This window comes from Streptomyces sp. NPDC005784, assembly GCF_042871525.1.
In the GTDB taxonomy this organism is placed as follows: Bacteria; Actinomycetota; Actinomycetes; order Streptomycetales; family Streptomycetaceae; genus Streptomyces.
In genome coordinates this window covers 57672-114160 of record NZ_JBIAIQ010000020.1, presented here as the reverse complement: position 1 = coordinate 114160, position 56489 = coordinate 57672, and the positions used below count along the sequence as shown (strand labels likewise).

Sequence of the window (56489 nt, the reverse complement as noted above, 5' to 3'; positions counted from 1 at the left end):
CTGGCCACTCGTTTAGAGTCGGGAACACTTTGTTGGCAGGCGCGCCGATCGTCACCGGAGCTATCATTCCGCCGACTGTCGCGCCGGTTGATGAGCCGAAGCTTTATGTAAATTCCGGACTCCGCGCTGAACTCGCCGCGAAACAGGGTAAGACGAAGCTCAGCGTGGATAAGCTCATCCAGCTGCTGCGCGAACTAGATGACAACTACGCGGACGGGCACGCCTACTCATGCCATGCGCTGCTGCGGGCCATCATCGATCACGTCCCACCGATTCTCGGACACAAGTCCTTTGAGGCGGCGGCAAACAACTACACCTGGACTCGGACCGATAAGAAGTACATGGCCCGCTTGCTGGAGTTCAAGACGCAGGCGGATGACGTGCTGCACCGGCACATTCGGGAAAGTGTCGACGTCATCACCATGCACGACCTGCCTCAGGCGGCCGCATTGAATGCCCTGCTGCGGGTGTGTATCGACAATCTTTAGTGACAATCGCGTATATGGCACAAGGAAGGGTTCGACATGCCGGTGAAGGCAATGCTGGAAGGTCATACCTTCGATCTGGGTGCCTTGGTGGAACTCTTCCGCGAAAGGCGACCCGAAAGTAGTTCAAGGGGAGGGTGGCTACTGCCTGAGGTCATCTGAGGTGGACGACCTCATGGGTGATTGTGGGCGGCTGTTGTCGACAGCCACGCGCCTTCTTCAGCGAGTGACGGGTGTGGCGCGCATCTTAGACAGCAGCTTTCGCCCAGTCAGCTTGCCCGGTAACTTCATGGATGACGACGGCACAGGTACCGGACGGCGTCACCAGGGCCCCGCGTCACAGCCGAGCACAGGCGATCCCACCCAGGAGCCTCGCTGTTCGGCGGCCTTGCAATAGCCTTCCATGGCACCAAAGACTTCCACCTTCAACATCTACGATGCTGCTATCGAGACAGAACGCAAGAGGGGCAAATGGGGGCGTTTGAGGAAAGTTCCGAAGACGACGTGAGAAATCTTCGTGACGAAAATTCGGTTTCGGCCTACAAGAAGTACGTGGATGAACTTCGCAGAAAGGTGCCATATCACAAAATAGGAAATAGCGAGGACATCAAAGAACTTCAGCACTATTTGAGCGTAATCGATTCCGAGCTTGACTTTATTCGATCAGAGTCCCCGAATCTACAGTTCTACAAGCGAACGCGTGACATCCTGCACCGCAGGAAGGAACTCATCTCTTCGCGCCTCTATGTAATCAGCAGCAAGAAGCAGATCAACTCACTGCGCGAGGCGATAGACCTCATCCCAGAGTCTGGGAATAGGGAGAAAATACAAGCCGAGCTGGATGCTCTCGAGAAAACCGCCGAGACGCACGCAAGTGATAGTCGAAAAAGCATCGCCGAGCAAAGTGAGTGGGACAAGAGTGACGCACTTCTCAAGCAGCATATATCTGAGCGCAAATGGAACGTCCGCGCTCAACTGCTTGCTCGCGAATCAGTCGCCACGCTAGTAGGATCGCTACTCCTTGTCGGATTGGCAACCGTCATCACAGTTGCCATGTTCCTAAAGATACAAGTCTCGGAAATCTTGGCTAACAGCTTCTTGATTGTGCTCGGATATTTCTTCGGACAAAACAGCGATAAGCGAAAGAATGGGCCTGAGGTCTAAATTACCCAGTCCGGCAAGTTGAGTCGCCAACCTCCGCCGCCCCGGCTCCCATCCCGTCTGCCGTCGACCCACACACCGTGGAGCGGGCGTGGTTCAGGGCGTCAAGGTGGAGCGCGCCACTGTACGAACGACCTTGACGCCCTGGGCCGCGACTGCTCGGCTCTGCCTGGGTCGACGGTGGACGGGATGGGAGCACCCCGCGCACGCCACAGTCGGCCGGCACTCGCGAGCGGCGCCCCTGCCATCTCGGAGCCTGAGCGCCCCCGCCGGAGGCATCGTTTTGACCGGGCCACTCCGTGTCCAGGTCTCTATTCAGGGGCCGTAGCTCGCTGCGGCCCCAGGGGCTGACCCCGGCGCCGAAGGCGCAGAGGGGTCGGGCCCCAGGGGCCAGCCCGCGCTTGCGCGGGCACTTGAACCAGTAGAGAAAGTTGTAACTCAGTAGGTCTGCTGGGGCTTGAAGTCATATGCGCAGACTGGGAGTTCGATGCCCTGCCGGTGGGCGAGCGGCACGAAGAGGACTGGGCGGATCGTCCAGGTGATGCGCGTGCCGGCGTGGGTCACTGAGACCGTGCAGGGCTGCATGCGCGAGAGAGCTTGCCGGGTCTGGATGCGTCCCTCGTACAGCCACGCCCAGGCTTCGTCGGAGGCGTCGGCGTCGAGTGCCGGGGAGATTGTGCGGAGTGCGACTGCCACCCATCGGTCTGCCTGCGGTGCCGTATAGGCGTCGAAGGACGCTCGGAGCTCTGGCGGTTCGTCTTCGGTGAGTTCTTCGGTCCAGCACTCGCACCAGTAGCCACGCCGCGGTTTGTCCATCAGCACGGGTGGCCTCCCCCTCGGGCCCCGGTGAAGAGTTCCGCGGTGACCGTGTGGCCACCGTCGCTGTCGCGGACGACCACGCGGTGCGCGATCACGCTGACCATGCCCAACCCCCGGCCGTGCTCGGCCTCCTGGTCCTGGTGCTCGACGGCCGGCGCCGATCCCGTGCCCCCGCCGTCCGTCACCGATAGGGCGATCACCTGCGAGGACACCGCGAGTGCCAGATGGAAGCTGCCCGACTCCTTGCCGCTGGCGGTGTGGAGGATCGCGTTCGCGCTCAGCTCGCTCACGATCAGCTCGGCGTCCTCGGCTAACGGTGAACCGCGCAGGATGTCGCGGGTCCAGCGGCGGGCCCTGCTCACCTCTTCCGGAAATCCTGGGCAAGTGAGTCCCCAGACCCGCGCAGTGCTCGTATACTCGTGCATACAAGTTCCTTCGTGCTGGTAGGCCGCCATGTGCAGCGGGTTCGGGCTAGACGAGTTTCACGCCGTCGTGCGCGCGGATGGCCGGCGGGGATGCCGCGTCGAGAGCGTCCAGGACGCGGATCGCGTACGCCTCGTCGGCGAGGTCGGTGACTTCTTCGCGGGTGGCCCAACGCAGCGCGCGGGTCTCGTCCCCGGTGGAGGGCGAGCCGTCGGCGGCTTCACAGCGGAAGACCAGAGAGACGATCAGGCCTGTCATGTTCTTGTAGACGCCGGTGAGGGTCGCTGGAAGCACGATCTTGATGCCGGTTTCTTCCAGGACTTCGCGCTGGAGTGCCTCGGGGAGGGTTTCCTCCCGCTCGACAACGCCACCCGGGGGTTCCCACTGGCCGTTGTCACTCCGCTGGATCAAGAGGGCCCGGCCCTGGTCGTCAACGATGACTCCGGCGACGCTCACGGAGTGCGGACGGTCAGTGCTCACGTTCCTCGGCCCTCTCGGATGGCTAGGCTCTCCACCGTAGCAACAACACTCGCCCACTCGTCTAGATACCTAAAGGAGTACTCGTGACCTCACTTCCGTCCCTGCTCGGCGATCTGGACCCCACGAGCGATCGTGCGGTGTTCCGGCAGATCGCTGACCAGCTGCGCGAGGCTATCGACCGTGGGCGATTCAAGGAGGGTGGAAAGCTCCCCTCGGAGGCCGAACTCGTCGAGCACTACGGCGTCTCCCGGATGACCGTCCGCAACTCGTTCTCCATCCTCCAGGGTGAGGGCCTGGTCGCCGCGGAACACGGCAAGGGCGTCTTCGTCCGGCCGCGACCGCCCGTCCGCCGGCTGGCCTCCGACCGGTTCGCCCGGCGCCACCGCGAGCAGGGGAAGTCGGCGTTCATCGTCGAGGCCGACGCCGCGGGCAGTCACCCCCAGGTCGACAGCCTTGAAGTCAAGGAGGAGAAGGCCAGCCAGGACATCTCCACCCGGCTCGGGTCCGTGCGCCGCGTGCTCGCCCGTCGACGCCGGTACCTGCTCGACGGCCGCCCGGTCGAGTTCGCCACCTCGTACCTCCCGCTCGACATCGCGCGCGGCACGCAGATCGCCGAACCCAACCCGGGCCCCGGCGGCATCTATGCCCGCCTCGAGGAACTGGGCCATCACCTCGACCACTTCGAGGAAGAGATCCGCGCCCGGATGCCCTCGCCGACCGAGGTCAAGACACTTCGGCTCGCCTCCGGCGTGCCGGTAATTCACCTCATCCGCACCGCCTTCGACACGGAAGGGCGAGCCGTGGAGGTCTGCGACACCGTCATGGCGGCGGACGCGTACGTGCTTTCGTACCAGCTTCCGGCGACCTGATCGGCGGTGCGCGAGGCCACTTTTCGGACTCGTACACCTCAACAGCCCTACTCGTATAGACGAGTGGGCAAGTTGTGTGGCACTGTGGTTGGCGTTCCCGAAGTGATCGGGTTCGAAGACTGCATCTTGTCTAGACGAGTAGATGGGAAGAAATCTTGCGCACCATCCGTGTGGAGACCTCGGCCGCGACGATCCTGCTGACCGAGGCGCCCGAGCCCAAGGTTCGCGACCGTCAGACCGGCGAGATCGCGAAGGACGCCGTCAGTGGCGAGTCGCTGATGACGCTTGGCGTCGTCTACATCGAGGAGGGGGAGTCGTCCCTGATCAAGGTCACTGTTCCGGAGAGCGGGGTGTCCGAGGGGCTCGCGCTCGGGGCGCCGGTCTCGCTGCCGGGGCTGGTGGCCCGTCCGTGGGAGAGCGTGTTCAACGGCCAGCAGCGGCACGGCATCGCCTACCGCTCCGCCGCCGTCACTCCGGCCGTCTTCCCGGCAGCCATGGGGGCCACGGCCTGATGACTGACCTGACAACGCTTCTGGAGGTGGGTGGTCCTGTCGCCGCACTTGGCTGCGGGGCTGCCTACGCCCGGGCCAAGCACCCGAGCGTCTACTGGTCCACGGTCGGGCTGCCGATATCCACGGCCCGGCTGCTCGGCTCGTACGGCTCGGTCATGGAGGCCTGCGGTCTGACCGTGGCTCCGTCCCGGCTGCGGGTCCTGGCGGTCAAGGCCACCACCCGCCGCGAGGTCCGGCCGGTACCGCCCCGCCGGGGCATCATCCGCCCCACGTCGACCGGGTTACGCATGCGCCTTCGGCTCGCACCGGGGCAGGAGCCGGCCGACGTGGCCGCCTCGGCCGAACGGCTGCGGCACGCCTGGGGAGTTCACGCCGTGTACGTCAGCACGGTCAAGCCGGGTGTGGTCGAACTGCGGCTCGTCGGCTTCGACGTGCTGCGGCGCGTGCGGATGCCTCGCAAAGTCGCGTCCGGGCTTCTCAAAGTGCCGGTGGCCCTGCGCGAGGACGCCACCCCGTTCGTACGCGACTACCGCGCCATCCCTCACCAACTCACCCTCGGAGCGACGCTCTCCGGCAAGTCCATGTACCTGCGCCACCTCGTCGCCGGACTCGCTCCTCAGCCCGTCGCCCTGGTCGGCATCGACTGCAAGCGTGGAGTGGAGCTGTCGCCCTTCGCCGCACGACTGTCCGCTCTCGCCACCGACCCCGAGCAGGCGGCCGAACTGCTGCCCGTGCTCATCCAAGAGATGGAGGACCGGTACGAACGGATCAAGGCCCGTCAGGGTCTCGCCCCGGGGACGCCCGACGAGGAGATCACCTCGGACGTCTGGGGGCTCCCCGAGGACGAACGCCCCGTCCCCATCGTGCTGTTCGTCGACGAGGTCGCCGAACTCTTCCTCGTCGCCACCCGCAAGGACGAGGAGCGGCGGGACGAGATGGTCACCCAGCTCATCCGCCTCGCCCAGCTCGGCCGCGCCGCCGGGATCTACCTGGAGGTCTGCGGGCAGCGCTTCGGCGCCGAACTGGGCAAGGGAGCGACCATGCTCCGGGCCCAGTTAACCGGCCGCGTCTGCCACCGTGTCAACGACGAAGCCTCCGCCAAAATGGCCCTGGGCGACATCGCCCCCGAAGCGGTCTCCGCCGCCTGCGCCATCGCACCCGAACGGCCCGGCCTCGCCGTCGCCGGCGACTCCTCCGGCGGCTGGTCCCGCATCCGCACGCCGTACCTCTCCCTGGGCGACGCCGCCGAGATCTGCCGCGAGTCGGCGCACCTGGTGCCCGACCTGCCCGCACTCAAGCCCTTCCGGCCCGACGTGCCCGTAGCACCCGTAGCGCCCGTCGAGTCTCCGTCCCCGGCCGTCCGGCCTCGACCCGTGACCGACTGAACTCGCCTTCCTTCTCGGCCGGTGTGACCGTCTCGCGCCACGTCCCTACCCCTGCCATGCCTGAATCCGGAAGGAGCCGCAGCATGCGCGCCCAACTGGCCCGTATCGACGCGGTGCTCGTCCAAGCGGTCATCGCCGCCGCGCTGTCCTTCGCCCACCTGCACGACGTGGCCTCGGCGGCCGGTCAGAACGGGTGGAAGGCGTGGGCCTATCCCGTCTCGGTCGACCTGTTGCTCGTCGCCGCGTGGCGTCGACTGCGGACCGGTGATGAGAAAGCCGCAGGATGGTGCTGGTTCGTCATCGCGCTCGTGGCATCCCTCGGCGCGAACGTTGCCACCGCCGGACTCCTCGACCTGGACCAGGTGCCGGCCTGGCTCCGCATCCTCGTCGCGGGCTGGCCCGCGGTCGCCTTCCTCGGCGGAACACTCCTCGCCCACTCTGCTCCAGCGCCTCACGAAAGGACCAAGGACGCCCAGGACCAGGAGGGCGCTCCCGAAGCCGTACGGGAATTCTCCGCACAACCGGCACCCGAAGTGACCCCAGTTCCGCCCGCCGTATCCGTCCCGGTCGCCCTGGTCGAACACGCCCGAAAGGTCGCCGCCGAACACCAGACACGGACCGGAGCCGTCATCGACACCCCGACCCTCCGCGCCCGCCTCGGCGTCCCCGCACCCATGGCCGACGCCATCGCCGCCCAGCTCTGAAGGCGGGCCCCGTCGGGAGGCTTTACCGCTTCCGCAACACTCGCCGGGTTCCGACCACGGCCGAAATGATCAGTACCTCAAGGCAGCACGTGGTGATCACGGTGGCCCAGGACTCGCCCAACCACCACTTTCCCCCAACACACGCGAGCCCAAGTACCAACGCGGCCGAACCGAAGGCGGCCAGCCGCCGCACCCCTTGTGACATGCCGGTCATCTACGCACGTCCGCACGCCCCAGACAAGCGAACAAAGGAAAGGAAACCAGCTGTGCCAGCCAACCGGCGCTTCCGCAGCGTCACCCGCATCGGCCCCGTCCAGGTCGGCACCTCGTACGACGGCCGGGGCCGAGAGAAGCACACCGCCGCCTGTACCGCTCCGCGCTGCGGCTTCTCCGCCGACTACGACAGCCGCGCCGCCGCCGAACTCGCCGCCCGTACCCACCGCTGCCCCGTCCGCTGAAAGGACTCTCCGTGACCGTCAGCCTGCCGCTCGTCTTCGTCCTCGGGCTCATCGCCTGGGGAGCGATCAAGTTCCTCGGCGTCCGCACCTGGGTCGTCGTCGTGATCGCGCTCTTCGGATTCCTGCTCTCCCAGACCTTCATGGCCCCGGCCATCGACTCCGGCACACGCTCCGGCGTGGACGTCATAAACGGCTCACACGACTAGACGAGTAGGCAAGGAGAGGTTCGCCGTGTTCCTGCCCAAGTACCCCGACAACCCGACCCCGCCGCCCGCGTACGCCCACGCCCCGGCCGATCCGGCACCCGCACAACGCGCGGTCCCGCAGATCTCCATCAGCACCGGAGCGGTCGCGGCCGTCCTCGCCGGCGGAGTCGTCCTCACCGCGCTCCTGGCCGCCGTCGCCGTCACGGCCATCTCCGTGGCCATCGCCGCCGTGGTCCTGCGCTCGATGCTCCGCGATCAGCGCCGCCGCTGAAAGCCGCTGAACGACAGACCCCCGGGACGGCCTCGATACCGCCAAGCATCCGCCGCCCCGGGGGCCCTACCCCTCCTAGCCGAAGCCAGAAGGAGAAAGCCATCATCGCCCGCCCCACTCCGCCCCCGCTGCCCGAACTCGCCGAACTGGCCGCACTCGGCACCATGCCCGAACTGCTGCGCCAACTCTCCGGCCTCGGCGGCTGCACCCACCCGATCCGCCTCGACGGCCACCGCACTGAATACGACGTGGACACCGGTACCGGCGAGATCGGCAACGTCCTCCACCGCCTCGACTCCACCGACCTCCCGGCCGGTCACCTCCTGGTGCGCTGCAACAACCGCCGCGCGACCCGCTGCGAAGCCTGCGCCGAGGTCTACCGCCGCGACACCTTCCACCTGATCACCAGCGGCCTGCGCGGCGGCAAGGGAGTCCCGGAACGCGTCGCCGCGCACCCCCGGGTCTTCGCTACCTTCACCGCCCCGAGCTTCGGCCCTGTCCACAACCGCCCCACCGGCCAGGCCGGTTCGGTCCGCCGTTGCCGCTGCGGTGTCCACCACGACCAGGACGACGCCGCACTCGGCACTCCGCTCGACCCGGAAACGTACGACTACGAATCGGCCGTCCTCTGGAACGCGCACGCCGGTCCGCTCTGGCGACGCTTCTCCACCTACCTGCGCCGCGAGGTCGCCAAGCGCGCCGGACTCTCACAGCGCGCGTTCCGGCAGTACGCCCGGGTCTCCTTTGCCAAGGTCGCCGAGTACCAGAAGCGCGGTGCCGTCCACTTCCACGCCGTCATCCGCATCGACGGCCCCGGAGGCGGCGACACTCCGCCTCCGGCCTGGGCAACCGCCGAACTGCTCACCGACGCCATCGGCGCCGCTGCTGCTCACGTTCGCGTGGACGGCCCGGTCATCGGCGGACGTGCGCACACGTTCACCTTCGGCCGTCAGCTCGACGTCCGCACGATCCGCTCCGCCGACTTCGACGGTGGCCAGGAACTGACCGAGCGGGCCGTCGCCTCGTACATCGCCAAGTACGCGACCAAAGGCGCCGAGACCGCGACGGGAGCTCTCGACCGCCCGCTGAAGTTCCTCGCCGAACTCGCCCAGTTCGACATCAGCGACCACGCCCGCCGGCTGATCCGAACGGCCTGGACGCTCGGCATGCGCAAGGAGTTAGAAGATCTCCGGCTTCGGGCCTGGGCTCACATGCTCGGCTTCCGCGGCCACTTCTCGACCAAGTCCCGCCGCTACTCCACCACCCTCGGCGCCCTCCGCACCGCCCGCGCCGAATGGCGCCGAGCACAAGCCGCAGCAGCCACCGAGATCGGGACGGACACGACCCTCGTCGTCTCGCACTGGGTCTTCGCCGGAACGGGCCTGTCCTCGGCCGAAGCCTGGCTTGCCGCATCCCTCGAACCCGCCCCCGGAACAGAAGGAGAGCCCACTCATGGCTAGTCGACGCCTCGCCCTGGCGGAACCCGTCGTCACTCCGCATGACCTGCCGGTGCGGTACCTGACGCCTGACGACCTGGTGGAGATGTTCGACCTTCCGAGCGTCGAGACGGTCTACCAGTGGCGCCGGAAGCGCACCGGGCCCCGCGGCTTCCGGGTCGGCCGACACCTGCGTTTCGATCCGGCTGACGTCCGCGCCTGGGTCCAGGCCCTCCAGGAAGGGGCCGCAGCCTGATGGCCGGACACGTCCAGGATCGCTGGTACAAAGTCGAGATCGGCGCGGATGGCAAGACTCGCAAGACGAAAAGCGACCGGTACGGCCTCGGTCTCCGGTACCGGGCCCGCTACATCGGCCCGGACGGCACTGAGAAGTCGAAGAGCTTCCCGGACAAGCAGAAGCGCTTGGCCGACGCCTGGCTGACCAACATCGAAGCCGACATGGCGCGCGGCCAGTACATCGATCCTCGTGCCGCACGGACGACCTTTCGTGAGTACACGGACCGCTGGATTGCGGCGCTGACGACCGACCTCACGAGCCGGGCCGCGGTCGAGGGGCGTCTCCGCCTTCACGCCCTGCCCTACCTCGGCACGCGGCCGATCGGTTCGTTCCAGCCGGAGCACATCCGGGACTGGAGCCGTCGACTGGAAGAGTCCGTGACGTCGGCCTCGTACCGGCGCCTGATCTTCGACGCGGTCTCCTCCGTCCTCACCGCGGCCGTGGATGACCGCCTGCTGGCCTCGAATCCCTGTCGGGCCCGATCGGTCAAGGCGCCTCGTCCGGCGCCGTCACGCGTGCACCCCTGGTCCGCCTCGCAGGTCTTCGCCGTACGTGCGGGACTGCCCGAGCGCTACCAGGCCATGACGGACGTCGGTGCGGGGTGCGGACTGCGTCAAGGCGAGATCTTCGGACTCGCGGTCGACAACCTTGGGGATCTCGGCTGGCTGTACGTGCGGCAGCAGGTGAAGAAGGTCCGCGGCTCGCTCGTCTTCGCTCCCCCGAAGCGGGGCAAGCTCCGGGACGTTCCGCTCGATCCCGAGGTGTCCGCGGCGTTGACCGAGCACATGAAGCGCTTCCCGCCGGTCGAGGTGACCTTGCCGTGGATGACGCCCACCGGGCCCAAGGTGATGCATCAGCTCCTCTTCACGAGCAGCGTCGACACGGCCCTCTGGAGCAACGGTTTCAATGACGAGCGGTGGAAGCCCGCGCTTGCCACGGCTGGCATCATCCCGACTCCTGAGAGAGGCGAGCGGTACGCCGCGGCCCGCGAGCACGGAATGCACGCCCTGAGGCACTTCTACGCCTCGGTCCTCCTGGACGCCGGGGAGAACATCAAGGCACTGAGCCTCTACCTCGGCCACAGTGACCCGGGCTTCACGCTCCGCGTGTACACGCACCTCATGCCAAGCAGCGAGGCCAGGACCCGGAAAGCCATCAGCGCGATGTACCGGGCCGCCGGTCACGCCCATGACGGCCCAGAGACGGCCCAAGCCGCCTGACACGGCCCCTCATCTGCGGGAAAACCGCTGGTGAGGGGCTGTTTCATGCCCTCGTTCGGCAAGTAACACCCCATCTTGCCTGACGGCTACCCCTCGGGGGAAACGCGTTCGGTCGGGGGGCTGTGACCTGGCCGTTCACGGACCGCACCGGTATCCGACGCGTCACCGACTGTCGCCACTGGCTCGCCAGTCGCGCGACCTCCGCTCTCGCCTCGTGCCCGGCCTGCCCGAGGAGCACAATTCTTCTAGGGGCTTCACCAGGGGGCGGCGGCTTCGGAGGTGATCGCGATGACACAGATGGCAGCGATGCAGGCACGGACCACGGTCGGATGGCACGTCGAGATGGAATTCCAGGAGGACGACCACCGCACCCGCGCGGCCGCCCTCCTGCGACTCCCCGACGGGAGCGAAGTACGCGCCCACGGGTACGCCAGCCGCCACCCCTCCGACTCGAACCAGCCAAGGGTCGGCGAGGAGGTCGCGGGCGCGAGGGCCCTGAACGAACTCGCCATGCAACTGCTCACCAAGGCCCACGACGAGATCGACGCGGCCTCGGGCAGGACGTCACACACACTGAGGTGACCGGCGGCGACGACAGCTGCCGGGCCGTGCGCACGGAACACTCGGCCGCCCGACGAGCGCTGCCCCCGACTCCGGCTGGCCTTCTCCGTGACGACCGGGCGGCTCGGAAGCGTTTGCCCGTTTGCCGTCTCGACGGGGCATACCCATCGGCCGATGTGACTCCAGAGCCGACACTCCTGTCCGAACGAGCGCGGGAACCGATTCCGGACGACTGGGGTACGCCACCCCTCCGCAAGGCACCACACCCACCTCGAACAGCAAAAAGCCCTCCCCAAAGGGAGGGCGGAGACTGGCGCCCCCGGCAGGACTCGAACCTGCGGCCAAGCGCTTAGAAGGCGCCTGCTCTATCCACTGAGCTACGGGGGCCGGGTGTGTCGGCCTGTGTCCTGGTGCCCGGGTGGGCTGATCCGTGACCTTGCCGGGGACAAGAATAGGGCTCCCGCATCCCTGTCCCTCACGCTTCGCCTCCGTGGCTCGATGTGGAGGTTCAGTGAAGCGGTCCTGATAATCGCAGGCGGGTACGAATCGTGCACCGCTTTTGGCGTCTCGCGCATCGGGTGTTGTGCACTCGTTATGCCTGCGCCCCAGTCATCCCTTCCGCCCCGTGTGTCCTGTCGGCGCGCAGACATACCCATATGCTTCAGAAAGACTCCAAAATTGGGCATTCTTCGCATGTGGTGACCTTGGACGTACGGCCTCAGCTGCTCGACGCACTTTCCGCCCTGCGCGACCGTGTCGCCGCCGCACGCTTTCCGCTGCCCCTGGCAGGGGCTCCACGCGCGCGTGCCAACCGCGACGAACTGCTCGCACAGCTCGACGACTATTTGGTGCCCCGGTTGAGAGAACCCGAAGCACCCCTTCTCGCCGTCATCGGAGGGTCCACCGGTGCCGGCAAGTCGACCCTCGTCAACTCCCTTGTGGGGCGCCGGGTCAGCGAAGCGGGCGTACTGCGCCCGACGACCCGTACACCGGTGCTGGTGTGCCATCCGGAGGACCATCACTGGTTCAGCGGCATGCGCGTGTTGCCCCAGCTCACTCGCGTGTGGGTGCCCCATCATGAGCCCGGCGACGATCTTCCCGCCCTCACCGACCGCGGGGAGCGGGTGTTGCGTATCGAGACCGCCGACACGCTCCCCCGCGGCCTCGCCCTCCTCGACGCGCCCGACGTCGACTCCCTGGTGGCCGACAATCGCGTGCTGGCCGCCGAACTGATCTGCGCGGCCGACATCTGGGTGATGGTCACCACGGCCGCGCGGTACGCCGACGCCGTGCCCTGGCATCTGCTGCGTACCGCCAAGGAACAGAAGGCGACCCTGGTGACGGTCCTGGACCGGGTGCCGCACCAGGTGGTGTCCGAGGTCTCGCGGCAGTACGGCGCGCTGCTCGCCAAGGCGGGACTCGGCGAGGCACCCCGCTTCACCGTGCCCGAGCTGCCCGAGTCCGCCTGGGGCGGCGGTCTGTTGCCCGCCACGGCCGTCGCACCGCTGCGTACGTGGCTCACGCACCAGGCCCAGGACCCGGGAGCCCGCCACGGGGCGATGGCCCGTACGGCTCACGGTGTCCTCGACTCACTGAAGTCGCGGATGCCGGAACTGGCCAGTGCCGCCGCCGCTCAGTACGCCGCCGCGACGCGGCTCACCGCGGCCGTGGACGGGGCGTACGACAGCGAGCACGCACGCGCGAAGGGGCGTCTGCAGGCCGGCGCCGTACTCTCCGGGGACGCACTCAAGCGCTGGCGCGCCTATCCCCTCGACTGCAGTGCCGAGGAACTCCTGGACGCGCTCGTGGAAAGTCTGTCCGCCCTGCTGCTGTGCTCCGTCACGGCCGCCGACGAACGCGTGGACGACGCCTGGCGCCGCGAACCGGCCTCGGGCGCACCGGGGCTGACGGATCGTGATCCGACGCTGGAGAGCGCCGAGCACCGGATCGGTCTGGCCGTACGACGCTGGCGGCGCGTCCTGGAGGAGTACGCCGAGGACGAAGTGCGCGACCTCGACAAGAGTGTCGCGCCGGACCCGGCGGTGGTGGCCGCACTGGTCGCCACCGCGCTCTTGGGCGGCCGCAGGGCCCGCAGCGCGGGCGAGGGACTCGCCGAGCGGATCGGGGCGCACGGCGCGCTGCGGCTCCGCGACAAGGGCGGCCGGCTGCTCACGGACCTCATCGACAAGGCCCTGCAGACCGAACGCGAGCGCCGTCTCGCACCGCTTGAAGCGCTTGATGTCCATCCAGAACCCCAGGCCGAACTCATCGCCGCGCTGTCCGTACTGCAGAAGGAGAGGTGACCGCGGTGACTGCCGTCACTGACCACACGGATCAGGCCGACCGCCCCGGAGACGAGCAACCCGAAAACGGGCCGCCCGAAGACAACCGTCCCGCAGATGGCCGTCCCGCAGATGGCCGTCCTAAAGACGGTCGTTCCACAGATCGCCGACCCGGAGATGGTCGTCCCGGAGAAGACCACTCCGAAGACGGCGCCCCGGAAAGCGCGCCCTCCATGGCGGGCGCCTCGGGCACCTCGGGCGCCGAGAGCGACAATCGCGCCGGGGACACCGAGACCACTTCGGCGAACCGTTCGGAGAACGGTTCGCCCGGCACTCCGAGCTCCGGGGTCGGGGCCGGGGTCGGGTCCCCGGAGAACGCCGAAGAAGCCACCGGGAAAGCCAAGGGGGGCAGCAGCGGCAAGACCACGCGGAGCGGTGGCGGGGCCGGACAGCGCACCCCGCAGGGCGCGTCCGAATCGGAGCCCCGCGCGCGCGGGGAGGGCGACGACCAGACGCGCGCGGAGGAGGGCCCCGTCTGGGACGACGGGCTCATCGCGCGACGGGTGCTGGAGGCGGCCCCCGGCCGGTACCAGACACCGTTGGTGGAGGCCAAAGCCGCCGTCCCGGCGGTGCCGGCCCCCCTCGCGTACGACGGGCCGCTGCGCTCGCGCCTGGACGCGCTCCGCGAACTGGTGGGCCTGTCCCGCGCCCGTCTCGACAGCAGGACGCTCGCCGAGGCGGGCCGGGTCCTGGACGAGGCGGCGGCCCGCCGCAAACTCTCCGGCGAGCACACCGTCGTCGCCATTGCCGGGGCCACGGGCAGCGGCAAGTCGCAGCTCTTCAACGCGCTCGCGGGCGTGGCAATTTCGGAGACCGGGGTGCGCAGGCCGACCACCTCGGCACCCATCGCCTGCACCTGGAGCGACGGCGCGGCCACCCTGATCGACCGGCTCGGCATCCCCGGGCGGCTGCGCAGACGCCCGCTGCAGAGCGCGGAGGCGGAGGCACAGCTGCGCGGCCTGGTCCTGGTCGACCTGCCCGACCACGACTCCGCGGCCGTCCAGCACCGCGAGCAGGTGGACCGCGTCCTGGCGCTCGTCGACGCGGTCATCTGGGTGGTGGATCCGGAGAAGTACGCGGACGCCGTCCTCCATGAGCGCTATCTGCGGCCCCTGGCCGGGCACGCGGAAGTCACCTTCGTGGTCCTCAACCAGGTGGACCGGCTCCCCGGCGAAGCCGCCGATCAGGTGCTCGACGATCTGCGGCGGCTGCTCGACGAGGACGGCATCGCGCTCGGCGAGTACGGCGAACCGGGCGCGACCGTCCTCTCGCTGTCCGCGCTCACCGGGGCCGGAGTCCCCGAACTGCGGGAGTGTTTGAGCCAGTTCGTGGCGGAGCGCGGCGCCGCCGCACGGCGGATCTCGGCCGATCTGGACGCGGCCGCCGCACGGCTGCGGCCCGTCTACGCGGTTGGGCGGCGGGTCGGGCTCAGCGAGGAGGCGCGCGACGAGTTCGCGGACCGGCTCGCGGACGCGGTGGGCGCCGTGGCGACCGGCGAGGCCGCCGAGCGGGCCTGGCGCCGCAACGCCAACCGCGCCTGCGGCACGCCCTGGCTGCGGCTGTGGCGCTGGTATCTGGACCGGCGCGAACCCCCGACCGGACGTTTGCCCGTGCGCGCTCCCGCGGACGAGGAGGCCACCGCACGCCAGCGCGTCGAGCAGGCGGTGCGGACGGTCGCCGACCGGGCCGCGTACGGACTTCCCGCGCCCTGGGCGCAGGCGGTGCGCGAGGCGGCCGTACGCGGCGCGCAGGGGCTGCCCGAGGCGCTGGACGACATGGCGGCGCGCGCGACGACACCGGCGGGACGGCCGCCGCGGCCCGGCTGGTGGCCCGTCGCGGTGCTGGCGCAGGCCGCGATGACGATCCTCCAGGTCATCGGCGGGCTCTGGCTGATGGGACAGATCATCGGAGTGATGTCACCGAACCTCGGGGTTCCGGTTCTGCTGATGGTGTCCGGCATCGTCGGCGGCCCGGTCGTCGAGTGGGCCAGCAGAATGGCGGCCCGCGGCCCGGCCCGGCGCTACGGCCTCGAAGCGGAACGACGATTGCGCGAGGCGGCCGCCGGGTGCGGAAGAGCCCGGGTGCTGGATCCCGTGGCCGCGGAGCTGCTGCGGTACCGCGAGGTGCGGGAACAGTACGGGCGGGTCATGGGGACGACGACGGCGGGTGCCCCGGTCGGATGACACGAGCCCTGATCGGATGACACGGGCGGCCCGGTCGGATGACACGGGCGGCCCGGTCGGATGACACGGGCGGCCCGGTCGGATGACACGGGCGGCCCGGTCGGATGACACGGTTTTCCACAACCGGCTGGTAACACACAGCGCTCAGCGGGCCGGGCCCGGCGGAGGCAGTCTGATCCCGCGGCGATCGCAACGCATGCGCTCGCCGCGGCAGACGTATTCGCACGGGAGGGATTCACGATGAACGAGACGATGGTGTGCGCGGTGGGGAACGTGGCGACACGGCCCGTGTACCGGGAATTGGCGAACGGCGCGTCGGCGCGGTTCCGGCTGGCGGTGACCTCGCGGTACTGGGACCGCGAGAAGAGCGGGTGGACGGACGGGCACACCAACTTCTTCACGGTGTGGGCCAATCGGGCGCTCGCGACGAACGTGGGGGCCTCGGTGTCCGTGGGCGATCCCGTCATCGTGCAGGGCAGGCTGAAGGTGCGCACCGAGACACGCGACGGGGAGAGCTGGACGTCGGCGGACATCGACGCGGTGGCGATCGGCCACGACCTCTCCCGCGGTACGTCGGCCTTCCGACGTCCGTCCAAGGAGGGCGAGCCGGCTCCCGCACACCGCCCCGAGCCCAGTTGGGAATCGGCGCCGGACGCCCGGTCCGAGGACGCGTACCAACAGCGGCCCGAACCGGCCGGGGTGACGTGATGTCAGAGATAGCCACGATCTGACCGAACTGCGGCTTATCGACAAATACACTGCGAACAAGTCTCGTGGATTTGTCGATAGGCGCAGCTCACGGACGTGATCGCGATAACGATTCCGAGTCGGATCGGTTATCGGATGACATGACCGGGGGGAGCGATGCAGCGCTTCTTTAGGATGCCGAACACAGCTCTCGGGGCTTCTGATTCTGCTGGCGGGACCGTCCCCCATGTCAAAGGGTCCTGCGCGAAGGGGAATTCTGTGTCTTCTGCGTTCTCTGTGTTGTCCGAGCGCGGGCGAGGGGCAGCCCGCCTCGCCGCCGCTGCGTTGGTGTGGGGGCTCGCGGCCGCGGGGACGATCACCGCAGCCGGTACGGCCTCCGCCGACGGGACCCCGCAGAGCCAGGGTGGAGCGACCGCCACCATAGGCGACCTGAAGACATACGGGTCCGCGGTCATTCATGAGAACGGCGAGGACTCCTGGGTCTCGGCCGGCCTGTTCGAGATGTCCGTCGACAACGGCGGCATGCTGCAGACCTACTGCATCGACCTCCACAACCCGACCCAGCAGGACGCCAAGTACCAGGAGACCTCCTGGAGCGGCACATCGCTGAACGGCAACAAGGACGCGGGCAGGATCCGCTGGATCCTGCAGAACTCCTACCCGCAGGTGAACGACCTGGCGGCGCTGGCCCAGAAGGCCGGTGTCACCGGTCTCACCGAGCAGGACGCGGCGGCCGGCACCCAGGTGGCCATCTGGCGGTACTCGGACGGCGCCGACGTGGACGCCGTGGACCCGCGGGCGGAGAAGCTCGCGGACTATCTGCAGAAGAGCGCGCGGAACCTGCCGGAGCCCGAGGCCTCGCTGACTCTCGCCCCGACCGCGGTCTCCGGTCACGCGGGCGAGCGGCTCGGCCCGGTCACGGTGCGCACCAACGCGGGCAGCGTGACGGTGACACCGCCCACGGACACCGCCGCCAGTGGGGTGAAGGTCGTCGACAAGGACGGCAAGGCGGTCACCTCCGCGACCGACGGCAGCCGGCTCTTCTTCGACGTGCCGAAGGACAGTGCGGACGGTTCCGCCTCGCTCACCGTGCAGGCCTCCACGACCGTGCCGGTCGGCCGCGCCTTCACCTCGGAGACGCGCAGCCAGACGCAGATCCTCGCGGGCTCCAGCGAGTCCACCGTCTCCGCCACGGCGACCGCGAACTGGGCGGCGAAGGGTGCGATACCGGCCCTGTCCGCCCAGAAGGACTGCGCCAAGGGCGGCGTGGACATCACGGCGGCCAACAAGGGCGACGAGGCGTTCACGTTCGAGCTGATGGGCGTCGAGCACACCATCGAGGCGGGCGTGTCCCAGACGGTCACCATCCCGCTGCAGGAGGACCAGGCGTACGACTTCACGATCGGTGGCCCGAGCGGAGTCGAGAAGCGGTTCAAGGGGGTACTGGACTGCAAGACCCAGGGCGTCGCGAGCGACGTCTCGACGCAGACACTCAGCGAGCCGAGCCCGGCGTCGGTGGGCGGCACCTCCAGTGGGGGCACCGACCTCGCCGAGACCGGCGGCACCAGTGCGACTCCGATCATCGCGGGTGCGGCCATCGCCCTCGTCCTGATCGGCGGGGCCGTGGTGGTCTTCGTCCGAAGGAAGCAGACACCGCCGCAGGTCTGACCGGCCCGGCACCTCGGCGCCACTCGCCTCGTCGGCCACACGGCTGCCCTGCGACCCCGGCATTCTCGGGACACCGGGACACCGGGACACCGGGACACCGGGACACCGGGACACCGGGGAGCGTACGGCCACGGCATCGTGCGTGGTGGTCCGCGAGGTGCAGGAGTGCGGCCGCAGAGACCTTCCGCCCCGCCGACGGGAGTTGACAGCGGCGGGGCGGCGGCACGGCCGCTAGGAGCGGGCGGCGCTCCGGCCGCGTACGACGGCGAATCCGGCCGCGATCAGGCCGAGGACACCGACGATCAGGCCTGCTGCGCCCAGGGCGCGCGCCGTGGAGTCACTGCTCTTGTCGCTCGCGGTCGATTCCTTGGCCTCCGAGGACGAGGAGGACGCCGAGGACGAGTCGGAGCCGGAGGCCCCGGTCCCGGTCCCGGTCCCGGTCGAAGAAGTTTCCTCTCCCGCTCCCTTGGCGGTGAGGGTCAGCGCCGGAGCCGGGCTCTCCGGCTCCTCCGCGCCCTTCTGAGGCTCCTCGATCCAGCGGACCACGTTGCCGTCCGAGTAGGTCTGGAGCGTCTTGAAGCTCAGTTGGTCGGTGTCGTCCGGCAGTTGACCGAACGCGACCTCGAAGTCCTGGAACTGGCCGTGGCGAATCCTGCCGCCGGTCCAGGTGATCTCGGAGACGGCGTCGGTGATCGTGCCGTCGTCCGTCTTGACGGGCTTCTTCAGCTTGGTGGTCGTCACCTTGGCGGTCCAGCCCGCCTGCGGGGTGACCAGGACACCCAGGACCGGGTGATCGGTGGGCAGGAAGACCTGCACCTTGGTGGTGCTGGCGGTGTCCTCCTCGTTGGGGACCCGGAAGCTCAGGAGACCGTCCGTGGCTCCCTTGGCGTAGCTCTCGGGGTGGACCGTCACATGCGCGAAGGCCGCGCCCGCGGCGGTCAGGAGGCCCGCGGTGGCGAGGGCGGCGACCGTGCCGGTGCGGCGCAGGGTGGTGCTCATCGGGGACATCTGGGGAACTCCGTACTGATGGGAACGTGGTCAGGGCCTGTACGCGAGCCCTGCCGGCGGTCCCCGGCGCGAAACGGCGTGACGCAGCAGTGCCTGCCGCGGCGGCCACGGCTCGGCCGGTGTCCGGCCCGCGGGATCGCCGTGCGGCCGTACGGGAGGCGGTCCCGTCCGCGTCCTCCACCACGCGGCGAGCCCCGGCACGAACGCCACGGCCCGGCGCAGCAGGGACCACAGGGCGGCCTCGCCGCGCCGCAGCCACCAGGTCGTCAGCAGGGCGGCGGCGACATGCGCGGCCGTGGCATGGGGCGTCAGGGCGTGTGTGTGCGGGGACATCATGGATGCCCCGTGCATGTCCATCGCCATGCGCGGCCGGGCGGCTTCGAAGCCGAGGTGGAGTCCGGCCTGCGCGACCAGCATCGCGCCGCCTATCCCGAACAGGGACCGTTCGCGGCCACCCAGCGCACAGCCGACGGCGAAGACGGCGAGGAGTCCGGCGCCGTCCGCCCAGCGCGGCGGCGCCTGCCCGGTGGCGAGCAGGTGCCCCCCGGCGGCCAGCAGAACGCACAGCACGGCGAACACCGCCGCGCGCAAACTCCGTACCGCCAGGGACGCACTCATGAAGCCCAGATACTGCCATGGGGAGCGAGTGACCGTCGCGGCTTCCCCGGGGAGCCGTCCCTCACGGGCCGTCCGGCTCCCTCGGCCACCGCTCGGGTAGGGTCCGGCTGAGCCTGGGAGGAACCCGACATGCGACTTCGCTGTGCCGTGCTGGACGACTATCAGAGCGTCGCGACCGAGATCGCCGACTGGTCGCCCGTCGCCGACACTGTGGAAGTCACCGGTTTCGACCGGCACTTCGCCGACGAGGACGCGCTGGCCGCCGCGCTGGCGGAGTTCGACATCGTCGTCACGCTGCGCGAACGCGTGCCCTTCCCGGCGTCCCTGCTGGCCCGGCTGCCCAGACTGAAGCTGCTGATCGCCTCCGGGATGCGCAACACGGTGATCGACTACGCCGCCGCCGAGGCGCACGGGGTGACCGTGTGCGGCACGCCGAGTTCCTCGACACCCCCGGTCGAACTGACCTGGGCGCTGCTGCTCGGCCTCGCGCGGGGAATCGTCACGGAGCACAACGCGTTGCGGGCGGGCGGCCACTGGCAGAGCACCGTGGGCGCCGATCTGCACGGCCGCCGGCTCGGCCTGCTCGGGCTGGGGAAGATCGGCGGCCGGGTGGCCCAGGTGGGTCTCGCCTTCGGTATGCGAGTCAGCGCCTGGAGCCAGAACCTCACCGCGAAGCGGGCCGAGGAGGTCGGGGTGGAGCTCGCCCCTTCCAAGGAAGAAGTGCTGGCGGGCAGCGACTTCGTCTCCGTCCACCTCGCGCTCGGCGACCGCACCCGAGGTCTTGTCGGCGCCGCCGAACTGGCCCTCCTCAAGCCGACCGCCTTCCTCGTCAATACCTCGCGCTCGGCGATCATCGACCAGGACGCCCTGCTGGCCGCGCTGCACGCCGGGCGGATCGCCGGAGCGGGCCTCGACGTGTTCGACGTCGAGCCGCTGCCCGCCGGCCATCCGATGCGCTCGGCCCCCCGCCTGCTGACCACCCCGCACCTCGGCTACGTCTCGCGTTCCAACTACGAGACGTACTACGGCGCGGCGGTCGAGAACATCCAGGCGTTCCTGGCGGGCACACCACTTCGCCGTCTCGGCTGACCGAGCCCGCTCGGTCAGCCGCGCGGCTGGTCGCTGCTCGCTGCCTGTCCGATCGGCATGCCCCGTAAGCCGGTTGACGGGGCGCGCGGCCCGAACCGAATGAACGGCCGCCTGTCCGGCCCCCGTTCGAGGAGGGATCTCCTGATGAACGCCCGTGACCAGGTGTGGGTCGACGCGTTGAAGGGGAAGTGCGGTCGCGTCCGTGCCACCGCACTCGTCGAGTCAAAGGAGAACGTGATGTCTCGCATCGCGAAGGCCGCCGCAGTCGTCGTGGGCACGGGTGCCGTGGCGCTCAGCGGGGCCGGTCTGGCCATGGCTGACGCCGGCGCCCAGGGCGGGGCCGTCGGCTCGCCCGGTGTCCTGTCGGGCAACGTCATCCAGGCCCCGATCAACGTGCCGGTCAATGTGTGCGGCAACACGATCAACGTCGTCGGTCTGCTCAACCCGACCTTCGGCAACACCTGCGTGAACGGCGGTGGTGACCACCACAAGGAGCGCCACGGCGCCCACGGTGGTGGTCACCACAAGGAGCGCCACGGCGCCCACGGCTACGGCGGCTGAGCCCAGCACGCGAGAGGCCCCCGGCCGGAAGTCACGGCCGGGGGCCTCGTCGTGCCCGCTACGCGTAGCGGTAGATGCCGCTGTGGTCCTCCATCGAGTCCGGCGTCACGCCCCACGGGGGCATCTTCTCGTGCCGGGCGACGATGCGACGGTACTGGGAGTCACGTGCGCCCGGGGGCCGCTCGGGCAGATAGCGGGCGCCCCCGTGCCGCTTCTGCCAGCGGGACCACTGGAGGTCGACGAAGGCGTGGTGCAGCCAGAAGGCGGGGTCGTTGACGGAGGCACCGCCCAGCATGTGGCCCCCGACCCAGCGGTGGACGCGGTTGTGGTTGCCCCAGGTGGCGTTCCCGGGCCCGTGCCCCCACCCCTCCAGCCGGTTCCGGAAGCCGCGCGTGGAGGTCGAGTCGAAGGGAGCCGTGTCGTAGACGGGGTCGTTCAGGGCGGAGTTCAGCTCGCCCTGTGTGGGCAGTTGGATCGGCTTGCGCGGGCGGCCGAACTCGCGCGTGAGGAACACGCCGTCGGTCACCCCTTCCTTGATCTTCCACTTGCCCTGCGCGTAGGCGAACGGTCCGGTCATGACCTGCCGGTCCGAGCGCCGCCCGTTGCCGCCGAGCAGATCCTTGGTCCACGGAACGGAGGTCGGCGTGCGGTCCCGGGTCCAGTCCCAGTACGGCACGCTCACCCCGGGGTCCACGCGGCGCAGCGCCCGCTCCAGGTCCAGCAGGAACCGTCGGTGCCAGGGCAGGAACGAGGGCGCCATGTGGGCGGCGCGCAGTCCGCCGTCGCCGTCCGAGACGTAGTAGTCGATGTGCGTCCGGACGAACTCGTCGTACTCTCCCCGGCGTTTGATCTCCAGCATCGCGGTGACGAAGCGGCGCCGCTCCGCGCTCGTGAGGGTGCTGACGTTCTTACGCGTGTACACCATGGTGGTGGCCGCTCCCCTCCGCACCGCTCTCCCGCCTGCCGGTCCCCCGTCCGCCGGTCCCCCGCGCACCGCGCGCGGCCCTGCCGCCCGCCTTGCCGTCCATGCCTCTGAGGTGCTCGGCGGGGCCCAGCTCGTCGACGGCCGCGCGCACCGCCACCAGCGGTGTCGGATACGACTCGTAGTGGTCCACCATGCTGAGATAGCTGCCGTCCGCGCGGCGCATCAGATGCAGCGGCCGGCCGTCGACCGTGACCTGCCACTCACCGCCGGCGAACGCGGTGCGCCCGTCCGAACCGCCCTTCGTGCCGAGGATGTGCCTGCCGCGGTACACCTCGTCGAAGGAGAGGTCCTTGGGGCGGAGCCGGCCCGGCGGCCAAGAGGCCGCGACGACGGGGGCCAGTGCCACACCGACGGCCGACACGAGCAGCCCCCGCATCGCGCCGCGCCGGGTCAATGCCATTCCCCCCGCCATGAACTCCGCCCCGCCGCCGCTCCCTCGGCCGGCCGGTACCCGGCCCGGCACTCTGCTCGACACCCAGCTGACGAACATGCTTCTCTCCTCGACCAATTCAGGCTGCTTCGGTCCGGCCGCTCCGGTCTGCTTCAGCGGGATCAACGACGGCGGCCCTGGATGGTTCGGTCGGCAGGCCCGGTCCGGACTTCCGGCCTGCTCCGCCGGACGGGGCCGGCCAGGCCCCCGAGCCCATCTCCAGGTTCGCCCCCGGCACGGTCTTCAGCACCGGTGCGAGCACGGCGGCCTGAGGCGACTTCAGTTCGGGAAGGCCGAAGTGGTCGGGGTTCGGCGCGCTGAGCGGGCCGTTCAGGGACGCTCCGGGGGTCAGCGTCCGCAGGTCGGCCGCCAGTGCGGAGAGACCGAGGTGGTCGAATCCGTCACCGAGGACGTGCGGGAGGGGCGTACGGACGTCCGCCCCGGGCAGCCCGCCGCTGAGCGGCACTTGCGGAACGTCCCCGTCGGGAATCATCCGGCCCTCGACGTACCGGGCCCCTCCACCCGGCCCGGCAGGGGCAGCGGCACTTCACCCGCGATGGTGGGCGCCTTCGGGCCGAGGGACTGCTCGACACCGTTCAGCGGCACCGGGACGGGACCCGTGTCGGCCGCGACGGCGGGGGCCGCGGCCGGCGGCACCCGCCGCCACACCGGTCATGACGGCGGCGAGAGTTCCTCGTTTGGTCGGCTTCATCTCAAGTACGGTCCCTTTCAGGATTCGGGGGCTCAGGATTCAGGGCTCAGCGTCCGTTCCACGTAACGATTCTGGGAACGCGATCAGCGCAAGACTCCCCCGGCGGACTCATCAGTCGTCCAATAGGGAGAATCAGCCCGTCCAGAAATCCCACCAGCGGGTGAGAATCAGCATTCCGATGACGCCGATGTGCAGCACCGGAAAAACCCAGGTGAATTCTGCGAGGAATACCTTCAGCCAGTCCGGCGCGGGCAGAAAATCATTCCGTACATTGAAGGAGGTGACGTACCAGAACATGATGATCGTGGCGACCCATGCCAGACAGCACCACAAGCACAGTGAGTTGATCCGGTAGAGCGACTGGAACTGGAGCCAGGTGCAGAATCCGACGCCGAAGACCATGCCCGCGTTGAAGGTCAGCCAGTACCAGCGCGGGAATCCCGCACCGGTCAGCAGACTCACGCCGACACAGATGACGATGCCGTACGCCACCAGGCCCAGCATCGGGTTGGGGAACCCGAAGGCCGAGGCCTGCTCGCTCTTCATGATGTTGCCGCAGGAGACCACCGGGTTCAGGCTGCATCCCGGAACGAAGTTCGGGTTCTCCAGCAGCTTGAACTTGTCGATCGTGATGACCCACGCGGCCAGCAGGCCGGCCGCCCCCGTGATCACGAGCAGCAGGGCAAGGGCACGGCTGCCGCCGGCGGTGCGCCCGTGCGCACCGCTGCCGCCGCCCGTTCCCCGTCCCGCGGCGGCCGTCATCAGCCGCGCAGGCCGCGCGCGGGCAGCAGCACGTGCGCCGCGCTGAGCAAGGTCTCCTCGTCGCCCGCGAAAGCCGTCAGGTTCTCGGGCGCGACGGGCTTTCCTGGCTCGGCCACGGGCCAGGCGCGGGTGGCGAACAGGAAGTAGGCGTAGCCGCGTTCGGCCACGGCGGCGAGCCACTCCGGCGGAGCGGCGCACTGGGCGTTGAGGTACGGCATGCTGACGACGGCCTGGCCGGCCTCGACGAGCAGGGTGAGCGGCAGGCTCGGCTGCCGCGAACCGTCGATGAGCGTGTCGCCCACGGGCAGTCCGTTGTCGATCAGCAGCTGCCGGACGGCGGCCGCGGATCCCTCCGGGCCGCCTTCGCCGTCGCCCAGCGAGTAGGCGAGGAGATAGGGCATGTCGCCGTCGGGGGCGTCACCGCTGAACGCCATGACGGCGAGCGTGCCGAGATCGGCGACCCGAAGAGGGAGCATTTCGCTTGAGGTTGAGGTCACCGCGGAACCTTATCGATGCGTCCGTTCGGGTTCTGACCCGTTATCACCCGACCGGGCGATGGCAGGGAGCGTGACCACACGAACGAGGGACGTTGCTCGAACAGTGATAAGGGCAGATTCCGCGCCCGCTGAATCGGCCCTTATCGCCGCGTCGGATGTACGACGTCAGTCGTTGACGCAGACGTTGCCGAAAGTCGGGTTCAGCAGACCGACGACGTCGACCGTGTTGCCGCAGACATTGACCGGGACGTGCACGGGAACCTGAACGACGTTGCCCGACAGGACGCCCGGGGAATTGACCGCCGCGCCCTGGGCACCGGAGTCCGCGGCGGCGCTGCCCGCGGCGGCACCCGCGGCCATTCCGGCGGTAGCGAAAATCAGCGCAGCCTTCTTGGCAGTGTTCATTGCCAGTCCTTTCCTCGGAGATTTCTCAGAAATTTCTCGGAGATTTTCTCCGGAGCCTAGGGAAATGCCCGCGGGCATTACGGAAGGACACGCGCGAAATGGATACGACTAACCCTGATGGGGAAGCCCGCCGAGAAGCTGCTGGGGGCTGTCGGCCGTGTTGAGCGTCCTCGTCGCGCCGCTCACGCCGTTGAGCAGGGAGCTCTTGTTCTCGGTGTCCAGCGCGTTCGACTGGTGCTGCACGGGAAGGACGTCCTGCGCGCTGAGCGAACGCTGACTGGTGACGGTCTCCAGTGCGCCGTTGAGGCTGGAGGGCGTGAGGCCGGAGGCGCCGGCGGCGAACGCGGGCGCCGCGGCACCGGCGACGACCATGGAGCCGGCGACGACAGCGGCGGCCTTGAGGGACTTCATCGTGTTCCTTTCTTCGGCGACCGATGTCACCGGAGGGAATTCCGCTTTGCGCTGCCTAACGAGCACCGAACGCGCCGGAAACTCCACGCGCAGAAAATTCCTGCACCCCACCCGGATCAACGGCGCGTCTCATCCTCCTGCGGGACCCCACGCGCGAACGGCCGCCGTCGCGCGCGGCCACACGGAACGGCCGCCCTCCCTCGGGAGGACGGCCGGCAGAACGGTCCGCGATGACGTCAGTCGTTGACGCAGGCGTTGCCGAAAGTCGGGTTCAGCAGACCGATGACGTCGACCGTGTTGCCGCAGACATTGACCGGAACGTGAACGGGAACCTGCAGGACGTTGCCCGACAGGACGCCCGGAGAGTGGGCGGCCGCGCCGTGCGCGTCGCTGTCGGCGGCGGCGATGCCGGCGGTGCCGGCCACTGCGGCGGCGGCAACGGAGGTCAGGGCCAGGCCCTTCGCGATACGCGACATGGAGAAGTGCTCCTTGGAAATCGACACAACATCCGGGCGGGATGCCCGGCTCTGGATTCAACGCGCGGCGCACACGCGGGTTGTGCCTCCAAAGGGGTGATCTCGCAAACGGTCGAGCTACACGATTCCGACACACATGCAAGCGTTCCCTGATAAATCCGGACACCAGCTAGAGTCGGGCACCTCCAAGGGCGTCTGGAAGCAGGCGTCGACCGGCGTCGGCAGCGGACGGGGAGCCGACGCGCACCCGTCTGATCCTCAGATTTCCGTCCTACCGCTGGTCCAGAACCTTTTCCCCGAAAGGGCACCGCCGGTCATGCGTACTTCCCCGGGCCTGCTGCTGCGCCGTGCGATCGTGGGCTGCTCCGCCCTCACCACCTTCTGGGCGCCCGGTGGCCCCGCGTCCGCGGAGGCGCCCACCGACAGGGCACCCGCCGCGGAGGCGGAGACGCCGGCGTTCACGCAGCGGTACCACGCACTCCAGCACGGCGGAATCGTGCGGGCCGCGAACTCCTCGATCAGCTGCCGGAGTTCCACGAAGTCCGCCCTGCCCCACGGCCCCGTGAGGACGGCCGGGCCCACCCGCGCCAAGGCGCCCACGTGTCCCGCGGCGCGCCGGGGCGGGCCGGCCGCGAACGGCGACTTCGACATGTTCTGCATCGACGTCGACAACGACCCGGACACCTACAACTCCAGCCGCGCGGAGGTCCGTCTGCCGAAGGGCGCGCATGTCACGTATGCGCGGCTGTACTGGGGCGGCAACCTCCGTGTCGGCGAACAGAAGCCGCCGGAGGAGAACGGTCGGGTGCTGATCGCCGAGCCCGGCGGCGCGTACAAGGATCTGCGCGCGGACCGGGTGGTCGGGCACCGGGTGGCCCGCGGGGCCGACGCGTTCCAGGCCTCGGCGGACGTCACCAGGCTGGTGCGGGCGAGCGGTTCGGGGCTCTACACGGTGGCCCAGGTCAATGTGGCGAAGGGCAGGTCCGCAGCCGGGGCGTGGGGCGGCTGGACGCTGATGGTGGCGTACGAGAAGAAGTCGGAGCCGCTCAGACATCTGGCGATGTGGGACGGCTTCGGGGTGCTCGGCGCGGGCGAGGAGCGCGTGGTCCCGCTGGGCGGGCTGGACCTCCCCGGGATCGTGCGGGGCCGGGTCGGCCTGGTCGCGTACAACGGCGACCGCGGACGCGGGGGCGACTCGCTGTCCGTCTCGACGGGCCACGGTGCGCCGACGGTGCTGAGCGACTCCGCCAACCCCCGGGACGACGTGCTGAATTCGACGATCAGCGAGCCCGGACCCCGTGCCGTCAAACGGGTGCCCGCGTACGTGAACACGCTCGGTTACGACTCGGACGTCCTCGAGCTTGGTAAGGGGATCCGTCCCGGGGGTGACCAGTTGACCTTCCGGATCGTTTCGCAGCGGGACGCGGCCTGGGTCGGAGCACTGTTCGCCGCCGTCGACGCGAAGCAGTGACGCGCGCCCCGGCGCGCCGCCCGTGAGCAAGGAACCGCGCATGCAACTGCCAACAGACCCTCTGCCGCGGGTCCTTCATGTCACGCAGCCGATCGACGGCGGCGTCGCCCGGGTGGTCACCGACCTCGTCAGGGCACAGCTGGCCGCCGGAACGCGGGTGACTGTCGCCTGCCCGGACGGCAACGGCTTCGCACGGGAGGTACGGGCACTCGGCGCGGACGTACGGCCCTGGCACGCGACGCGTGCGCCGGGGCCGCAGCTTGCTCAGGAGGTGCGGCGGCTCGGCCGCGTCCTGGCGCGGGTGCGGCCCGATGTGGTGCACGCGCACAGTGCCAAGGCGGGGCTCGCGGCCCGGCTCGCGCTGCGCGGACGGGTGCCGACGGTGTTCCAGCCGCACGCCTGGTCGTTCGAGGCCGTCGACGGTGGCGCCGCGGCGCTCGCGCTGCGGTGGGAGCGGTGGGGGGCGCGTTGGGCGTCCCGGGTGGTGTGCGTGAGCGAGGCAGAGCGCGCGACCGGTGTACGCGCCGGAGTGCGCGCCCCTTGGCGGGTGATCCCCAACGGCGTCGACCCGGAGCGCTTCCACCCCGCGTCCGTGGACACCGTACGAGCCGGGATTCCGCTGCTCGCGGGCGTCGACCCGGCGACACCGCTGGTGGTGTGCGTCGGGCGGCTGTGCCGGCAGAAGGGGCAGGACATCCTGCTGGAGGCGTGGCCCTCGGTGCTGCGGCGGGTGCCCACGGCCCGGCTCGTGCTCGTCGGGGACGGGCCCGACGCCGCGCGGCTGCGCGCCGGGGCGCCGCGTGACGTGCTGTTCGCCGGGGCCGCCACCGACGCCGTGCCCTGGTACCAGGCCGCCGATCTGGTGGTGCTGCCGTCCCGTTGGGAGGGCATGGCGCTGGCTCCGCTGGAGGCCATGGCCTGCGGGCGTCCGGTCGTCATGACGGACGTGGACGGCGCTCGCGAGAGCCTGCCGCCGGGACATGACGTCCGCTGCCTGGTGCCCTCGCCGGAGCCGGAACCGCTGGCGGAGGCGATCGGCGCACTGTTGTCCGATCCGTTGCTGCGCGAATCGCTCGGCCACCAGGGGCGCCGCCATGTACTGACCACGCACGACGTGCGCCTCACGGCCGACGCGGTCGCGGGGGTGTACCGCGAACTGCTGGCCGGCCGACAGCCGCAGCACGCCGGGAGCGTCATGTGCGCGGACCACACCGAGTGCAGGGAGTCCATCCACTCGTGACTGCGGAAAGCACCGTTCCCTCCCCCGGCGGACAGCCCCGGGAGTACGGATTCTCGCCCGTCTCGGTCATGCCTTCGCGCGAGACCGACGGCGGTTTCAGGTTCCCTGCCGGGCCGCGGACCTCGCCCCGGAGTGCCTCCTGGCTGCCGCTGGCCGCCATGGACGCCGTCGCGGCGCTGGCGGCCGGGCAGACGCTCACGGAGATCCAGCGGCATCCGCTGTTCGTCGTCGCGCTGCTGCTCGGCGTGGTCGCTCTGAACGCGCGGGCGTCACTGTACCGGCCGGCGCCGCTGCCCGCCCTGCTCGACGAACTGCCCGCCGTCTGCGCGCGGATCGCGGTCACCTGGTGCACGCTGGCCGCCGTGCTCGCCGCGTTCGCCCCGGACGGCGCGCTGTCGGCGCGGACGCTGGCCCTGGGGTGCGCCGCGCAGTCGGCAATCTGCTGCGCGGGCCGCGGCACGGTGCACTGGCGGCATCGCCGGGCCCTCGTGCAGCGCCCCGGCGCCGCTCTGGTGATCGGTCCCGCCGGAACGGCGCAGCGGGTGGCCGCGGCCTTCCTGCGCCATCCGAACTGCGGGGTACGGCCGGTCGGTGTCGTCTCCGACCAGCCGGCCGGCCTGGACGGGCTCCCGGTCCTCACCACCGGCGAGGAAGTGCAGCGGGCACTCATCCAGAACAATGTGCGGGCCGTGCTCGTGGTGGAGCCGCCGGGCGAACGCGGGCCGATGCTGCGGGCGTTGGCCCTCGCGGGCTGCGAGCTGTGGGAGCTCGACCCGGACTCCCCGTCGTACGACCGGGAGGGCCGGCACACGCTGGTCGGCTTCGCCTGCCGGCGCCTGTCGATCGGCCGGCGGCGCGCCGGCTTCGGCAAGCGGTTCCTCGATGTCGCCGTCTCCGGCACCCTGCTGCTGCTGGTCAGTCCGCTGCTGCTGATGTGCGCGGTCGTCCTGCGGCTGACCGACGGGCCCGGTGTGGTGTTCCGGCAGGAACGCATCGGCAAGGACGGGCGGCCGTTCACGCTGCTGAAGTTCCGTACCCACCGCCCGGTCGACGCGCACGAGGCCGCGACCCGCTGGAGTGTGGCCAACGAGCAGGAGATGAGCCGCTTCTGCCACTTCCTCAGACGCACCTCGCTCGATGAACTGCTCCAGCTCCTGAACGTCCTCTGGGGCGACATGAGCCTGGTCGGACCGCGCCCCGAACGGCCGTACTTCGTGGCCAAGTTCAGCCAGACCTATCCCGGCTACGCGGCCCGTCACCGGATGCAGACCGGCATCACCGGGCTCGCCCAGGTGCACGGGCTGCGCGGCGACACCTCGATCGAGGACCGTTGCCGGTTCGACAACGCGTACATCGACAACTGGTCGCTGTGGCAGGACATCTGCATCCTGCTGCGCACGGCCGCCGCGCTCGTACGCCCGACGGGGAGCTGAGCCGATGAGTCACGCCCCGCCCGCCACCCCCCTGGACACCCCGCCCGTCGCTCCCTCGGACACCTCGCCCGTCACTCCCCTGTACACCCTGACCGCCGCCCTCCGGCGCGCGCTGCCGGTGCTGCCCGTCGTCGCGGTGATCGCGCTGCTCGGACTGCCGATCGCGTCGAGCGGTGAGGGCGGCGCGAACATCGCGGACGCCATGTCCGGTCTCGCGGTGCTCTGCTGCGCGATCCGTCTCGTACGGGCCCGGCGGCGCCCCCTGTCGGCGACCGCCGCCGTGGTCATCGGGCTCCCGGTGGTCGGCATCGCGGTCTCGGCGGCCGGGGCGGCGGACCCGGGGGCCGGGATCGCCGGCCTCACCCGCTATCTGCAGATCTTCGTACTGGTACCGGCCGCGGTCCTGCTGCTCGTGCGCGACCGGCGCGACTTGCGACTGCTGGCCTGGTCGTTCGTCGCCCTGGCGCTGTGGCAGGGGGCGGTCGGGGTGCGGCAGTACGTCACCGGGACCGGCGCCTCGTACCAGGGCGAGGACATCCGGGCGGTCGGCACCTTCGGGCCGACCGACGTGATGGGAATGGCGACAGTGGTCGCGTTCGGCCTGGTGTGCGCGGTGGCGCTGGCCCTGGGGACGGATGAGGCCCGGCAGCGCGGCGTCGCCGTGCTGTGCGCGCTGGCCCTGCTGCCGCCGCTCGGGCTGTCGTTCAGCCGGGGCGCGTGGATCGCCACGGCCGTGGCCTGCGGCGCCCAGCTGGTGCTGGCGGGGCTGCGGCGCGCGGTGAGGGTGGGCGCGGCGGTGGCCGCGGCCGGGATGATCCTCGTGGGCGGGCTGGGTGTCGGCACCTCGATGCTCCAGCAACGCGTCACCAGCATCACTCAAGTCACCGACGCACCGGACCAGTCGGTGACCGACCGGTACACGATGTGGGCGGCGGCCATCGACATGTGGCGCGAACGCCCCCTGACGGGAGTCGGGTTGAAGGGTTTCCCCGACAACCGGGACGGTCACGCCTCGCTCGCCCTCTCCTCGGGCAGCGACATCGGGGGTGTGGGCACCGCCTTCCAGAAGCAGCCGCTGCTCTCGCCGCACAACATGTATCTCCTCGTCCTCGGCGAACAGGGTCTGATCGGGCTGCTCGCCCTCGCGGGCAGCTGGCTCGCGCTCCTGGTGTGCGCGCTGCGCGGGCTCGTCCGCGTGCGCCGCACGCCGCCGGGCGCCACGGGACCCGGCCTCGCCCCGGGCCGGACCCCGCTCGGCACGGACTGCGCGCTCGTCGCGTGCGGGCTGATCGTCTGGCAACTGGTCGACTTCGTGTACGCGGACATCGGCGGCCCCTCCACGGTGCTGACGGCCGTCGTCTTCGGCGTCATCGGCTGGTGGGCGCTGATGGATCCGTCGGCGCCGGCCGGCTATGCCGCGATGACACCGGCCGCCTCCGTAAGGGAAGAGGCCGCGGCGCGATGACGGTGACGCCTCTCAGGGCGGGGAAAGGCCCGGACACGAACACGGGCTTCGGGACGGGCGCGGGCACAGGGACGGACATGGGTGCGGGACAGGCGTCGGGACGGGGACGGACATGGGTGTGGGGACGGGGACGGGGATGAACACAGGTGCGGGTGCCGGAACGGGTGCCGGAACGGGGGCAGGGGTGGGCGCGGACACAGCGGCGGGCAAGGGGGGAGGGGCCGTCGCGCGGGCAGCGTTGGGCGAGGGAACAGGGGGCGGCACGGGGACACGGTCCGGCGCGAGGAAAGGGCCCGGCGCCAGGGCTGGAGCGGACCCGAGGACAGAAGCCGCCCCAAGGACAGGGGCCGGCCCGAGCACAGAAGTCGGGCCGAGGACAAGAGCCGGCGCGGGAACAAGGGCCGGTGTCGAGTCCGTCCTCCGGTTGCCCTCCGCCCGCGCGTCCGCCCGCGTCTCCGGCACTCCCACTGGCTCCTCCACTGGCTCCTCCGTTGGCTCCTCCACCGACTCCACCACCGTCTCGCCGACGTCCGCCTCCGCCGCCGTACACCCCCCCGATCCCCCAAAGGGAGCGGGTCAGCCCGGAGCTGCCTCCAACCGGTTCCTGGCCAAGGCCGCTCTCGTCACTATCGCCCTCTCGATCGCCGGAGCACTGCTGGGCCTCGGCCGGGACCAGGCGCTGGCGCATCTGTTCGGGGCCGGGTCGGACACGGACGCGTTCCTCGTCGCGTGGACGCTGCCGGAGTTCGCGGCGACGCTGCTGATCGAGGACGGGCTCGCCTTCGTGCTGATCCCGGCTTTCAGCATGGCCGTGGCGCGGCGCGCGCAAGGAGCCGCCGGTGATCCGGTGCGCGCGCTGGTCGCCGCCACCCTCCCCCGGCTGACGCTGGCCTTCGCGGCCGTCGGGGCGCTGTTGATCGCGGGCGCGCCGTACCTGGTCGAGGCGCTCGCGCCCGGCCTGCCCGATCCCCGGCTCGCGGTGGACTGCACCCGGCTGACCGCGACCTGCGTGTTCTCCTTCGGGCTCGCCGGGTACTGCAGCGCGGCCCTTCGGGCGCACCGGCGCTTCGTGGCGCCGGCGGCGATCTACGTGGCGTACAACGCCGGGATCATCGCGGCGATGTTCGTCCTCGGCACCCGCTGGGGCGTGCGGTCGGCGGCCCTCGGTGTCGCGGTCGGCGGCGCGCTCATGGTGGTGGCGCAGGGGCCGTCGCTCTGGCGGCAGCTGCGGCGCGGGAAGTCGGCGGGCGAGGCACCGGCCGGAGAGCCGGCCCGCCCGATGGATCTGACCCTCATCGGCACGGTCCTGCTCTTCGCGCTGTGCCGGCAGTCCCAGGTCCTCGTCGAACGCTTCCTGGCCTCCTCACTGCCCGCCGGGGCCATCTCGCATCTGAACTACGCCCAGAAGGTGGCGCAGATGCCGATGGTGCTCTCGCTGATGCTGTGCACGGTCACCTTCCCGGTGGTCGCGCAGGCCATCGCCGAGGGCGACACCGAGCGGGCCCGCGACCGGGTGGAGCGCGATCTGGCGCTCGTCTCCTGCACGGTGCTCCTCGGCACGGCGGCGGTCGTCGCGTGCGCCCCGCAGATCATCCAACTGCTGTTCCAGCGGGGCGCGTTCACCGCCCAGGACACGCAGGCGACGGCGGCGGTCATGCGGGTGTACGCCCTCGGGCTGCTGGGCCACACCCTGGTCGGCGCGCTCGTGCGCTCGTACTTCTCCTCGGGACGGCCCACCTGGTACCCGCTGTTCGCGATGACCGCCGGGATCGTCGCGACCTGCTGGATCGGTGTACTGGCCGTCGGCCCCTGGGGGGTGTGCGGGATCGCCGCCGCCAACGCGACCGGCATCACCCTCAGCGCCCTGCTCCTGCTGTACGGCATGGGGCCGCGCAGTGTGCCGATCCGGACCCGGAAGGTGGTGGCCGAGCTCGGCAAACCGCTGCGGGCCGCTCTGGCCGCCGCGGTGACCGGTGGTCTGTGCGCGAGCCGCGTGGACTCCCCGCTGCTCGGACTCGTCGTCGGCGGCACGGTCGTGACCGTCGTCTTCACCCTGCTGGCCTGGGCCTTCCGGGTCGAGGGGTTCGCATCCGCACTCCGTTCCGTCACACGAAGGGTTCCGTATGCCCGTTTCCGCTGACAGCAGCAGACGTACCGGCACGAGCTCCCTCGAAGCGCCGCCCTGGGTGGCGATGTACCACTCCGTCGGGGACTGTTCCGACGACCCGTACCGCATCACGGTCTCCCCGGACCGACTCGACCAGCAGCTGGGCTGGCTGCGCCGGCGCGGTCTGCGCGGGGTGCGCATGACGGACCTGCTCGCGGCCCGCGCCCGCGGCCGGGGACAGGACCTGGTCGGCCTCACCTTCGACGACGGGTACGCCGACTTCGTCCAGACCGCCCTCCCGCTCCTGCGGCGTCACGGCTTCGGCGCCACCCTCTTCGTCCTGCCCGGCCGGCTCGGCGGCGACAACGCCTGGGATCCGCTGGGCCCCCGCAAGCCGCTGCTGAGCAAGCAGGGCATCCGGCTCGCCGCCGCCTCCGAGGGCATGGAGGTCGGCTCGCACGGACTCACCCATGTCGATCTGCCCAAGGCCGACGACGCCGTGCTGCATGCCGAGGTCACGGAAAGCAGAGCGGTGCTCTCGGAGTTGATCGGTGCTCCCGTCAGCGGCTTCTGCTACCCGTACGGGACCGTCGACCGCCGGGTCGTCGACGCCGTCCGCAAGGCCGGATACAGCTACGGCTGCGCGATCGACCCCGGCCCGCTGACCGGCCCGCACGCCCTCCCCCGCGTGCACATCGGCGAGAACGACACCCCCGTACGCCTGTTCCTGAAGCACAAGCTGCACCGCCTGCGCCGGCGCCCGGTCGAGGCGGGCCGATGAAAGCGCTGCACATCATCACCGGTCTCGGCGTCGGCGGCGCCGAGCAGCAACTGCGGCTGCTGCTGCGGCATCTGCCCGTCGAATGCGACGTCGTGACGCTCACCAACCCGGGCGCGGTCGCCGACGGGCTCACCGACGACGGTGTGCGCGTCATCCATCTCGGCATGACCGGCAACCGCGACCTCGGCGCGCTCCCCCGCCTGGTGAAGGTGATCCGCGCGGGCCGCTACGACCTCGTGCACACCCACCTCTACCGGGCCTGCGTGTACGGAAGACTCGCCGCCCGGCTGGCCGGGGTGAGGGCCGTCGTGGCCACCGAGCACTCGCTCGGCGACTCGCAGATGGAGGGCCGCCGGCTCAGCTCGGGCGTACGCGCCCTGTATCTGGCCAGTGAGCGGCTCGGCCGTGCCACCGTCGCCGTCTCGCCCACGGTCGCCGAACGGCTGCGCCGCTGGGGCGTGCCCGGACCGCGCATCGACATCGTGCCGAACGGCGTCGACATCGCCCGCTTCCGCTTCGACCCGGTGCTCCGCGAACGCACCCGCCGCCGGCTCGGACTGCCGGAGGGCGCCTACGTCGTCGGCGGCGTCGGCCGGCTCACGGCGGACAAGCGGTTCGACGTCCTGATCCGCGTGCTGGCCGAACTGCCCGACGACTGCTGGCTGTTGCTGGTCGGCGGCGGCACGGAGGACAGCGTGCTGCGGCGCGCGGCGCACGACGCCGGGGTCGCGGACCGGGTCCTGTTCACCGGCGAGCGCCCCACCGGCGGCCTTCCCGGCGCCGATCTGCCGTCGCTGATAGGGGCCATGGACGTCCTCGCCTCGCCCAGCCCCGAGGAGACGTTCGGGCTGGCCGTCGTGGAGGCGCTGGCGGCCGGACTCCCGGTGCTGTACGTCTCCTGCCCGGCCGTCGAGGACCTGCCGCCCGAGGCCGTCGGCGGTGCCGTCCGGGTCCGGGGCGACACGGACTGCTTCGCCCGCGCCCTGACCGGTGTCCGGGCGGAGGGCCCCGCCCCCCGCTCGGCCGCGGAGGCGGCCCACCACTACTGCATCACCCGCAGCGCCGCACAGCTCATGGACGTGTACGCGGCCGCTGTCTCGCGCACCTGACTGGAGTGAGTTCCACATGTCCGAAAACCTCACCAGGGGCCACAGCTCCTCGGGTTCGGCCCTTTCCCGGGCGAGGACCATGCCGCCGTGGTCGCTGCTCGCCGCCGGAGCCGTGCTCGGCGGCGTGCTCGGCGGCGCGTACGGCGTGGTGAAGACGCCGACCTACACGGCCACGAGCTATGTCATCGCCGTACCGACGGAGAAGGGTGATCCGTCGGCCGCGCTCGGCTTCGCCCAGGCCTACGGCCGGGTCGCCACGCAGCTCGCGGTGCTCGGGGACGCGCAGGTGTGGGCCGGTGTGCCGGTGAAGACCCTGGAGACGAGCGTGCAAACAGCGACCTCCCCGGACGCTCCGATGGTCGCCGTCTCGGCCACCTCCTCGCACCCCGGCCGGGCCGCCGACATGGCCAACGCCGTCACCCGCTCACTGACCCAGCACGCCAACGCGAGCCAGAAGAGCACCCACGTCGAACTCGTGTCGTTCTCCCGCGCGATGAAGCCGACCTCGGCGTCCTCGCCGTCCCCGACGGTGACGGGTCTGGTCGGCGCGAGCGCGGGCGGGCTGCTCGGCGGGCTCGTGCTGCTGGTCCGTCCCCGGCGGGCCGGCGACACCACCCGCCCTGCCTCGGTGCCGAACCCGGCCATTGCCGCCGATGCGCACCGCCAGCTGTGAGCGGGGCGCTCCAGGCCGGTGTACGGCGCACCGCACGAGCCGAACTCATCAGCGACGAGCGGGAGTTCGCCGAGCTGGCGGCGCCCTGGGGGCGCCTGTACCGCCGGTGCGGCGCCGCTACCGCGTTCCAGAGCCACGCCTGGCTGCACTCCTGGTGGCTGTCCTACGGGACGCCGGGGCGACTGTGTCTGGTGGTCGTGCGCGAGGGCGATGAACTGCTCGCGGTCGCGCCGCTGATGCGGACCCGCCGTCCACTGCCGACGCTCGTACCGCTCGGCGGGGCGATCTCCGACTACGCGGACGTGCTCCTCGACGACGAGCACGCCGACCGGGCGGCGGCGACGCTCACCGAGGGCCTGTCGGCCGCGGCCCGCACCGCGCTGATCGACTTCCGCGAGGTCCGCCCCGGCGGCGCGGTGGAGCGGATCTACGAGCGCTGGCTCGGACCGCGCCGTCGGCTCCAGGACTCCCTGTGCCTGGAGCTGCCGGCCACCTCGATGGACGGGCTGTTGGAACGCCTCCCCTCGGCCAAGGCCCAGCAGCGTGTCCGGGCCAAACTGCGAAAACACACCGCGCTCGGGATCGAGCAGCGGGTGGTGGCCCACGACGAGGTGGACGCGGCCCTCGGCCGGCTGCTCGAACTGCACCGGTTGCAGTGGGAGGGCCGGAAGGTGACGTCCGAGCACCTCCAGGAACGGTTCTCGAAGCATCTGGTCCGCTCGGTGGGCCCGATGGTGCGGTCAGGGAACGCGGTGGTCACCGAGTTCCGGCTCGACGACACCGTGATGGCCGTGGACCTCACCGTGCTGTCGCGGAGCCTGGCGGGCGGCTATCTGTACGGGGCCCATCCGCGGCTGCGCGAGCGCAAGGCGGACGTGGCGGTGATACTGCTCGACGCGTGCTCCCGGCACACCGAAGGGGGCGGCCGCGGGACGCTGAGCCTGCTGCGCGGCGACGAGCCCTACAAGCACCACTGGCGCCCGGATCCCGTCGTCAACCAGCGACTGCTGCTCGCCCGTCGGCGTACGGCGCCGCTGATGTCGGTGGTCATCTGCGACGTCGCCGCGCGCCGACGGGGCAAGGAGTTGCTGCGGAGCTGGAAGGAGCGCGGTGGCGGCAGGCCCTGAACGACCCGCCGCCACCCCGGGTGTCACCAGTCGCCCGACCACCAGTCGCGCGACCACCAGTCGAGACGCACGCACACCTTCCCGCCGATCCAGGACTCCACCCAGTCGCCGAGGTCCAGCGACGAACAGGTGTCCGGGGACGCGGACGTGTCCGGGTCCAGGTCCAGGTCCGGCGTCGCATTCGAGGCCGGCTCACGTGCCGGGGTCGGCTCGGGTGTCGGGGTCGGCTTCGAGGCAGGTTCGGGTGTCGGATTCGAGGCAGGTTCGGGTGTCGGATTCGAGGCAGGTTCGGGCATCGGGGTCGGCGTGGAGGCAGGCTTGGGAGTAGGCGTCGCCGTGGAAGCCGGCTCGGAAGCCGGGGTCTTGGCCGGCGTCGGCTCGGACGTCGGGGTCGGGGTCGGAGACGGCTTGGGAGTATGCGTCGGCGTCGAGACCGGCTCGGGTGTCGGGGTCGGCTCGGACGTCGGGGTCTTGGCCGGCTCGGGCGTCGAAGCCGGCTCGGGCGTCGGGGTCGAGACCGGCTCGGGCGTCGGCGTCGAGACCGGCTCGGATGTCGGGGTCGGAGTCGGCTCGGGCGTCGAAGCCGGTTCGGGCGTCGGGGTGGGTGTCGAAGCCGGCTCAGGCGTGGGCGTCGAGACCGGGTCTGGCGTGGGCGTCGAGACCGGGTCTGGTGTCGACTCGGATGTCGGCGTCGAGGCAGATTCGGACGTCGGCGTCGCGTCCGGCGCCGGAACGGTCGCGGCCGGATCCGTGAAGTGGGACAGCGCGGCGCGGTACGCCTGGGCCGCCAGGGGATTGTCCTCGCACTGCCACACGCCGTGCGGGCAGTAGTCGGTGAGCGTGTTGTACAGCGGCTTGTGCTCGTCGATCCACGCGAGCATGTCCTTCATGTACGCCGCGTTGTCGCCGTTCCGGAAGAGACCCCATTCGGGATAGGAAATGGACTTGCCGTGGGCCTTCGCGAAGTCCACCTGGTCCTGAAGCCCGTACGGCTCCTTCACCTGCTCGTCGAACGAGAGCCCCGACGGCTGGTCGTACGTGTCCATGCCGATGACGTCGACCGTGTCGTCCCCCGGATAGCACTGGGTCCAGGGAATGCCGTCCCGGCCGCGGCTCGGGGCGAAATCGAACCGAAATCTCTGTCCCGGCACCGCCCGCATGGCGGTGACGATTCTGTTCCAGTACCGCTTCCAGGCCTCCGGGTCGGGACCGCAGCGATGGGTGTACGTGACGCCGTTCATTTCCCAGCCGAGCACGATGACGGTGTCGGGCACCTTCAGCTCGACGAGCCGCTCGGCGAGCGCGCGGAAATGGTGGTCGAAGGCTCCGGTCTCGGCCTCGCGCAGCAGCAGGCGGACCTGGTGGTTGGAGAACCCCTCCTCGTTGCGCTCCATCATCGGGACGTTGAGGACGAGCATCCGGTCGTCCCGCCGGCGGCGCCAGTCCGCCCAGGCGTCCAGGAATCCGGGCGCACCCTCGATGTTGCTCCAGCGGTCACCGGGCAGATACGTGTGCCCGACCCGCAGTTCGGTGCCGCCCAGCCACTGACTGAGCTGCTCGATGCGGGCGATGGCCCCGGCGCCGTAGTCGAGGTAGGCGCCGAAGGCGGGCGGCGCGACGGGTGCCTGCTTGACGGGCGGCGCGGGATTCACCCGGGTCGCGACGGGCCCCGTGGGTACGGCGGCGGTCGGGGTCGGCTCGGTGGACGCCGATGCCGACGGCGAGGTCGGGGGCGAGGTCGGGCTCGGGGGCGCGGTCGGGCTCGGGGTCGGAACGCCACCGATGGCCGAGGAGTTCGCGGGCGGTGTCGCCGCCGTGGGTGTCGGAGCCGGCGGGTCACCGACCCGCACCGCCCCGGCGCCCACGGCGTATGCCGGACCGGACGCAAGGGCGACCGACGTGACGATGCCGGCCGCGATGAACGCCAGCCTTCCGCTCCGGGGCCGCTGCTGCTGTGGGGCCATGCCTGCTCCTCTCTCCCTCTTGATCCTCGGATTTTCATTTCCGATTACTGACACTCAGTCACATAAGTCCCCACTCGGCCAACGGGGGTTCCGGCCTCCGCTCCTGATGATCACTCGCACGGGTGACCGCCCGGTCACCCGTGCCTGTCCCGGATTCCCCCCGACCCCGACCGCGCCCCCGATCCCGATGCCGATCCCGATCCTGACCCCCATTCGGATCCCGTCGCCGATCCCGTTCCCTTCCCCGACCGTGTCGCCCGACCCGAAGGAAAAGCCCGTGCCGAACCTCGACAACCGGGTCCCGGCCGTGCTGCTGCGCCTCGACCGGAATCCCTGTCACCACGGAACGCTGGGAGCCGTACGCTCACTCGGCCGGGCTGATGTGGAGGTACGCCTCGTCGCCGATTCGGCGGGAAGTCCCGTCCGCGGTTCGCGTCTTGTGAGCGAGATGCACCCTCCACCCCCACCCGGTTCGTCCGTCGCGGACGTCGCCGCGGTGTTGCGCCGAGTGGCCGTCCGGGATTCCCGACCTGCCGTACTGGTCCCGATGGATGACGCGAGCACCCTCGCCGTGAACCGTCTGGGCGAGGAACTCGCCGCCGGGTACCTGCTGCCCCGGCAGTCCGGCGCCCTCGCCGAACGCGTCGCCGACATGACCGAACTGGCCACCGTCTGCGAGAGCGTGGGCGTTCCGCACCCGGTGACGCTGATTCCGCAGAGCCCGGCGCAGGCGGCCGCGGCGGCCTGGCAACTGGGGCTGCCGCCTCGGACAACGCTGGTGGCCAAGCGGAGCCGCCCCTGGCTGATCCCGGCCGGGAGAGATCTGCGCAGCACGTTGGTGGTCCGCTCGGCGAAGAAAGCGCAGGCCCTGTATCCGCGCACCGCGGAGGCGGGCAGCCGACTGCTCCTAACCGTCCGCTGCCCGAACCGGCGCCCTGCCGGACCGTGCGTTCGTGGTGGAGAACTACGCGCCCCTCGACGCTCTGCTTCCCCGGCCCGCGGGGCTCGAACTGGCCTGGCACGTGACGGACGACCACGCCCCCGGTCGGGCGACGTGGGGGCGGTGGGCTCGCCATGCGTCCCTGCGCCCGGCACAGCACGTCGGCAGCCTGCTGCGTACGCCGGTCGTCGCGGCGCAGACGGCCAGGGCGGCGAAGACAACCAGGGCGGTGGAGTCCTTCGGGACGTCGACCGGGCCTCGGGAGGAGGCCGGGGTGACAACCGACCCCCAGAAGAGGGCCGGGACGACGACCGGGCCGCAGGGAGGGGCCGGGACAGCGGCCGGGATGCAGGGAGGGGCCGGGACGGCGGCCGGGATGCCGGGCGGGGCTCCCGGGACGGTGGCGGCCGAGGTAACGGCGGCCGTGGGGGAGAGGCCTGTCGGCGCGAATGCGGACTCGACCGAGTTACGACCGCGCGGCGGGCCGGTTCCGCGCGGCGACCCCCGCTCCGACCGGGGCCGGGCGGCGGACGGGTTCCGGCACCCGGGGAACGCCGTCGGCGGGGATCGGACCGGGGCCTGGGCACCGGGCACTGACTCCGGCGGCGCACAGGGCGAGCGCGCGAACCGCTCCGGGCGCCAACGCGGGAACGCGTCCGGCACCCGGGGAACGCCGGCGGCAGGGATCGGACCGGGGGCTGGGCACCGGGCGCTGACTCCGGCGGCGCACAGGACGGGCGCGCGAACCGCTCCGGGCGCCGGCGCGGGAACGCGTCCGGCACCCGGAGCGGAGCGTCACGGACGGGACGCGGCCCGGCTTCGCCGGTACAGCACGGTGCCGCCGGCCAGCAGGGCGGCACTGGCCGCCGTGGTGGCGAGCAGTCCCTCACTGCCGGTCTCCGCCATCGTCGCGGGCGGGGTGTACCGCTGGTGCACGATGCCGGGGGGCTGCTCGTGGACCTTCACGGGCGGGGTGTACACGTGAGGCGTCGGCGGGTGCTCGTGGACCGTCCGCGGGGGTGTATGCGGCGGGGTCGTCGCGTGACCCTCCGACGCGCATTCGTTGCCCAACACGGGGTTCAGCAGACCGATCACGTCCACGCTGTTGCCGCAGAGCTCGACCGGAACGTCCACCGGAGCCGCGGTCTGGTCGCCCGACAGGACGCCGGGCGAACCGTGCGTCCCGCCGTACGACGAGGAGCCGCTCCAACCGCCGTGGTGGGCACCCGAGTCGTCGTACCCCCGACCTCCGTGACCGGATTCGCCGTACCACGAACCTCCGTGACCGGAGTCCCGGTATCCGGAGTGGCCGTATCCCGAGTCGCCGTAGCCGCCGTGTTCACCGCCCGAGTGGCCGCCGTAGCCACCCTGGCCACCGTGCTCACCACCGTAACCACCGCCCGAGTGGCCGCCGTAGCCACCGCCCGAGTCGTCGGCGCCGCTGTGGCCGGGGGCGTGGCGCGAGCCGTGCACTGAACTGGCGTCGTACTGGGCGGGGTGGTGCGGCGCTGCGTGCCGGCCGTGCGAACCCGAGCCGTTGGCACAGGAGTTGCCGAACGCCGGGTTGAGGGCGGCGACGACGTCGACCGTGTTGCCGCAGAGGTTCACCGGCACGTTCACCGGTACCTGGACGTTGTTTCCGGACGCTACGCCGGGTGAGTCCGAAGCGGTCGCGGTCGCGTTCGAGTCCGCGATGGCCGGACTGGCGTACAGGGACATGATGCCCGTCGCAGCCGCGGCCAGGACCACTCCCCTACTCAGGTTCTGTCGCACTCTTGTTTGTCTTCCTGCTGGTAGAAGTGAGGAAGCCGGCCTTGGGGCCGAGAGACGGTCCCAAGGCCGGCCATGGCACAGCCGCGGGCGGCTGAAGTGCCGAAACGTCAGTCGTTGGCGCAGAGGTTGCCGATCGCCGGGTTCAGCAGGGCGATCACGTCGATCGAGTTGCCGCACACGTTGACGGGGATGTGGATCGGGACCTGGATCACGTTCCCGGAGAGGACACCGGGAGAGTGGGCGGCGGCGCCCTCGGCACCCGAGTCCGCGAAGGCCGGGGCAGCCATGCCCAGCGCCATGATCGCGCCGGCGACGACAGCAGCGCTCTTCTTGTGCTTCACGTGCTTTCCCTTCTCTGGGCCATTCCCTTTTGTCGGCCGAAACCGAGCGAGCACAACTTGATTGGCTCGCACCACGACCTGCAGCCTGTAAACGAGGGACGGACGACCGAAGAAACTACGGAACGTACGCCAATTGGGAATTCACTCGAATCGCCCTGCGCGGGATCGAAACGGAAGCTCCACAACAGGCGAGACGCTCCTCCCGAACAAGAAACGTTTCGGCCGGGGCAGGAATGTCAACTCGACAGAAACGGAATTCATATGTACGACGTCGGAGCCTCGGCCGCCACCGCTCCCCAGGCGCTGACCATCGGCAACGACGGGGGTGTCACCACCGCCAACGGCAACGCCGCTTCGCAGATCTACGGAAACCAGGCCACCTACGGCAACATGAGCCCGCAGCCGGCGCTGATCCAGGGCTCCCTGAACAAGCCCTGCGTCGGCCTGCCGGCCAAGGTCAACGCCGGCTCGCTCATCGGCTTCATCCCGGTCGCCGTCCAGGACGTGCCGATCCTGTCGGCCCCGCAGAACCAGCAGTGCACCGAGAACTCCACCCAGGCCAAGGGCGACGAGCCGCTTTCGCACATCGCGGACAACATCCCGATCCTGTCGGGCAACGGCGCCAGCCGCAGCTGACCCCCTCGGCACCACGGACAGCGGGTCGCTCCTCGGAGCGGCCCGCTGTTCCCGTGTCCGGCGCCGGGACTTCCCTTCCGTCCGCGCCGGGACTTCCCCGCTGTCCGGTTCAGGGCCGACCCGGCGTCCGGTGCGGCTCTTCCTCAACTCCCGTACAGCGCCTCGATCTCGGCCGCGTACGCCGCCGTCACCGCGTGCCGCCGCACCTTCAGGGACGGGGTGAGCAGGCCGTTGTCCTCGGTGAACTCGCCTTCCACCAAGGCGAACGCGCGAATGGATTCGGCCCGGGAGACCGCTTCGTTGGCGTGGTCCACGGCCTTCTGTACATCGGCGCGCATCCGGGGGTCGCCGACGACGTCCGACAGCGGGGTGTCCGCGGGGAGTCCGCGGACGGCGAGCCAGTGGGCGACCGCCTCGGCGTCGAGGGTGATCAGGGCCGCGACGAACGGGCGGTTGTCGCCGACGGCGAGGCACTGTCCGACGGGCGCGCGGCTGCGCAGCCGGTCCTCCAGGACGGCGGGCGAGACGTTCTTGCCGCCCGTGGTGATGAGGATGTCCTTCTTGCGGCCGGTGATCGTGAGATAGCCGTCCTGGTCCAGCGCGCCGAGATCGCCCGTGGCGAACCAGTCCCCGGTCAGGACGGCGTCGGTCGCCGCCGGGTTGTTCCAGTAGGCGCCGAAGACGACACCCCCCTTGATCAGTACCTCTCCGTCGTCGGCGATCCGGACGGCGGTGCCCGGGACCGGCAGGCCGACCGTTCCGGGGCGGGGCCCGAGCGGCGGGACGACGGTGGCGGCGGCGGTCGTCTCGGTCAGTCCGTAGCCCTCGTAGACGATGATTCCGGCGGCGTAGAAGAAGAGGTTGAGGTCGCGGTCGAGCGGGGAGCCGCCGCTGATGGCGTAGTGGGCGCGGCCGCCGAGTTCCTTGCGGATACGGCGGTAGACCAGCAGGTCGTACAGCGCCCAGGCCGCGTACAGGCCGGGCCCGGGGCCCTTGCCCGTGCCGAGGAACCGGTTCAGGTACGCCTCTCCGAAGCGCACGCCGACGCGGTCGGCGCGGTCGAAGGAGGCGGCGCGGCCCATCTTCTCCGCGGTCGCGCGCCCGGTGGCGTGGATCTTCTCGAAGAGGTACGGGACGCCGACCAGGAAGGTGGGCCGGAACTCCCGCAATGCGGGCCGGAGTTCGTCCGGCTTGATGCTCGGGCAGTGGCCCAGCTCGATGCGGGCCATCAGACAGGCGATCTGGAGGGTGCGGCCCATGATGTGGGCGAGCGGGAGGAAGAGGATCGTCGAAGCGGTCCGGCCGGTGATCTGCTGGAAGACGGGGTGCAGCAGCTCGACCGTGTTGGCGGCCTCGGCGTACAGGTTGGCGTGGGTGAGGACGCAGCCCTTGGGTCTGCCGGTGGTCCCGGAGGTGTAGCAGATCGTCGCGACCGTTTCGGGGGTGAGCGCGGCGCGCCGCTTGGCGACCTCCTCGTCGGTGATGTCCCGTCCCAGGGACGTGAGTTCGGCGAGGGCGCCCGCGTCCAGCTGCCAGACGCGCGGGGGTTCGGGGTGGCGGACGACGCCGGTGGCCACGGTCTCCGCGTTCCCGGGGGTCTCGACGACCACGAAGCGTGCGCCCGAGTCCCGGACGATCCAGTCCACTTGCTCCGCGGAGGAGGTCGCGTAGACGGGGACGGTCCGGCCGCCCGCCGCCCAGACGGCGAAGTCGAGGACCGTCCACTCGTAGCGCGTACGGGACATCACCGCGACCCGGCCGCCCGGTTCGAGGCCCGCCGCGATCAACCCCTTGGCGGCGTCGGTGACTTCGCGGGCGAAGGCGGCCGCGGTCACCGGCGCCCAGCCGCCGCCGTCCCGCGGCCGGCGCAGCACGACCGCGTCGGGTGCCTCGGCCGCGTTGGTGAACGGCAGGTCGGCCTGGCTGCCGGTGGTGGGGGTGGGTGCCAGCGGGGCGGTGCGCGCCTCGCGGACCGTACCGCTCTCGTCCCTGACCAGCTCCACCTGGCTGCGACTCGCCAGGCCCGCGTGCCGCTTCGCCCGCTTCAGATCCTTGCGTACGCCCATCACGGCTCCCGTTCGCAGGGTCGTTACCGCCGAGTCAACTTACCCGTGCGTAACAGAAATTCAATGGGCCGCGCACGATTCGTCCCCGGCGGCCGGTCCCCCGTCCGCCCGCCGGCCGACTAGCAGACGGCGGGCGGGCAGACCGGCGGGCAGGCGGGCAGGCAGGCAGGCAGGCAGGCAGGCAGGCAGGCAGGCAGACGAACTACCTGTCGCAGTCCGCGTCACAGATGTTCAATCCGTCGGCCTGGTCGATGGCGGTGGCGAGATTCGCCACGTCGTTGTCCTCGGTGTCCCTCGCCAGACCGTGGGCGTGCGAGGCGAGTTCACCGAGCGGGAGGGCACCGGGCAGCGAGCTCCAGCGGGCGTCGCCCGAGCGCAGGGCGTCGGCGAAGTAGGCGGCCACGGCGGTGACCTGGAAGGAGCGGGACGAGGCCCAGACTCCGGACCTCAGGGCGCCGGTCTCCAGGATGCCCGACTCCTCGTGCGGAGCGCGGGAGTCGGGGTCGAGCCACCGGACGCTCGCGGTGGCCAGATGACCGGAGGCACCGGGGCGGGTGCGGACGGCGTAGAGCGCGGTGACCGTGTGCCCGGGGCCCACCTCGCCGCCGTCCACCCGGTCGTTGCGGAAGTCCTGGTCGGCGACCTTGCGGTCGTCGTAGCCGATCAGCCGGAACTGTTCGACCGTCTCGGGGTCGAAGGCGACCTGCGCCTTGGCGTCGCGTGCCGTGAGGTCGATGTTCTGCGGAAGCCGGTCGCAGAAAACGGTGAGAGCGTCGTCACGGCTGGAGACGTACGTCGTGTGGCCGTCGCCCTTGTCGGCGAGGCGTTCCATGAGGGCGTCACCGTAGTCGCTGCCGACGCCGACGCCGAAGAGGGTGATGCCGTGCTCGCGGCGGGCGGAGGAGATCTGTTCGAGGATGCTGTCCGCGTCCGTGTCACCGGTGTTGGCGAGGCCGTCGGAGATCAGGACGACCCGGTTGGTGGCCCCCTTGCGCAGGCCCTCGACGGCGGTCGCGTATCCGGTCTTCACACCCGCGCCGAGGTTGGTCGAGTCGGTCGGCTCCAGGCCGTCGATCGCGTGGTGGACGCGGGCGCGGTGGTCGCCGAGCCGGGTCATCGGCAGCACGGTCCTGGCCTCGTCGCTGAAGGTGACCAGGGCGACCGAGTCGTCGTCGCGCAGCCGGTCCGTCATCACGTCGAGGGATTGCTGGGCCAGGTCGAGGCGGCCCGGCTCGGACATGGAGCCCGAGATGTCGATGACGAAGGTGAGGGCGGCGGGCGGCCGTTCGCTCTCGCTGTCGGCGGCCCGGGTGGCGAGGCCGACCCGGAGGAGGGACCAGCGTCCGTCGTCGGTGCGGGCTCCGTCGACGGTCACCGTGAAGCCGTTGCCGTCGGGGCGTCGGTAGTCCTGGCGGAAGCTGTTGACGAACTCCTCGGGACGGATCGTGGTGGGGTCCGGGACAACTCCGCTCGCGAGGGTGCGGCGGGCGTACCCGTACGACGCCGTGTCGACGTCGAGGGCGAAGGTGGAGAGGTAGTCGGGCGACGGCGTGACATCGGGGGCGTCCGACTGCTCGCCCTGCTGGTCGCGCCCGGTCGCGCCGCCCGTGGGCTGGACGGGGGCGGGCAGCGGGAGGTTGCGGCCGCCGGACTTGTCCGCACCGTCCGAGGAGTGGTTTCCGCCGCCCGCGCCGCATCCCGTGAGCAGCACCGCGCCCGCCACCGTCAGCGCGAGCAGCGAGGCGCCGATCCGTCGACGGGTCGCCGTCCGCGCGCCGTCGCATGGGCGGCCCGCGTCGGCCGCCGTCCGTATGTGGTTCTTCCCCATCTGTGCCCCCTCGGCGTACGGCCCTTGTGTGGGCCGATATATGTGACTGTGACGGCCGAGAGGGCCGGGACGAGCGCTCGGATGCGTTGCGGAAGGATTTCGAAGCGGCCACGGTGGAGGCCCGTCGAGACCGGTGGGAGACCCTCCCGAGACCTACGACACGATGTCCTTGCGCCCGAAACCGCGGAAGGCCAGGGCGAACAGGACGAGCGCGTACGTTACCGAAATCGCCGTGCCCTGGATCATCCCTCCCCACTCCAGTGTCGGCTGGACGGCGTCGGCCCAGGCGAACTGCCAGTGGGCGGGCAGGAAGTCGCGCCAGTGGCCGAGGGCGGTGACCGCGTCCAGGACGTTGCCCACGATCGTCAGGCCGACCGCTCCGCCGACCGCCCCGAGCGGGGCGTCCGTCTTCGTCGACAGCCAGAACGCGAGCCCGGCGGTGACCAGTTGGGACACGAAGATGTACACGATCACCACGAGCAGCCGCTGGGCGGCGGTGCCCGCGGAGAGCGCGCCGCCGGTGGGGATCTCCAACGGGCCCCAGCCGTAGGCGGCGGTACCCACGGCCAGCGCGACGACCGGCAGCAGGACCATCGCCGCGAGACTGAGACCGAGCGCGACGGTGAGCTTGGACCACAGCAGCCGGGCTCTGGGCACGGGTGCCGCCAGCAGATAGCGCAGGGAGGACCAGCTCGCCTCGGAGGCGATGGTGTCGCCGCAGAACAGCGCGACCGGGATCACCAGGAGGAAGCCCGCCGACACGAACAGGTTCACCGCGGCGAAGTTGGCGCCCGAAGCGGTGGCCGTGTCCAGCAGGGTGATCCGGCCGTTGCGCGCGCCCGGTTGGCCGCCGATCGCGAACGCGACGAGCAGGACGAAGGGCAGGGCCCCGAGGACCGCCCCCATCACCAGGGTGCGGCGGCGCTTGAGCTGGCGGACGAGCTCGACGCGCAGCGGCAGGGTGCGGCGCGCCCGGTACCCGTCCGCAGTCTCGGTCCGCTCGAGAAGCGTGCTCATGCGGAGCCTCCGATCAGGGTGAGGAACGCGTCCTCCAGACGGCGGTGGGGGCCCACCGCCGCCACCGGTACTTCGAGGCGTACGAGCTCCACGACCAGGCGTTGCGCGCTGCCGTCGGCGTCGAGGCGGACCAGCAGCCCTTCCTCGGTCGCGACTGCCGAGAGCACGCCGGGCAGGGCGCCCACCTTCTCCACGACCGGCTCGTCGACGGGTGACGCGGTGCCGACGAGCAGGGTGTCGCCGGAGCCGATGATCTCGGACACCTGGCCCGCCTGGACGAGCCGGCCGCGGTCCATGACCACGAGATGGGTGCAGGTCTGCTCGACCTCGGCGAGGAGATGGCTGGAGACGATGACCGTGCGGCCCGCGGCGGCGTACCGGATCATCACCTCGCGCATCTCGCGGATCTGTGGCGGGTCGAGGCCGTTGGTCGGTTCGTCCAGGATCAGCAGGTCCGGGAGGCCGAGCATGGCCTGGGCGATGGCCAGGCGCTGACGCATGCCCTGGGAGTAGGTGCGTACCGCGCGGGCGAGGGCGTCGCCGAGTCCGGCGATCTCCAGGGCCTCCTCCAGGTGGGCGTCCTCGGTGGGACGGCCGGTGGCCAGCCAGTACAGCTCCAGGTTCTCGCGGCCCGAGAGGTGCGGGAGGAAGCCCGCTCCCTCGACGAACGCTCCGACCCGGGAGAGGACCGGCGCGCCGGGGCGGATCGCGTGCCCGAAGACATGGATCTCGCCCTCGTCGGGCTTGATGAGGCCCATGAGCATGCGCAGAGTGGTCGTCTTGCCCGCGCCGTTCGGTCCGAGCAGGCCGAGGACCTGGCCCTTCTCCACGCGGAACGACAGCTCCCGTACCGCGTACCGGTCGGCCGACTTGGCGTAGCGCTTGCTCAGGCCGGTGATCTGGAGCGGGACTTCGGCCAGCCCGGTATCGGGTGCCGGGGCGCTCGTGCGGCGGCGGCCGGTCACCAGCAGCGCCAGGGCGGCGAGCGCGCCGGCGAGCGGCAGCCACCACACCCAGGCGGGCAGCGGCGTGGCGGCGGTCTTCACCGCGGGGGCCGTCGGCACCTGGAGGTCGCTCCTGAGGGACACGGTGTACGTCGCCGGGGCCGCCGGGGAGGCGTAACCGAGGTCGGTCGAGGCGAGGACCAGGCGCAGCCGGTGGCCCTTGCGGACCTCGTGGTCGATCGCGGGAAGGGTGAGGGACAGGTCCTTGCCGTTCTTCGCGCCCTCGACGCGGACCGGGGTGACGAGCTGCGAGGGCAGTACCTGCTGGGTGCCGCCCGGACCGACGTCGTAGACCTTTCCGAAGAGGACCGCTTCGTCGGTGCTCGACCGGACGTGCACGGTGACGGTCGGCGAGCCGGTGATCGGCAGGTCGGCACGGAGCGGCGCGGACTCGAAGCGGGCGTACTGGCCGGGGAAGTCGAGGGAGATCCCGACGCCGAGGGTGGAGAGCTGGGCGAGGCCGCCCGAGCCGCCGAGTCCCGGCAGGGCCGAGATGGCGGGCGGGCTGGCGCCGGCCGGGTTCTGGAACCTCTGCTCACGGCCCTTCAGCGCGACGGTGTGCCGCCCGCTGTCCAGTCCGGGGTAGCTGTCCGCGCTCGCGCCGCGCAGCAGGGCGGCGCCGTCGGTGGAGTCGATGCCTCCAGTGCGGGTGACGCGGAAGGCGGGGCCGGTGTCGGCGCCCTTGTCGTCCTTCAGATAGCGGTCGAACCAGGAACCGACGCGGGAGGTGACCCGGTCCGTCTCCATGTCGCCGCCGTCGTGCCCGCCCGAGATCCAGTCGACGTCCACGGGTGCGCCGTTGGCCTTGATCGCCTTGGCCATCGCGTCGGCCTGGCCGAGCGGGAAGAGCGAGTCGGACTGGCCCTGGACGATGAGGGTGGGCACCTTGACGCGGTCGCCGACCGCGGAGGGGCTGCGCTCCTCGAGCAGCTTCGTCGCCGCCGCGTCCGGCTTCCCGGACTCCGCGACCCGGTTGTACATCGCGCACAGCTCGGTCTCGAACCGGGCGCAGCCGCCGCCGGAGTTGATGAAGATGCCCGCCCAGAGCTTCTTGAACACGCCGTTCGGGAACAGGGCGTCCGCGAGGTTCCAGTATGTGACCGCCGGGGCGATGGCGTCGACGCGCGGGTCGTTCGCGGCGGCCAGCAGGGAGATCGCCCCGCCGTACGAGGCGCCCGCCACGCCCACGCGCGGGTCGCCGCTCCCGTCGAGCCGGACCTCGGGCCGCCGGGCGAGCCAGTCGATGAGCCGGGAGACGTCGGCGACCTCGCTCTTGGGGTCGTTCAGCCCGATCTTTCCGGTGGACTTGCCGAAGCCGCGCGCCGACCAGGTCAGCACCGCGTATCCGTCGCGGGCGAGCTTCTGCGCCTCGTCGCGGACGTCCGCCTTGCTGCCGCCGAAGCCGTGCGCGAGGAGGACGGCGGGGCGGCGCACGGTGGACGGGCCCGCGGTGAAGTACGAGGTGTCGAGCCGCACTCCGCCGTCCATGGCCATGACGCGGTCGGCGCGGTGCACGGCGGGAGCGTCGTCGGAGGCGACGGCCGTCCAAGTGCCCGCACCGGCGAGCAGCACGACGGCCGCAGCGGCGGCCGCCCATCTCCCGCGGGCTCGCGCCGTGGTGCGAGCGGGGAGTTGCCCCCGGCGCGGCCCGCGCGGCCGGGGCAGTCGAAGATCCATGCCTCAACGGTACGGGCGCCCACCGACAACCGGGGCAGCCGCCGGGGTGAACCCGCACCCCTCCCACGGGAGTACGGCACCGGTCCCGCATACCGCGTCCGTGGTACGAACGCCCCATGGAGATCCGCCGCGCCGCCACCGTCGGGGAACTGACCGCCGCCGAGTACCTCTTCGACCGTCCCGTGCGCCCCGAGTGGGCCCGGCGGTTCCTGGACGCCCAGGGCCATCACCTGTACCTGGCCTACGAGGGCGAGGTCCCGGTCGGTTTCGTCAGTGGCGTCGAGACAATCCATCCCGACAAGGGCACCGAGATGTTCCTGTACGAGCTGGCGGTGGCCGAGCCCTTCCGGCGGCGTGGCACCGGGCGGGCGCTGGTCCGCGAACTCGCCGCCCTGGCCCGGGAACGCGGCTGTTACGGAATGTGGGTGGGGGTGGACACCGGAAACGACGTCGCCCTTGCCACGTACCGCAGCGCGGGTGGCAAGGACGACGGGACGTGCACGGTGGTGACGTGGGACTTCCGCTGAGAGCCACGAGGGGCGGGGCCGGGCGGGAGGGATCCGCCGGGCGGACCACTCCGGTCAGACCTGCGTGTCCTCCGGGATCGACACCAGCCAGCGGGTGTGGCGGCGCGGCCGCAGGTAGAAGGCCCAGTAGAGGGTGGCGACGGCGGTGATGCCGCCGGTCCACACCAGGTAGACCGTCTCCTGCTGGGTGAGGACGTAGGCGAGGACGACGATCAGCAGGACCGGCATCGCGGGCCACAGCGGCATCCGCCAGGCGGGGGTGTGGCGGTGGTGGCCGCGCCGGGCGAGCAGGGCGGCGACGGCGACGAGCAGGTACATGGCGGTCACCGCCACGCCCGTGACGCCGTACAGGGTGTCGAGGTTGACGAAGCAGAGGGCGGCGCCGGGGACGCCCACCAGCAGGGTGGCGACCCAGGGGGAGCCGAACCGGCCGAGCTTGGACAGGCCGTTGTTGACCGGCTCGGGCCATGCCTTGTCACGGGCCGAGGCGAACAGGACGCGCGAGTTCTGGATGACCATGACGATGCCCGCGTTGATGATCGCGAGGGCGACGCAGAGGCTGACGAAGGTGCCGACGGCGGAGTTGGACCAGGCCGTGACCATGCTGCTGATGTCGCCGCCGGTGAGCTCCTTGATGTCGGAGGCGCCCATGGTGATGGCGACGACCGGGACCAGGATGACGACCGTGGAGATGGCGAGGGTGGCCAGCACCGTGCGGGCGACGTTGCGCCGCGGGTTCTCCAACTCCTCGGAGAGGTAGACGGCGGTCGAGAAGCCCTGGGTGGCGAAGAGGGCGATGGCCAGCCCGGAGATGACGAGCATGGCCGTCACGGGGTCGGTGTGACCGCCGGTACCGGCGACCTGCATGGAGGTGAGGCTGCCCAGGCCGCGGTGGCTGTGCGTGAAGCCCAGCAGGGCCACCAGGCCGGCGGCGATGACCTCGAGGACCAGGAAGATGCCGGTGATCCAGGCGTTGGCGCGCAGGTCGAGCAGTCCGGCGAGGGTGGCCAGCAGCATCACTCCGGCGCCGGTCATCGCCGGGTCGAGGTGCACCAACGGGGCAAGGTAGTCGGCTGTTCCGATGGCGATCACCGGCGGGACGATCATGACAACCAGCAGCGACATCACGAAGACGAGCCAGCCCGCGAGCCGTCCGGCCATCGTGGAGACCATGGCGTACTCGCCGCCGGCGCTGGGGATGAGGGTGCCCAGCTCCGAATAGCAGAACGCCACGGCGATGCAGAGCAGCGAGCCGATCGCGATCGTGAGGGCGGTCGCGGTGCCGAGTGAGCCGAAGAGGTCGGGTATGACCACGAACAGCGTCGAGGCCGGGGTCACGCAGGACAACGTCAGCAGGGTGCCGCCGACGACGCCGATGGAACGCTTGAGCGTCTTCGGGTTCCCTGTGGCCGTTGGGGCGGCGTCCAGGACGGCGGTCTCGACGGGGCGGAGCGTGTCGGTCATGAAGCGGTTCCGATCGACTCGTGCATCTGAGGTTCGGGCGGGAGCGATATCGCCTCCGGCGGATCGCGTCGTACTTCTTTCTCGTCCGCTCCCGCGCTGATGGAACCTTGACGGAAACCGTTGCGTCAATGGCCGTTTACCTACGGAATCCGCAATAGTGAAGCGACGCAGGTCACATCGCTTTCGCAGGCGACAACGTCACCTTGTTGCAATCATCATGATCTCATGGAATCTGACCATGCTTTCAAAGGTCGCACTCGTCAGTTACCTGCATCACCCGGTTCATCCCGATGAACGGGAATCGTTGCGGGGGCGTCAAAAAAACGTTAAGCCGTCCGCATAGCGGACGGCTTAACGGGGTGGGTCGGGCGGGGCCTCAGTGGTTGCGCGGGAAGCCCAGGTCGACGCCTGCGGGCGCCTCCGACGGGTCCGGCCAGCGAGTGGTGACGACCTTGCCGCGGGTGTAGAAGTGCGTGCCGTCGTTGCCGTAGATGTGGTGGTCCCCGAAGAGGGAGTCCTTCCAGCCGCCGAAGGAGTGGTAGCCGACGGGCACCGGGATCGGCACGTTCACGCCGACCATGCCCGCCTCGATCTCCAGCTGGAAGCGGCGGGCGGCACCGCCGTCCCGGGTGAAGATCGCGGTGCCGTTGCCGAAGGGGGACGCGTTGATCAGCGCCACGCCCTCGTCGTAGGTGTCCACGCGCAGGACGCACAGCACCGGGCCGAAGATCTCGTCCTTGTACGCGTCCGCCGTCACCGGTACCCGGTCCAGGAGCGAGAGGCCGATCCAGTGGCCGTCCTCGTACCCCTCGACCGTGTAGCCCGTGCCGTCGAGGACGACCTCGGAGCCCTGGTCGGCGGCGCCCTTCACGTACGACGCCACCTTGTCGCGATGGACAGCCGTGATGAGCGGGCCCATCTCGGAGGCCGGGTCGTTGCCGGGACCGATCTTGATCTTCTCGGCGCGCTCGCGGATCTTGGCCACCAGCTCGTCGCCGATGGAGCCGACCGCGACGACCGCGGAGATCGCCATGCAGCGCTCGCCGGCCGAGCCGTACGCGGCGGAGACGGCCGCGTCGGCGGCCGCGTCCAGGTCCGCGTCCGGCAGGACGAGCATGTGGTTCTTGGCGCCGCCCAGGGCCTGGACCCGCTTGTGGTTCGCGGCGGCGGTGGTGTGGATGTAGCGGGCGATCGGGGTCGAGCCGACGAAGGACACCGCCTTGACGTCCGGGTGCTCCAGGAGGCGGTCGACGGCCACCTTGTCACCGTGCACGACGTTGAAGACACCGTCGGGCAGACCGGCCTCGGCCAGCAGCTCGGCGAGCTTCATGGCGGCCGACGGGTCCTTCTCGGACGGCTTGAGGACGAAGGTGTTGCCGCACGCGATGGCGAGCGGGAACATCCACATCGGCACCATGGCCGGGAAGTTGAACGGCGTGATGCCCGCGACGACGCCGAGCGGCTGCCGGATCGACGCCACGTCGACCTTGGAGGCCACCTCGGTCGACAGCTCGCCCTTCAGCTGCACGGTGATCCCGCAGGCCAGCTCGACGATCTCCAGACCGCGCGCGACCTCGCCCAGCGCGTCCGAGTGCACCTTGCCGTGCTCGGCGGTGATCAGCTCGGCGATCGCGTCCCGGTTGGCGTCGAGCAGCGCGCGGAACTTGAACAGGATCGTGGACCGCTTGGCCAGCGAGGACTGTCCCCAGGTCGCGTACGCGTCCTTCGCGGCGGCGACCGCGGCGTCGACCTCGTCGACACTCGCGAACGCGACCCTCGTGGTCACGGCGCCGGTCGCCGGGTCGGTGACCGGCCCGTACGTACCCGACGCACCCTCGACGGTCTTGCCACCGATCCAGTGGTCGACGGTCTTCGTCATGGCCATGCACTCCTTCACAGATGGCGGCGTCGGGCGGCGACGTGCCGGTCGTACTCCTCACGTGCCTTGACCGCCGACGATCGGGTCGCGGTCTCGGCCACAGGTACATCCCACCAGGCTTGGGCCGGAGGCGCGCCCGACACTGTGTCTGCCGTTTCGGTCTCCACGTAGACACAAGTGGGAGTGTCCGCCCCCCGCGCCTCGGCCAGGGCCGCCCGCAGGTCACGCACGGTCTTCGCGCGTAGGACCCGCATACCCAGGCTGGCCGCGTTGGCCGCGAGATCCACCGGCAGCGGCGCCCCCGTGTAGCTGCGGTCCTCGGCCCGGTAGCGGTACGCGGTGCCGTACCGCTCGCCGCCCACGGACTCGGAGAGACCGCCGATCGAGGCGTACCCGTGGTTCTGGAGGATGATCACCTTGATCGCGATGCCCTCCTGGACCGCGGTGACGATCTCGGTCGGCATCATCAGATACGTGCCGTCGCCGACCAGCGCCCACACGGGCCGGTCCGGGGCCGCCATCCGCACCCCGATCGCGGCCGGGATCTCGTAGCCCATGCACGAGTAGCCGTACTCGACGTGGTACTGGTCCCGCGACCGCGCCCGCCACAGCTTGTGCAGGTCGCCGGGGAGCGAGCCGGCCGCGTTGATCAGGATGTCGTCCTCGGTGACCAGCTCGTCCAGGACGCCGAGGACCTGCGGCTGGGTGGGCCGGATGTCGATGTCCTCGGCCTCGTAGGCAGCGTCGACGCGGTACTCCCAGCGCTCCTTGTCGTCCGTGTACTCGGTGACGTACGCGGGCTCCGCGCGGTGCCTGTGCAGCAGCAGCGCCTCGGTGAGGGCTTCGAGACCGGCGCGCGCGTCGGCGATCAGCGGTGTCCCGGCGAGCTTGTGGCCGTCGTACGGAGCGATGTTGAGGTTGAGGAAACGGACACCCGACGCGCCGAACAGGGTGCCGGAGGCGGTGGTGAAGTCGGTGTAGCGGGTGCCGACGCCGATCACCAGGTCGGCGGTGCGGGCGAGCTCGTCGGCGGTCGCCGTGCCGGTGTGTCCGACGCCGCCGACGTCCTGGGGGTGGTCCCAGCGCAGCGAGCCCTTGCCCGCCTGGGTGGAGGCGACGGGGATGCGGGTGGCGGAGGCGAGTTCGGCGAGCGCCTCCTCGGCGCGGCTGTGGTGGACGCCGCCACCCGCGACGATCAGCGGACGCCGGGCCTCGCGGACCGCCGCGACGGCGCGCGCCAGTTCGCCGGCGTCGGCCGCCGGGCGCCGCACGGCCCAGGTCCGCTCGGCGAAGAACTCCTCCGGCCAGTCGTACGCCTCCGCCTGCACGTCCTGGGGCAGCGCGAGCGTGACGGCGCCGGTGTCGACGGGGTCGGTGAGCACGCGCATCGCCTGGAGGGCCGCCGGGATCAGGGCCTCGGGGCGGGCGATCCGGTCGAAGTACTTCGACACCGGGCGCAGACAGTCGTTGACCGACACATCCCCGGCGAAGGGGACCTCCAGCTGCTGGAGCACCGGGTCGGCGGGGCGGGTCGCGAAGACGTCGCCGGGCAGGAGCAGCACCGGGAGGTGGTTGATGGTGGCGAGGGCGGCGCCGGTGACGAGGTTGGTGGCGCCGGGCCCGATGGAGGTGGTGACGGCGTGCGCCGACAGCCGGCCGCACTGACGCGCGTAGCCGACCGCCGCGTGCACCATGGCCTGTTCGTTGCGTCCCTGGTGGTACGGCATCTCGTCGGCGTACTCGACGAGCGCCTGGCCGATCCCGGCGACGTTCCCGTGGCCGAAGATGCCCCAGGTGGCGCCTATCAGGCGACGCCGCTCGCCG

The 56489-nt window shown here is 70.7% G+C and carries 51 protein-coding genes, 1 tRNA gene and 3 pseudogenes (2 of these 55 cut by a window edge); 31 read left to right on the top strand and 24 right to left on the bottom strand.

Annotated elements, in window-relative coordinates; translation table 11 throughout:
* A protein-coding gene (locus tag ACFYR3_RS27990; protein ID WP_389284964.1) for a hypothetical protein crosses the window boundary here: on the top strand, window positions 1-488 show its 3' portion. 679 nt of this gene lie to the left of the window's left edge; the window shows 488 of its 1167 coding nt (coding positions 680-1167); its start codon lies off the left edge, out of view; the stop codon is at window positions 486-488.
* Window positions 489-956: 468 nt separating this feature from the next.
* Complete coding sequence (locus ACFYR3_RS27985) at window positions 957-1649, top strand: hypothetical protein (RefSeq protein ID WP_389284963.1); 693 nt, start codon at window positions 957-959, stop codon at window positions 1647-1649.
* A gap of 435 nt (window positions 1650-2084) precedes the next feature.
* Here ACFYR3_RS27985 and ACFYR3_RS27980 read toward each other — a convergent pair whose 3' ends face one another.
* From ACFYR3_RS27980 to ACFYR3_RS27970, 3 genes are read right to left on the bottom strand one after another with little or no spacing between them, the layout of a single operon-like run.
* Window positions 2085-2462, bottom strand: a complete 378-nt coding sequence (locus tag ACFYR3_RS27980; RefSeq protein ID WP_389284989.1) for a hypothetical protein — start codon at window positions 2460-2462, stop codon at window positions 2085-2087.
* Window positions 2462-2890 (bottom strand): ATP-binding protein, encoded by a 429-nt coding sequence (locus tag ACFYR3_RS27975; RefSeq protein WP_389284962.1) that lies wholly within the window; start codon window positions 2888-2890, stop codon window positions 2462-2464. The genes ACFYR3_RS27980 and ACFYR3_RS27975 overlap by 1 nt, the downstream gene beginning before the upstream one ends.
* A gap of 46 nt (window positions 2891-2936) precedes the next feature.
* Window positions 2937-3344 (bottom strand): NUDIX hydrolase, encoded by a 408-nt coding sequence (locus tag ACFYR3_RS27970; protein ID WP_389284988.1) that lies wholly within the window; start codon window positions 3342-3344, stop codon window positions 2937-2939.
* Between the two features lie 107 nt (window positions 3345-3451).
* Here ACFYR3_RS27970 and ACFYR3_RS27965 point away from each other — a divergent pair, with 107 nt between their 5' ends.
* The 11 genes from ACFYR3_RS27965 to ACFYR3_RS27915 all read left to right on the top strand — a co-directional run bounded on the left by ACFYR3_RS27965 (window position 3452) and on the right by ACFYR3_RS27915 (window position 11309).
* The gene (locus ACFYR3_RS27965; RefSeq protein ID WP_389284961.1) at window positions 3452-4237 is read left to right on the top strand and encodes a GntR family transcriptional regulator; all 786 of its coding nucleotides are present in this window, start codon (window positions 3452-3454) and stop codon (window positions 4235-4237) included.
* A 155-nt stretch (window positions 4238-4392) separates the two neighbouring features.
* Window positions 4393-4749, top strand: a complete 357-nt coding sequence (locus tag ACFYR3_RS27960) for a hypothetical protein (RefSeq protein WP_356050583.1) — start codon at window positions 4393-4395, stop codon at window positions 4747-4749.
* Entirely contained in the window at window positions 4749-6134 is a 1386-nt protein-coding gene (locus tag ACFYR3_RS27955; protein ID WP_389284960.1) for an FtsK/SpoIIIE domain-containing protein, read from the top strand. The genes ACFYR3_RS27960 and ACFYR3_RS27955 overlap by 1 nt, the downstream gene beginning before the upstream one ends.
* 83 nt (window positions 6135-6217) lie before the next feature.
* Window positions 6218-6838, top strand: coding sequence for a DUF2637 domain-containing protein (locus ACFYR3_RS27950; protein WP_389284959.1), 621 nt, complete (start codon window positions 6218-6220; stop codon window positions 6836-6838).
* 266 nt (window positions 6839-7104) lie between these two features.
* Window positions 7105-7296 carry a mobile element transfer protein gene (locus ACFYR3_RS27945; protein ID WP_389284958.1) on the top strand — a complete coding sequence of 64 codons (192 nt, stop codon included), beginning with the start codon at window positions 7105-7107 and terminating at the stop codon, window positions 7294-7296.
* An 11-nt stretch (window positions 7297-7307) separates the two neighbouring features.
* Window positions 7308-7502 carry a hypothetical protein gene (locus ACFYR3_RS27940; RefSeq protein WP_389284957.1) on the top strand — a complete coding sequence of 65 codons (195 nt, stop codon included), beginning with the start codon at window positions 7308-7310 and terminating at the stop codon, window positions 7500-7502.
* A gap of 25 nt (window positions 7503-7527) precedes the next feature.
* Window positions 7528-7773, top strand: coding sequence for a SpdD protein (locus ACFYR3_RS27935; RefSeq protein ID WP_389284956.1), 246 nt, complete (start codon window positions 7528-7530; stop codon window positions 7771-7773).
* A 164-nt stretch (window positions 7774-7937) separates the two neighbouring features.
* Entirely contained in the window at window positions 7938-9233 is a 1296-nt protein-coding gene (locus ACFYR3_RS27930; protein ID WP_389284955.1) for a replication initiator, read from the top strand.
* Window positions 9226-9465, top strand: coding sequence for a helix-turn-helix transcriptional regulator (locus ACFYR3_RS27925; RefSeq protein WP_389284954.1), 240 nt, complete (start codon window positions 9226-9228; stop codon window positions 9463-9465). Before ACFYR3_RS27930 ends, ACFYR3_RS27925 begins: the two co-directional genes overlap by 8 nt.
* A complete protein-coding gene (locus ACFYR3_RS27920; RefSeq protein WP_389284953.1) occupies window positions 9465-10727 on the top strand; it encodes a tyrosine-type recombinase/integrase in 1263 nt (420 codons plus the stop codon). Before ACFYR3_RS27925 ends, ACFYR3_RS27920 begins: the two co-directional genes overlap by 1 nt.
* Window positions 10728-11024: 297 nt before the next feature.
* Window positions 11025-11309, top strand: coding sequence for a DUF1876 domain-containing protein (locus ACFYR3_RS27915; protein ID WP_355849829.1), 285 nt, complete (start codon window positions 11025-11027; stop codon window positions 11307-11309).
* Between the two features lie 290 nt (window positions 11310-11599).
* Here the strand turns inward: ACFYR3_RS27915 and ACFYR3_RS27910 are convergent.
* Window positions 11600-11675 (bottom strand) — tRNA-Arg (locus tag ACFYR3_RS27910).
* 269 nt (window positions 11676-11944) lie between these two features.
* On the opposite strand from ACFYR3_RS27910, the gene ACFYR3_RS27905 reads away from it, so the two are divergent.
* The 4 genes from ACFYR3_RS27905 (at window position 11945) to ACFYR3_RS27890 (ending at window position 18189) form a co-directional block, all read left to right on the top strand.
* Window positions 11945-13591 carry a dynamin family protein gene (locus tag ACFYR3_RS27905; protein WP_355849768.1) on the top strand — a complete coding sequence of 549 codons (1647 nt, stop codon included), beginning with the start codon at window positions 11945-11947 and terminating at the stop codon, window positions 13589-13591.
* Window positions 13592-13596: 5 nt separating this feature from the next.
* Window positions 13597-15813: a GTPase gene (locus tag ACFYR3_RS27900; RefSeq protein ID WP_389284952.1), complete on the top strand. Its 2217-nt coding sequence runs from the start codon at window positions 13597-13599 to the stop codon at window positions 15811-15813.
* 240 nt (window positions 15814-16053) lie between these two features.
* Entirely contained in the window at window positions 16054-16521 is a 468-nt protein-coding gene (locus tag ACFYR3_RS27895) for a single-stranded DNA-binding protein (protein ID WP_355849762.1), read from the top strand.
* 258 nt (window positions 16522-16779) lie between these two features.
* Window positions 16780-18189 (top strand): Cys-Gln thioester bond-forming surface protein, encoded by a 1410-nt coding sequence (locus ACFYR3_RS27890; protein WP_356785718.1) that lies wholly within the window; start codon window positions 16780-16782, stop codon window positions 18187-18189.
* A gap of 231 nt (window positions 18190-18420) precedes the next feature.
* Here the strand turns inward: ACFYR3_RS27890 and ACFYR3_RS27885 are convergent, their stop codons facing one another.
* Window positions 18421-19197: a YcnI family protein gene (locus tag ACFYR3_RS27885; RefSeq protein ID WP_389284951.1), complete on the bottom strand. Its 777-nt coding sequence runs from the start codon at window positions 19195-19197 to the stop codon at window positions 18421-18423.
* 30 nt (window positions 19198-19227) lie between these two features.
* Window positions 19228-19815 (bottom strand): hypothetical protein, encoded by a 588-nt coding sequence (locus ACFYR3_RS27880; RefSeq protein ID WP_389284950.1) that lies wholly within the window; start codon window positions 19813-19815, stop codon window positions 19228-19230.
* A 129-nt stretch (window positions 19816-19944) separates the two neighbouring features.
* Here ACFYR3_RS27880 and ACFYR3_RS27875 point away from each other — a divergent pair, with 129 nt between their 5' ends.
* Together ACFYR3_RS27875 and ACFYR3_RS27870 are read left to right on the top strand one after the other, a co-directional pair.
* Window positions 19945-20904 (top strand): D-2-hydroxyacid dehydrogenase family protein, encoded by a 960-nt coding sequence (locus ACFYR3_RS27875; RefSeq protein WP_389284949.1) that lies wholly within the window; start codon window positions 19945-19947, stop codon window positions 20902-20904.
* A 237-nt stretch (window positions 20905-21141) separates the two neighbouring features.
* On the top strand, window positions 21142-21465 hold the full coding sequence (locus tag ACFYR3_RS27870) for a chaplin (protein ID WP_355849826.1): 324 nt from the start codon (window positions 21142-21144) through the stop codon (window positions 21463-21465).
* A 58-nt stretch (window positions 21466-21523) separates the two neighbouring features.
* On the opposite strand, the gene ACFYR3_RS27865 is transcribed toward ACFYR3_RS27870, so the two are convergent.
* The 8 genes and pseudogenes from ACFYR3_RS27865 to chpG form a co-directional block, all read right to left on the bottom strand.
* A complete protein-coding gene (locus ACFYR3_RS27865) occupies window positions 21524-22390 on the bottom strand; it encodes a tyrosinase family protein (protein ID WP_355849747.1) in 867 nt (288 codons plus the stop codon).
* Window positions 22374-22940, bottom strand: a complete 567-nt coding sequence (locus tag ACFYR3_RS27860; protein ID WP_389284948.1) for a tyrosinase family oxidase copper chaperone — start codon at window positions 22938-22940, stop codon at window positions 22374-22376. Before ACFYR3_RS27860 ends, ACFYR3_RS27865 begins: the two co-directional genes overlap by 17 nt.
* Window positions 22941-23085: 145 nt before the next feature.
* Window positions 23086-23592, bottom strand: a pseudogene (locus ACFYR3_RS27855) (hypothetical protein); the annotation flags it as partial.
* A gap of 132 nt (window positions 23593-23724) precedes the next feature.
* The gene (locus ACFYR3_RS27850) at window positions 23725-24354 is read right to left on the bottom strand and encodes a vitamin K epoxide reductase family protein (protein ID WP_355849744.1); all 630 of its coding nucleotides are present in this window, start codon (window positions 24352-24354) and stop codon (window positions 23725-23727) included.
* Window positions 24354-24851: a DUF5949 family protein gene (locus ACFYR3_RS27845; protein WP_355849741.1), complete on the bottom strand. Its 498-nt coding sequence runs from the start codon at window positions 24849-24851 to the stop codon at window positions 24354-24356. The genes ACFYR3_RS27850 and ACFYR3_RS27845 overlap by 1 nt, the downstream gene beginning before the upstream one ends.
* 165 nt (window positions 24852-25016) lie before the next feature.
* Window positions 25017-25256 (bottom strand): chaplin, encoded by a 240-nt coding sequence (locus ACFYR3_RS27840; RefSeq protein WP_389284947.1) that lies wholly within the window; start codon window positions 25254-25256, stop codon window positions 25017-25019.
* A 108-nt stretch (window positions 25257-25364) separates the two neighbouring features.
* A complete protein-coding gene (locus tag ACFYR3_RS27835) occupies window positions 25365-25667 on the bottom strand; it encodes a hypothetical protein (RefSeq protein ID WP_355849738.1) in 303 nt (100 codons plus the stop codon).
* A gap of 236 nt (window positions 25668-25903) precedes the next feature.
* Window positions 25904-26143 (bottom strand): chaplin ChpG, encoded by a 240-nt coding sequence (gene chpG / locus ACFYR3_RS27830; protein ID WP_355849735.1) that lies wholly within the window; start codon window positions 26141-26143, stop codon window positions 25904-25906.
* Between the two features lie 316 nt (window positions 26144-26459).
* Here chpG and ACFYR3_RS27825 point away from each other — a divergent pair, with 316 nt between their 5' ends.
* The 9 genes from ACFYR3_RS27825 (at window position 26460) to ACFYR3_RS27785 (ending at window position 37549) form a co-directional block, all read left to right on the top strand.
* Complete coding sequence (locus ACFYR3_RS27825; protein WP_389284946.1) at window positions 26460-27614, top strand: DUF3344 domain-containing protein; 1155 nt, start codon at window positions 26460-26462, stop codon at window positions 27612-27614.
* A gap of 40 nt (window positions 27615-27654) precedes the next feature.
* Entirely contained in the window at window positions 27655-28854 is a 1200-nt protein-coding gene (locus ACFYR3_RS27820) for a glycosyltransferase (RefSeq protein WP_389284945.1), read from the top strand.
* The gene (locus tag ACFYR3_RS27815) at window positions 28851-30287 is read left to right on the top strand and encodes a sugar transferase (protein WP_389284944.1); all 1437 of its coding nucleotides are present in this window, start codon (window positions 28851-28853) and stop codon (window positions 30285-30287) included. Before ACFYR3_RS27820 ends, ACFYR3_RS27815 begins: the two co-directional genes overlap by 4 nt.
* A gap of 4 nt (window positions 30288-30291) precedes the next feature.
* Complete coding sequence (locus ACFYR3_RS27810; RefSeq protein ID WP_355849725.1) at window positions 30292-31752, top strand: O-antigen ligase family protein; 1461 nt, start codon at window positions 30292-30294, stop codon at window positions 31750-31752.
* Between the two features lie 136 nt (window positions 31753-31888).
* Window positions 31889-33892 carry a murein biosynthesis integral membrane protein MurJ gene (gene murJ / locus ACFYR3_RS27805; RefSeq protein ID WP_389284943.1) on the top strand — a complete coding sequence of 668 codons (2004 nt, stop codon included), beginning with the start codon at window positions 31889-31891 and terminating at the stop codon, window positions 33890-33892.
* On the top strand, window positions 33876-34640 hold the full coding sequence (locus tag ACFYR3_RS27800; RefSeq protein WP_355849719.1) for a polysaccharide deacetylase family protein: 765 nt from the start codon (window positions 33876-33878) through the stop codon (window positions 34638-34640). Before murJ ends, ACFYR3_RS27800 begins: the two co-directional genes overlap by 17 nt.
* Window positions 34637-35749, top strand: coding sequence for a glycosyltransferase (locus tag ACFYR3_RS27795; RefSeq protein WP_355849716.1), 1113 nt, complete (start codon window positions 34637-34639; stop codon window positions 35747-35749). The genes ACFYR3_RS27800 and ACFYR3_RS27795 overlap by 4 nt, the downstream gene beginning before the upstream one ends.
* 16 nt (window positions 35750-35765) lie before the next feature.
* Window positions 35766-36422, top strand: coding sequence for a lipopolysaccharide biosynthesis protein (locus tag ACFYR3_RS27790; protein WP_355849713.1), 657 nt, complete (start codon window positions 35766-35768; stop codon window positions 36420-36422).
* Complete coding sequence (locus tag ACFYR3_RS27785) at window positions 36419-37549, top strand: GNAT family N-acetyltransferase (protein WP_355849710.1); 1131 nt, start codon at window positions 36419-36421, stop codon at window positions 37547-37549. The genes ACFYR3_RS27790 and ACFYR3_RS27785 overlap by 4 nt, the downstream gene beginning before the upstream one ends.
* A 572-nt stretch (window positions 37550-38121) precedes the next feature.
* Here ACFYR3_RS27785 and ACFYR3_RS27780 read toward each other — a convergent pair.
* Window positions 38122-39513 (bottom strand): annotated as a pseudogene (locus tag ACFYR3_RS27780) (glycosyl hydrolase); the annotation flags it as partial.
* Between the two features lie 277 nt (window positions 39514-39790).
* On the opposite strand from ACFYR3_RS27780, the pseudogene ACFYR3_RS27775 reads away from it, so the two are divergent.
* Window positions 39791-40637, top strand: a pseudogene (locus ACFYR3_RS27775) (ATP-grasp domain-containing protein); the annotation flags it as partial.
* Between the two features lie 611 nt (window positions 40638-41248).
* On the opposite strand, the gene ACFYR3_RS27770 reads toward ACFYR3_RS27775, so the two are convergent.
* Both ACFYR3_RS27770 and ACFYR3_RS27765 read right to left on the bottom strand, forming a co-directional pair.
* Entirely contained in the window at window positions 41249-42226 is a 978-nt protein-coding gene (locus tag ACFYR3_RS27770; RefSeq protein WP_389284942.1) for a chaplin, read from the bottom strand.
* Between the two features lie 107 nt (window positions 42227-42333).
* Window positions 42334-42525, bottom strand: a complete 192-nt coding sequence (locus tag ACFYR3_RS27765; RefSeq protein WP_355849817.1) for a chaplin — start codon at window positions 42523-42525, stop codon at window positions 42334-42336.
* Between the two features lie 303 nt (window positions 42526-42828).
* On the opposite strand from ACFYR3_RS27765, the gene ACFYR3_RS27760 reads away from it, so the two are divergent.
* On the top strand, window positions 42829-43203 hold the full coding sequence (locus ACFYR3_RS27760) for a rodlin (protein ID WP_355849701.1): 375 nt from the start codon (window positions 42829-42831) through the stop codon (window positions 43201-43203).
* A gap of 143 nt (window positions 43204-43346) precedes the next feature.
* On the opposite strand, the gene ACFYR3_RS27755 is transcribed toward ACFYR3_RS27760, so the two are convergent.
* The 4 genes from ACFYR3_RS27755 to ACFYR3_RS27740 all read right to left on the bottom strand — a co-directional run bounded on the left by ACFYR3_RS27755 (window position 43347) and on the right by ACFYR3_RS27740 (window position 50795).
* A complete protein-coding gene (locus ACFYR3_RS27755; RefSeq protein ID WP_389284941.1) occupies window positions 43347-45269 on the bottom strand; it encodes an AMP-dependent synthetase/ligase in 1923 nt (640 codons plus the stop codon).
* Window positions 45270-45471: 202 nt separating this feature from the next.
* Window positions 45472-47097 carry a von Willebrand factor type A domain-containing protein gene (locus ACFYR3_RS27750; RefSeq protein ID WP_389284940.1) on the bottom strand — a complete coding sequence of 542 codons (1626 nt, stop codon included), beginning with the start codon at window positions 47095-47097 and terminating at the stop codon, window positions 45472-45474.
* A 153-nt stretch (window positions 47098-47250) separates the two neighbouring features.
* Window positions 47251-48114 carry an ABC transporter permease gene (locus ACFYR3_RS27745; RefSeq protein WP_389284939.1) on the bottom strand — a complete coding sequence of 288 codons (864 nt, stop codon included), beginning with the start codon at window positions 48112-48114 and terminating at the stop codon, window positions 47251-47253.
* The gene (locus ACFYR3_RS27740; protein WP_355849693.1) at window positions 48111-50795 is read right to left on the bottom strand and encodes an alpha/beta fold hydrolase; all 2685 of its coding nucleotides are present in this window, start codon (window positions 50793-50795) and stop codon (window positions 48111-48113) included. Before ACFYR3_RS27740 ends, ACFYR3_RS27745 begins: the two co-directional genes overlap by 4 nt.
* A 116-nt stretch (window positions 50796-50911) precedes the next feature.
* Here ACFYR3_RS27740 and ACFYR3_RS27735 point away from each other — a divergent pair, with 116 nt between their 5' ends.
* A complete protein-coding gene (locus ACFYR3_RS27735) occupies window positions 50912-51322 on the top strand; it encodes a GNAT family N-acetyltransferase (protein WP_389284938.1) in 411 nt (136 codons plus the stop codon).
* A gap of 54 nt (window positions 51323-51376) precedes the next feature.
* Here ACFYR3_RS27735 and ACFYR3_RS27730 read toward each other — a convergent pair whose 3' ends face one another.
* The 3 genes from ACFYR3_RS27730 to iolD form a co-directional block, all read right to left on the bottom strand.
* Window positions 51377-52786: an APC family permease gene (locus ACFYR3_RS27730; protein WP_355849687.1), complete on the bottom strand. Its 1410-nt coding sequence runs from the start codon at window positions 52784-52786 to the stop codon at window positions 51377-51379.
* Window positions 52787-53162: 376 nt separating this feature from the next.
* Window positions 53163-54665 carry a CoA-acylating methylmalonate-semialdehyde dehydrogenase gene (gene mmsA, locus ACFYR3_RS27725; protein ID WP_355849684.1) on the bottom strand — a complete coding sequence of 501 codons (1503 nt, stop codon included), beginning with the start codon at window positions 54663-54665 and terminating at the stop codon, window positions 53163-53165.
* Window positions 54666-54679: 14 nt separating this feature from the next.
* Window positions 54680-56489: the 3' portion of a 3D-(3,5/4)-trihydroxycyclohexane-1,2-dione acylhydrolase (decyclizing) gene (gene iolD, locus ACFYR3_RS27720; protein WP_355849681.1), read on the bottom strand. 74 nt of this gene lie beyond the right edge of the window; 1810 of the gene's 1884 nt are visible here — the last part of the coding sequence; its start codon lies beyond the right edge, outside the window; its stop codon occupies window positions 54680-54682.

Bases quoted from the DNA above. Each gene is read 5' to 3' on its own strand.
- ACFYR3_RS27985 (WP_389284963.1), top strand. From the start codon at position 957: ATGGGGGCGTTTGAGGAAAGTTCCGAAGACGACGTGAGAAATCTTCGT.
- ACFYR3_RS27980 (WP_389284989.1), bottom strand. From the start codon at position 2,462: ATGGACAAACCGCGGCGTGGCTACTGGTGCGAGTGCTGGACCGAAGAA.
- ACFYR3_RS27975 (WP_389284962.1), bottom strand. From the start codon at position 2,890: ATGCACGAGTATACGAGCACTGCGCGGGTCTGGGGACTCACTTGCCCA.
- ACFYR3_RS27955 (WP_389284960.1), top strand. From the start codon at position 4,749: ATGACTGACCTGACAACGCTTCTGGAGGTGGGTGGTCCTGTCGCCGCA.
- ACFYR3_RS27950 (WP_389284959.1), top strand. From the start codon at position 6,218: ATGCGCGCCCAACTGGCCCGTATCGACGCGGTGCTCGTCCAAGCGGTC.
- ACFYR3_RS27930 (WP_389284955.1), top strand. From the start codon at position 7,938: ATGCCCGAACTGCTGCGCCAACTCTCCGGCCTCGGCGGCTGCACCCAC.
- ACFYR3_RS27925 (WP_389284954.1), top strand. From the start codon at position 9,226: ATGGCTAGTCGACGCCTCGCCCTGGCGGAACCCGTCGTCACTCCGCAT.
- ACFYR3_RS27920 (WP_389284953.1), top strand. From the start codon at position 9,465: ATGGCCGGACACGTCCAGGATCGCTGGTACAAAGTCGAGATCGGCGCG.
- ACFYR3_RS27915 (WP_355849829.1), top strand. From the start codon at position 11,025: ATGGCAGCGATGCAGGCACGGACCACGGTCGGATGGCACGTCGAGATG.
- ACFYR3_RS27905 (WP_355849768.1), top strand. From the start codon at position 11,945: ATGCTTCAGAAAGACTCCAAAATTGGGCATTCTTCGCATGTGGTGACC.
- ACFYR3_RS27895 (WP_355849762.1), top strand. From the start codon at position 16,054: ATGAACGAGACGATGGTGTGCGCGGTGGGGAACGTGGCGACACGGCCC.
- ACFYR3_RS27885 (WP_389284951.1), bottom strand. From the start codon at position 19,197: ATGTCCCCGATGAGCACCACCCTGCGCCGCACCGGCACGGTCGCCGCC.
- ACFYR3_RS27880 (WP_389284950.1), bottom strand. From the start codon at position 19,815: ATGAGTGCGTCCCTGGCGGTACGGAGTTTGCGCGCGGCGGTGTTCGCC.
- ACFYR3_RS27875 (WP_389284949.1), top strand. From the start codon at position 19,945: ATGCGACTTCGCTGTGCCGTGCTGGACGACTATCAGAGCGTCGCGACC.
- ACFYR3_RS27870 (WP_355849826.1), top strand. From the start codon at position 21,142: ATGTCTCGCATCGCGAAGGCCGCCGCAGTCGTCGTGGGCACGGGTGCC.
- ACFYR3_RS27865 (WP_355849747.1), bottom strand. From the start codon at position 22,390: ATGGTGTACACGCGTAAGAACGTCAGCACCCTCACGAGCGCGGAGCGG.
- ACFYR3_RS27860 (WP_389284948.1), bottom strand. From the start codon at position 22,940: ATGTTCGTCAGCTGGGTGTCGAGCAGAGTGCCGGGCCGGGTACCGGCC.
- ACFYR3_RS27850 (WP_355849744.1), bottom strand. From the start codon at position 24,354: ATGACGGCCGCCGCGGGACGGGGAACGGGCGGCGGCAGCGGTGCGCAC.
- ACFYR3_RS27840 (WP_389284947.1), bottom strand. From the start codon at position 25,256: ATGAACACTGCCAAGAAGGCTGCGCTGATTTTCGCTACCGCCGGAATG.
- ACFYR3_RS27835 (WP_355849738.1), bottom strand. From the start codon at position 25,667: ATGAAGTCCCTCAAGGCCGCCGCTGTCGTCGCCGGCTCCATGGTCGTC.
- chpG (WP_355849735.1), bottom strand. From the start codon at position 26,143: ATGTCGCGTATCGCGAAGGGCCTGGCCCTGACCTCCGTTGCCGCCGCC.
- ACFYR3_RS27825 (WP_389284946.1), top strand. From the start codon at position 26,460: ATGCGTACTTCCCCGGGCCTGCTGCTGCGCCGTGCGATCGTGGGCTGC.
- ACFYR3_RS27820 (WP_389284945.1), top strand. From the start codon at position 27,655: ATGCAACTGCCAACAGACCCTCTGCCGCGGGTCCTTCATGTCACGCAG.
- ACFYR3_RS27810 (WP_355849725.1), top strand. From the start codon at position 30,292: ATGAGTCACGCCCCGCCCGCCACCCCCCTGGACACCCCGCCCGTCGCT.
- murJ (WP_389284943.1), top strand. From the start codon at position 31,889: ATGAACACAGGTGCGGGTGCCGGAACGGGTGCCGGAACGGGGGCAGGG.
- ACFYR3_RS27800 (WP_355849719.1), top strand. From the start codon at position 33,876: ATGCCCGTTTCCGCTGACAGCAGCAGACGTACCGGCACGAGCTCCCTC.
- ACFYR3_RS27795 (WP_355849716.1), top strand. From the start codon at position 34,637: ATGAAAGCGCTGCACATCATCACCGGTCTCGGCGTCGGCGGCGCCGAG.
- ACFYR3_RS27790 (WP_355849713.1), top strand. From the start codon at position 35,766: ATGTCCGAAAACCTCACCAGGGGCCACAGCTCCTCGGGTTCGGCCCTT.
- ACFYR3_RS27765 (WP_355849817.1), bottom strand. From the start codon at position 42,525: ATGGCGCTGGGCATGGCTGCCCCGGCCTTCGCGGACTCGGGTGCCGAG.
- ACFYR3_RS27760 (WP_355849701.1), top strand. From the start codon at position 42,829: ATGTACGACGTCGGAGCCTCGGCCGCCACCGCTCCCCAGGCGCTGACC.
- ACFYR3_RS27755 (WP_389284941.1), bottom strand. From the start codon at position 45,269: ATGGGCGTACGCAAGGATCTGAAGCGGGCGAAGCGGCACGCGGGCCTG.
- ACFYR3_RS27750 (WP_389284940.1), bottom strand. From the start codon at position 47,097: ATGGGGAAGAACCACATACGGACGGCGGCCGACGCGGGCCGCCCATGC.
- ACFYR3_RS27745 (WP_389284939.1), bottom strand. From the start codon at position 48,114: ATGAGCACGCTTCTCGAGCGGACCGAGACTGCGGACGGGTACCGGGCG.
- ACFYR3_RS27740 (WP_355849693.1), bottom strand. From the start codon at position 50,795: ATGGATCTTCGACTGCCCCGGCCGCGCGGGCCGCGCCGGGGGCAACTC.
- ACFYR3_RS27735 (WP_389284938.1), top strand. From the start codon at position 50,912: ATGGAGATCCGCCGCGCCGCCACCGTCGGGGAACTGACCGCCGCCGAG.
- ACFYR3_RS27730 (WP_355849687.1), bottom strand. From the start codon at position 52,786: ATGACCGACACGCTCCGCCCCGTCGAGACCGCCGTCCTGGACGCCGCC.
- mmsA (WP_355849684.1), bottom strand. From the start codon at position 54,665: ATGACGAAGACCGTCGACCACTGGATCGGTGGCAAGACCGTCGAGGGT.